Raw genomic sequence first — 56715 nt, 5'->3', positions numbered from 1 at the left:
CCGCCCGTTCGGGCCGATCGGCCGGATGGCGCGCAACAATGCCGCGCGGAACCCGCGCCGTACTGCCGCAACGGCTTTCGCGCTCACCCTCGGGCTGATGCTGGTGACCGCGATCGGCATGCTCGGCGCCTCGGCGAAGGCGAGCGTCGGCGTTCTGGTCGACAAGGGGGTGAAGTCCGAGTACGTGCTGGCCGGGCAGCAGTTCGTCGGCGTGCCGTTCGGCGCCGCCGACGCGGTCCGTAAGTCGGTGCCCGGCGTGGCCGATACGGTCGGGATTCGTGCGGTCGGCTTCAAGATCGGCGACGATCAGGTCGGCGGCACCTCGCCGGACGGGCAGCTCGATCGCGCGCTGAACTTCGAAATACTGCGCGGCACTGCCACTCTCGGCGATCGCGACGTGCTGGTCGCCGAAGACGAAGCCGACAAGCGGGGCTGGCGGGTCGGCCAGGAGGTGTCCCCGACCAGTTTCGACGGCAAGAAGGTTCCGCTCACCGTCGCGGGCATCTATCGCAAGACCCCGGTGCTCGGCGCGCTTGTGGTGTCGCCGGTCGTGTACAAGCAGGTCGTGCCGGTCAACTTCCAGAGTAATGTCGTCGTGCTGGTCACCGCCAAGCCCAGCGCGAACCTGACCGAGATGCGCAGCGATCTGGAGAAGGCGGTCGAGCCGTTCCCCGTGGTCCAGGTGCAGGACCGGGAGGAATTCAAAGGCGCGCAAGGCAAACAGATCAACACCCTGCTCGCCATCCTGTACGGCTTGCTCGCCCTTGCGGTGGTGATCGCCATCCTCGGCATCGTCAACACACTGGCGCTGTCGGTGGTGGAGCGCCGCCGCGAGATCGGCATGCTGCGCGCGGTCGGCATGCAGCGCGCCCAAGTCCGCCGAACCATCTATCTGGAATCCATGCTGATAGCCGTGTTCGGCGCCATCATCGGCATGCTCCTTGGTCTCGGACTAGGCGTCGGGTTCCTCCGAACACTGCGCGACCTGGGCCTGGACCAGATCGCCATCCCGTGGAGCCAACTGATACTCGTCCTGGTGAGCTCAGCCGTAGTCGGCGTCCTAGCCGCCCTCTGGCCCGCGGTCCGCGCCGCCCGCACCCCACCCCTGGCCGCAATCGCCGACCTCTGACCTCCCGTGTCGGGCGGCCGCTCCCCGGACCGCACACCTTTAGTGTCAGCCGCACACCCGGTACACCGGGAGTGCGGCTGACACCGTAGGAGTGCGGTCGGCTGACATGCGCGGAGGCATGCGCCCGGTTGTGCTGCTGCGCAACGGTTGTGGTGAGAGCGCACCCCAGATGTCGGCCGAGCATTTGGCGACGGGTGTGCACCTGACACGGCGGGTGCGGTTTGTTGTGCGCGTTTGTCGGGGGATCGGTGGGGGCGGTTCGGTCGTGTCTGTCCGGTCACAGGCATATGAAGTGGACGGATGGTGCTGCTAAGTTAAACGGAGGATGTAGCTCCACTTAATTGCCGGTATCGGCCTGGTTCGATGGGGAAGGAGGCCGCGGGCAATGGTGGCTGTGGGTCTCGGCGGAGGCGTGCAGTTCGCGCCGGGTGGGGTGGTCGAACGGGCGCGGGCTGCCGTGCATGGGCGCGGTGGGGAGGCGGTCGCGCAATTGGCGCTGATTACCGTGCTCTATCTCGGTTATCGCGTCGGGCGAATGTTCACCGCCGACGACACGGGGCGCGCGTTCGGCAATGCTCACGGGCTGCTCGGGTGGGAGGACCGGCTGGGGTTGCCCGAGGAGACGACGGTGCAGTCGATCTTCGTGCAGCGCGACTTCTTCGCTATTCCGGCCAACTTCTATTACGCCACCGCGCATTTCACGGTTGCGGTCGCCGTCCTGTTGTGGCTGTGGGTGTTTCGTCCCGAGCACTATCGATGGACCCGAAACCTGATGGTGGCGTTGACCGGCGCCGCACTGATCGTGCACGTTCTGATGCCGCTCGCGCCGCCGCGCATGTTGCCGGAGCACGGCTTCGTCGATCTGGCCGCGGTGTACGGCCAATCCGTGTACGGCTCAGCCGAATCCGGTGGCTTGTCCAACCAGTTCGCCGCCATGCCCTCGTTGCACGTCGGCTGGGCCCTGCTGCTCGCCTTCGCAGTCGTCGCCGCGACCCGCACCGCGTGGCGCTGGCTCGCGCTGGCCCACCCGCTCGTCACCACCGTGGTCGTCGTCGGCACCGGCAACCACTATTGGCTGGATGTCATCGTCGCCATCGGTTTGTTGGCTGTCGCCGCGCTGCTGCACCCGAAGCTCGTCCCGACCGCCGCGACCGCCTGGGGCGTCATGGGCCCCGTGGTCTCGAAGCCCTTGGTGACCAGCTGAAAACCCGCCCCGTGGCCATATCCAGCCATTCGGGCTGAACAGTCCACCCCGTCGACCGATAGTCGCTCTCAGCTGTGGCTCGTATTGGCGTTGGCCCAGGTCTGCAGGTCGCCGCGGTCCAGGGCCACCGCGAGCAGGGCGGGGAATTTGTCCGGGGTGCAGGCGAAGGCGGGGATGCCGAGGGCGGCCAGGGCTGCGGCGTTGTCGTGGTCGAAGGCGGGAGCGCCTTCGTCGGAGAGAGCGAGCAGGACGACCACCTGGACGCCGGATTCCTTCATCGAGTTGACCCGGCGCAGCATTTCATCGCGGACGCCGCCCTCGTAGAGGTCGGAGATGAGGACGAAGAGGGTGTCGGTGGGGCGGGTGATGAGGGTTTGCGAGTAGGCGATGGCGCGGTTGATGTCGGTGCCGCCACCGAGTTGGGTGCCGAACAGGACCTCGACGGGGTCGTCGAGTTTGTCGGTGAGATCGACGACTTCGGTGTCGAAGACGACGATGGAGGTCTTCAGGGAGCGCATCGACGCGAGGACGGCGCCGAAAACGGAGGCGTAGACAACGCTGGCGGCCATCGAACCGGATTGGTCGATGGCGAGCACGACATCGCGTTGTATCGCTTGGGCTTTGCGGCCGTAACCGACCAGCCGTTCCGGCACGACCGTGCGATGCTCGGGCAAGTAGTTGGCCAGGTTCTTGCGGATCGTGCGGTCCCAGTCGATATCGCGCAGGCGCGGGCGAGCGACGCGGGCGGCCCGGTTCAAGGCGCCGGAGACGGCGGCGACGGTGTGCGCGGCGATGCGCTGCTCGATCTCGCGCACCACTTTCTCGACCACCAATCGCGCGGTGGCCTTGGTGGTTTCGGGCATCACCCGGTTCAGGCTCAGCAGGGTTCCGACCAGGTGCACGTCGGGCTCCACCGCCTCCAGCAGCTCCGGCTCCAGCAGCAACTGGGTGAGGTTCAGGCGCTGTACCGCGTCGCGCTGCATCACCTCGACCACCGTGGCGGGGAAGTAGTTGCGAATGTCGCCGAGCCAGCGGGCCACCCGCGGCGCGGAGCCCTGAAGTCCGCCCGAGCGCTTGCCCGAAGCCTGCTCATCATCGTTGTACAGCGCGGATAGTGCCCGATCCATCGCGACATCATCCGCTGAGCCGAGCCCGCCGAGACCCGCTTCGGCGGCGGTGCCGAGCACCAAACGCCAACGCCGCGCCTGAGTTTCGTCGCCAGCGTTGATCGCACTCATACCGAAACCCCCAAAATGTCTGCCGCGGTGCGCATTGCGATGCTGCCACGTTCTATGTCGAAGCCGCCGTCATCGCCGACGCTGGTGGCGACGGCGGCACCGTCGCGTACCGCTCGGCCGATCGCGCGACGCTCGCCCGATTCGAAGGCGCCGAATGTTCGGCGCAGCAAGGGCAGTGTCTCGACGAACTGGTCTTCGCGCAGTGCACGCAGCCAATCGTCGATGAGGCGCAACAACTCCCGGTCGTGCACCAGCAGTAGGCCGCGGCCGCCGAGGAAGCCGTCGACCCAGGCCGCCTTCGCCGCGGCGGTGTGGCCGACGGACAGGGCGGCGGAAAGCCTGCGGGCAGCATCGGTGTCGTCGATGATGCCCGCATCGCAGAGCAGCCGGACCGCTCGGCCGACCAGGGCGCCGTGCACGTCGTCCCGATCGGCGAGCTTGCGCAGCGCGCCGAGCCATTCGCCGGTGGCCCAGCCGTCGTCGCGGGTGTGGATGGCCGTGTGTGCCGCGTCGAGCAGGGTGCGGAACTCGGTGGCCGCGTCGGTGTCGAGGCCGGTGACGGCACCGGGTAGCCCCGCGCAGATGCGCACGAGCAGGCCGTCGGCGACGTGCGCGAGGGCCTTGGTGTCGGTGCCGCGCACATCGCCGTAGCGCAACGTTCTGATCAGACCGGGCAGCGCGGCGAGCAGGTGGGTGATGTCGTGGTCGAGGGCGGCGGCGGATTCCAGCCGGGTGATCAAGCCGTCGGTGGCGCCACCGAGGTCGGCGAGCAAGGCGACCTCCAGCGCGGCGGTGAGGTCGCCGACGGTGCTGTCCTCCCGGCTCGCGGTGTCGAGGATCTTCGCCTCGGCGGCGGTGCCGATGGTGGTGCCCCAGCGGGACGCCTCGATGATCGAAATGGCGTACTCCGGTCGCCATTCCAGCGTCCAGGTCTCCCGGAAGGTGCCGGTGCTGCGTACCTCGCTGGTGGTCAGCGTGCCCCAGGGGATGTCGAGCACCCGCAGCCGGTGCAGCAGGCGGGAACGTTCGACCTCGCGCTCCTTGCGCAGGTCGAGATCGACGGTCCGCGACAGCGCCTCCTGCTTCATCCGCAGCGATCGGATCCTGGCGCGCAGGTCGGCATCGAGCGGGACGGTCGGCGTGCCCTCGGGCACGGTGCCAAGCGCTTCGCCGACGACGAGCTCGTTGACGACCAAACGCAGCATGGTCTCGTCACCCGCGCACATCACCGCCCGGGTGGCCTCGGTGACCTCGGACAATCCGGCCAGCGGGCGGCCACGCAAGGCGGCGAGCGTGTCGGCGAGGCGGACGGCTTCGATGATGTGCGCGCTCGACACCGGCAGATCGTGGGCGCGCAGCACCCCGGCCACCTTGGTGAGCCAGCGGACGACCGGCCGCTCGGTCTCGGTGAACAGATGGTGGTACCAGCCGGGGGAGGTGATTCCCGCGCCGTATCCGGACATTGTGGACAGCCGCGAATGCGTCCACGGCACCCAGGTCAGCGTGGCTTTCGTCTTCGGAAGTCCTTTCAGCAGCCTGGTATCCGCCGCTGCGGGCCCGAGCTTGCCGGTGAGGGCGGGCGCATGCCATGCCCCGCACACCACCGCCAGCCGTACCGCCCCGTCCTTCAACGCCTTGCGCATCGTCAGCCGCATGTACGCCTCGCGGCGCAACGTGTGCGCATCGATGCTGACGGTTTCCAGCCGGATCGGTTCCAGGTCGAGGACATCGGAGGTGGCCTCGACGACCGAGTCGGTGCCGTCGGCACGCACGTCCTCGGGCGGTCGGAGGTCGATCGGCGCGTCAGTGGCCTGTTCTTCGGCATCGCTTTCGGCCGACATCTGCTCGGCTGATTCGCGCAGTGCGCCCATCGCCTCGGTGATCGCATCGAAAGCGGCTGCGTCGGGGGCGGATTCGACCACCGCATCCCACCAGCGTTCGGCGTCGTCGTAGCCGCCTGCGGCCGCGAGCTCGGTCAGCGGGTCGAATCGGTCACCCGGCTCGTCATCGGCGGCCAGCACCATGGTGGCGGGCAGATCGCAGAACCGCACGGGCACATCGTGTTCCGCGGCATACCGCAACGCCTGCCATTCCGGCGAGAACACCGCGTACGGCCAGAAAGCCGCCTTCGCCGGCGCGTCCGGCAGATAGGCCAGCAGCGCGACCGGCGGGGCCATCCCCTCGGCCGCGACATAGCCGACCAGCGGATCGGCATCCGCGGGCCCCTCGATCAAGATGGTGTCGGGACGAAATGCCTCCAGCGCCAACCGAAGCGACCGGGCGGAACCCGGCCCGTGATGGCGGATGCCGAACACCCGGGTCGTCGCCTCACCCGACACCGAGGTCGTCGAGCCCTTGTGCATCATGGTCTCGCCCCCTGGCCGCTGCCGCTCACCCGGAGACCTCCCGGCAGGCCCGGTAGAAGTCTGACCATTCCGGGCGTTCGCGGACAACGGCTTCCAGGTATTCGGTCCACACCACAGCGTCGGCGACCGGGTCCTTGATCACCGAGCCGAGGACGGCGCCCGCGATGTCGGAGGCGCGCAGGATGCCGTCGCCGAAGTGGACGGACAGGGCGATCCCATTGGTGATCACCGAGATCGCCTCGGCGGTGGACAGGGTGCCGGAGGGCGATTTGAGTTTGGTGCGGCCGTCGGCGGTGATCCCGGAGCGCAGTTCGCGGAAGACGCGCACCACCCGGCGCACCTCCTCGGCCGCGGCGGGCACCTTGGGCAGTTCCAGTGCGGTGCCAAGTTGTTCGACGCGGCGGCTGACGATGGCGACCTCTTCGTCCTCACTGGCGGGCAGCGGCAACACCACGGTGTTGAACCGGCGGCGCAGCGCGGAGGACAGTTCGTTCACGCCGCGGTCGCGGTCGTTGGCGGTGGCGATGACGTTGAAACCCTTGGCGGCCTGCACTTCCATGCCGAGTTCCGTCACCGGCAGGGTCTTCTCGGACAGCACGGTGATCAGCGCGTCCTGCACATCCGAGGGGATGCGGGTGAGTTCCTCGATCCTGGCGATCGAGCCCGCGCGCATCGCGGTCAGCACCGGTGACGGCACCAGTGCGCCCTCGCTCGGGCCTTCGGCCAGCAGCCGCGCGTAGTTCCAGCCGTATCGGATCGCCTCCTCCGCCGTCCCGGACGTGCCCTGCACGAGCAGCGTCGATGCCCCGCTGATGGCGGCCGAGAGATGTTCCGAGACCCAGGTTTTGGCGGTGCCGGGCACGCCGAGCAGCAATAGCGCCCGGTCGGTGGCCAGTGTCGCGACCGCCACCTCCATCAGCCTGCGCGGCCCCACGTACTTCGGGCTGATCACGGTGCCGTCGTCGAGGGTGCCGCCGAGCAGGTAGGTGACCACCGCCCACGGGGAGAGCCGCCAGGACGGCGGGCGCGGGCGCTCGTCGGCGGCCGCGAGGGCGCGCAGTTCGTCGGCGTAGGCCTGTTCGGCGTGCGGACGCAGCAAGTCGGGCGTCACGTCGGTAGTGGTCACTGCAACTCCTCGAGCATCATCGAGCGGTGGTTGAGGTCGTGTGCGAGCTGATCGAAGGCTCGCTCCCAGGTGGGATCGCCGCAGCGGCGGGCCACCACGGTGACGGCGCCCGCGGCGACAACGGGTAGGTGCACCGACGCCGCGGACAGCAGCGACCGGTGCGCGTTCGGGGTGTTGCCGTGTGCCTCCGGACGGCGTGCCGCCGCGCGGGCCCGCTCGAGCAGCAGCAGGATCAGGTGCTGCGCCAGCGGTTCCGGCCACGGGTGCCCCATGGCGGGCAGCAGCGCCTCGATCTCGGAGAGCCAGGAGCCGTCCAGTTCGAGCAGGTGGCGGGTCCGGTCGGCCAGCGGCAGCAGCGCGAACAACTCGCGCCTGCGCAGCATGGCGAGGTCGGTCGGCACCCCCGCATCGAACAGCGCCCGTGCCCATTCCGAATCATGCTGTGCCAGTGCGGCATCCACCCATCCGTCGAAGACCGGCTGGCGGAAGCGGTCGTCGATCGTCGCCTTGACGGCCTTGTCCGGCGCGCCGAGCCCCGCCGCCCAGTGGCTGAGCGGTGTGGCGGCGACCAGCTGGCGGAGCCTGCCCGCGGCCAGGTCGGGTGCGCCGCCCCACCGGTAGGTGAACTCGACGCCGCGGTCGGTGATGCCGTCGCGCCGAGCGGCCGGGTCGAGCGCATCGGGCAGGGCGACAACGAGTTCGGTGTGCCGCAGCCGGTGTTCGATGCGTACCCAGTCGCTCGCGCGCCGGGTCATTCGCTGGGCGAACGCCGAATCGGGCAGCAGCGTCAGCAGTCCGGCGGCGGTCCGTCGGACATCGGCGCGCCGATCGTCCAACCCGGCTTCCAGCAGCGGTTCGTCGGCGAGCGAAATCCCTTCGGCGAGGATGGCGAGCAAGTCCGCTTTCCCGGGTCCGGATTCCTTCGGCCACGCCGCGGCGAGCGTTTCGCGCGCGGCGTCGGCGTCGCGCCCACGCAGGTCGGCCAGCCAGGCACGGCGCTCGGGTGGCTGCCCGAACTGCCAGACTTCCTCGGTTGGCGCCGCGGTGGGCTGCTGCCGCACCAGCTTTCGCCACTCCGGATGCTGGCCGGCCAGCCAGTGCCCACGCGTGCCAGCCAGGCGTAGCAGCGGTGCACGCAGTTCGGCGTTGCTCTTCGCCTGATCGAGCAGCTGCCCGCAGAGCGCATCCGGCGCGCGGTAGTCGTATGGTGCTGCCGCGTCGAACCATTCGGTCAAGAAGGGGGATCGTTCCTGCAGCATCCGCGCGAGCCGGGCGGCGGCGGTGCGCGGCAGCAGCGGTCGGGCGTCGTCCTCGGCGGGTTCCGGTGCGGTCGCGGTGGCCGCGCGTACCCCGCCGCGCGCGAAAACATCGTGCAGCGCGGCGGATTCGAGCAGGCGCAGGGCCGGATCGGCGGGTAGGCGCTCGGCGGCGTTCGCCACGGGCGGGGCGAGGTGGGTCAGCTCCGGTGCCCGCCGCGCGGTGCCGAGGAGCGCCACGGAGGTCAGCTCGGCGGCATGCACCCGCGCCGTCCTGGTATCGGGCGCACCTCGGCCCGCCGGATCGAGCCTGGCCAGATCGATCACTTCACCGGCGGTGAAAACCGAGATGGGCGTCAGGCCTTCGCTGGTCCATTCGGCGGTCACGGTCACCGGGTGGCCGCCGGAAACGCCGAGTAGCCGCCACGGCTGCTCGGTGGGCGCCACCGGCAGCGCGGCCCCGTTGGATTCGGCTATGTACCAGCCGTTCTCGGTACGCACCGGCACGACGTCGACGAGCAGCACCGGCCAGCTACGCAGCCACGGATCGGCGCCGAGCGCCGCGGCGTGGTCGGCGAGCGCGGCGGCCACTGTGCCCGACCGGTCCGGATCGGTCGGCAGTGTCGTGAAAGGTTCTGCGGCGCCATGACGTTCCCCCCAGAGCGCGCGCAACGGCGCGGCGCCCGGGTAGTAGTGCAGGTCCGCGTCGGCGAGCAGACCCAGGGTCGGCACGTCCGCGGGGAAGCCCGGCGACCCGAACGAATGATCGACCACCAGTGCCCAACGGCGAGTCTCGCGGCCGTACAACCAGGTTCGCCGGGTATAGAGGCGTTCGTCCTCGGTGATGCGGACACCGAGGACCATCCACCGATCCCGGACCGCGGGTTCGGTGCGCACCGCCTCGGCCGGATTCGGGTAGCCGACGTGGGTGCGGATGCTGGCGCGCAGCGCCGGAGACAGCTCGTCGATGCGGCGATGCGCGGCAATCAGCAGGTGCAGTCGCGCGTATTCGCCAAGTACTACCTCGGGCCAGTCGGCCCTGGTCACCACCGTGACCGGGAGCTGTCGCAGTGCCGAGGCGACGCCGGGGGCCTGCGCGTCGACCATTCTGGCGGCGATCGCCTCGAACGCCCGAAACGATCGGTCGGTCTGCGCCAGACCGGTGCGCACCTGGTCGCCGAGCCAGACGTCGAGTTCCGCCAGGCCCGCGGTGACCCGTACCCGCCGCTGTTCCGCGGTCGCCGGATTCGAGGTGCGGGCGGTCGGTTCCGGGCCGGGTTTGGCGGCCCGCGCGGCCCGGCCGTCGATCCAGGCCGCCGCGAAATCGGCGGTCGCTGCCGCGTCCTCGACCCGGCCCGCCGCCCACTCGAGCAACAGCGACAGCGCGTGCTTACAGGGAAACTTCCGGCTCGGGCAGGAGCATTTGTACGCGGGTCCGGAGAGATCGATGATCGTCTGATACGGCTTCGCGCCGCTGCCCTGGCACAGCCCCCACAGCGCGGTGTCGTGCTGCCCGGTGCCACGCCAGCGGCTCGCGAGTTTCCGCGCGGCCGACAGCGAGCTCGCGTCCGGCGCGAGCGCCGTGACCTGGTCCTCGCTCCAGCGCGTCATCTCTTCCCCCGTTCCTCGGTTGACCGGATTTCTACACCGGAGCACCGACAAGTGCCGCATCGGCCGGTGTGTTTCGCACGGAAATCACTGCGCCCCCGATGGATTCGATGCCGAAAACATCTTGCGCACAGTGGTGTTGTCTGGCATTCTGTCCTGTTCGGCTCGACCGAACCATCCAAATCGGGTGATACACCATCGAGCTGCCCGCCGGGGCTGGCGAGGGGTGGACATCGAAGCGCGGCCCCAGCCGTTTCGATGGCCATATCCATCCCCGCGCGGGCAGATTCGCATGCGGACCGAGGTCTGCCTCCAGTGGGCGAATCCGACACGATCGGGTAGCGTTTCGCACAGCTTCGACAGTGGCGCCGCTGGAAGCGCTTGCGAGTCGCGTATGCGCGAGGCCGCGCACGGGATCGGAGGCGTGTAGCGGCTCGGTGGTGGAGGGGGTCCGACCAATGCGTCCCGACGCCGACCCGGTGCCGCGGCTGACCGAGGTGGTGACCCGTCGGCTCGCCGCGGACCCCTCGGTGACGCCCTCGGTCGCCCGCACCGTCCTGCGCGCCCTCGGTGGCAGCGAGAACGACGACCGGGCAGCCGAATTCGATGACGCGGGCATCTTCCTGCGCGCCATCCGGGTCCGTGGCTTCCGTGGCATCGGTCCCGAAGCCGAACTACAGCTCCCACCCGGACCCGGCCTCACCCTGGTCGTCGGCCGCAACGGTAGCGGCAAATCCAGCTTCGCCGAGGCCGCCGAACTGGTGTTCACCGGCGGAAACCGCCGCTGGGACGGGCGCTCGGCGGCCTGGCGTGAGGGCTGGCGCAACCTGCACGACGGCAGCACCGCCCGCATCGAGGTGGAGTTGCTCACCACGGGCAGCAAGCCGCAGCTCACCATCGCCAAGGAGTGGGCCGCCGACGCGGACCTACCCGACGCGCAGTGGACCGAACAGCATCCCCCCGCCGCGCCAACGGAATTCGACATCGACCGCTGGGCGGGCAGGCTGGAGCTCTACCGTCCGTTCCTGTCCTACAGCGAGCTCGGCGCGCTGGTCGACGGCAAACCGAGCGACCTGTTCGACGCGCTGCACCAACTGCTCGGCCTCGACGAATTGACCGTGGCGCAGGAGCGAATTCGGATGCGCCGCCTGGAACTGGAACGCGCCGTGCGCGATTCCCGTCAGGAACGCCTCGAACTGCTCGACGCACTCGAATCGGTGGCCGACGACCGCGCCGTCCGGGTGCACGGTCTGCTGCGCCCGGCCCAACCCGACCTCGCCGCCGTGGGACGCGAGGTGATCGGCACCTTCAACGACCCGGGCGGCCCAGCGGGTTTGCGTGCGATCGTGCGGCTGACGCTGCCCACCGCCGCGGAGGTGGCGGAGGTGGCCGCCCGGCTGGCCGAATGCGGCACCGCGCTGACCCGTGGCACCACCGCGGATGCCGAGGCGGACCTGCGCGTGCTGGAGCTGTTGCGCCGGGCCCGCGATCACCATGCGGCGAGCGGCACCTGCCCGTGCCCGGTGTGCGGCCGCGGCGAGCTGGACGACACCTGGGCCCGCGCGGCGGACGCCTCGATCGCGACCCTCGCGGCCAGGGTGGACGCACTCACCACCGCACGCGCCGAACTGGGCCAAGCCCTGCGTGCCGCGCGGTCACTGCCGGACCTGGTGCCGCCGGAACTGGATTTCGACCCACGCAACCCACCCTCGGTGGACACCTCCGCCGTCCGCAGGGCCTGGGCCGACTGGGCCGCGCTCACCTCCGCCGACTACACCCCGGACCTGCCGGACCGGCTGCGCGGCGCGCACGCGCGGCTGGTCGACGAACTCGACCAGGTGCAGCAGGGCACCCGCAAGGAACTAGACCGCCTCGACGAGGTATGGACACCGCTGGTCCCGCGCATCGTCAGCTGGCTGGATGGCGCCCGGGAGGTCGCCGCGCACGCGGCCGAACTGCGCACCGTCAAGAAGGCCGAGGACTGGCTCAAGTCCGCCACCGCGGGCCTGCGCGGCGAACGGATGACGCCGCTGGAGACCACCGCGCGCTGGGTCTGGCAGACACTGCGCCAGCAGAGCAACGTCGAACTCGGCGCGATTCGCTTGCAGGGCAACGCCGGAACCGCCCGCCGGGTGCTGCTGGACGTCACCGTCGACGACGTGGACGGCGCCGCGCTCGGCGTGATGAGCCAGGGTGAGCTGCACGCACTCGGGCTTTCGCTGTTCCTGCCTCGGGCCACGGTCGAGGAGAGCCCGTTCCGCTTCGTCATGATCGACGACCCGGTGCAGGCGATGGACCCGGCCAAGGTGGACGGCCTGGCCAGGGTGCTCGCCGCGGTCGCGTGGACGCGGCAGGTGGTCGTCTTCACCCATGACGAGCGGCTCGCCGAGGCGGTGCGCCGAATGCAGCTCGATGCCACCGTGCTCGAGGTGCAGCGCCGGGACCGCTCGGTGGTCGAGGTCCGGGTGTCCAGCGACCCGGTCCGCCGCTACCTCGACGACGCTCGCGCGCTGGTGCGCACGCCGCAGCTGCCGCAGGCCATCGCCGACGAACTCGTTGCCACCTGCTGCCGGTCGGCCGTGGAGGCCGCGAGCCTGGCCCGCGCCAGGCGCACCCTGCTCGCGGACGGCATGAACCACCGCGAGGTCGAGCGCCGCATCGATGCCGCCCAATCCACCAGGGCCAAGGTCGCCCTCGCGGTGATGGGGGTCGGCGGCAAGGTCGACGACCTGAACAAGCATCTCGCCGCGCGTGAAGGGAAATGGGTGGTCGAGGCACTGCGCGACGCCACCGCGGGCGCGCACGTGCCGATCGGCCGCAGCATGCGCGAATTGATCACGGAGACCGAAAGATTCGTCGCATGGCTGGCGCAGTGAACGCGACGGTGCCGGTGGGCACCGTTGGCCGCCGATGAGCGGGCAGCGTGGACCGCGGCGCGGGCCGTCCGGTGGCGGGCGCGGGACCAAGCGGGGCCCCGCGAAAGGACCGAAGCGGCCGCGGCCGTCGGTGGCCGAGCGGCTCGATACCGTGGATCTGCTGTTGGCGGGATCGGTGACCGACGCGGGCGGGCTGTGGTCGCGCGCCACCGCGTGGATTCTGCGCATCGCCTTGGAGCAATCGGTGGACGAGCTGTGGGTGCGGCTTGCGCCCGCGCTGATGCGCTGCCCGATGCGCGCGCAGCTGATCGCGCTGCGCACTTTCGCGGGTCCCGAGGTGGCGGCGCAGGTCGCCGCGCTGTGGGCGGCGCTGTCCCGGGCCGCGCACCACCACGATTACGAGCTCGCGCCGAGCGTCACCGACCTGCGTCGCTGGCGCGAGCAGACGGTGGCGATCGCCGCCGCGCTGGCGTCGGTCGAGGTGCGTTGAACGCTCAGTGCGGCACCGGCATCGGCTGCCGAGGGCCGCTGATGATGTGGTCGATCATCCCGTAGTCGCGGGCCTCGGTGGCGGTGAACCAGCGGTCGCGATCCCAGTCGGTGAGGATCTGCTCGTAGCTCTGGCCGGTGTGCTGTGCCATCAGTTCGCCGAGCTGACGCTTCATGTGTGCGTGCTGCTCGGCCAGGATCGCGATGTCCGCCGCGGAGCCGCCGAGGCCGGCGGAGGGCTGGTGCATGATGATCCGGGTGTGCGCCAGTGCGTGGCGTTTGCCTTTGGTGCCGCAGGTCAGCAGGAACTGTCCCATCGATCCCGCCATGCCCATGCCGAAGGTGGCGATATCGCAGGCAATGTAGTTCATCGTGTCGTAGATCGCCATGCCCGCGTCGACCGAGCCGCCGGGGGAGTTGATGTAGAAGTGGATGTCCCGTTCGGGATCTTCGGCAGCCAGCAGCAGCAATTGCGAGCACAACCGATTGGCGATGTCGTCGTCGACCTGCTGGCCGAGGAAGATGACGCGCTCGCGCAGGAGTCGTTCGTGGACCGAATCGTCGAGGGTGAGTCCGCTGGTTGCCATGAATCCGAGGGTATGAGGGCGCCGAGAGTACCGGAACCGGAATTCGCTGTCAGCGAATTCAGCTGTGAGCGAACGTAATTCGGCCGGTTTCCGACGCTCGCTGCGTTATGGTGTCCGGCTCGCCCGGCGGATCCCGGCCACCCCGGCCTGACCTTCGACCGCAACGGCGCGTAAGAATCGGGGCATGAGTGGGACGCGGATGTGTCCGTGTGGCCGGGGCGAGGCCTTCGACGACTGCTGCGGACCGGTGCTGAGCGGGAAACGGGCGGCGGCGACCGCCGAGGCGCTGATGCGTTCTCGCTACACCGCATTCGCGGTGGGCGACACCGGCTACCTACGCCGATCGTGGCATCCGCGCACCAGACCCGAGCAGTTGGAGCTCGACCCCGGCCAGCGGTGGGTGTTCCTGGAAATACTGCGCACCGCCGACGGCGGGTTGTTCGATGAGACCGGCCTGGTCGAGTTCGTCGCGCACTACCGCGCGGACGGCGCCCGCGGCTCCCTGCACGAGGTCAGCAGGTTCCGGCGCGCCGACGGCGCCTGGGTCTACCTCGACGGCGAGATCGAAGCCTGAGTAGCGTTGGCGACCATGCCCCGTGTCGCGATCGAGTACTGCACCCAGTGCCGCTGGCTGTTGCGCGCGAGCTGGATGGCGCAGGAACTGTTGAGCACCTTCGCCACCGAACTCGGTGAGGTGGCGCTGATTCCGGGCACGGGCGGAGTTTTCCGGATCACCGTGGACGGTGAGCAGGTGTGGGAACGCAAGGCCGACGGCGGTTTTCCCGATATCGCGGTGTTGAAGCAGCGGGTGCGCGACCGGGTCGCGCCGGACCGTGATCTCGGCCACGCCGATCGCCGCGACTGAACGGCCGACCCGCCGACCGAACGGGGCGTCGGCGGGACTCAGCCGCAGCAGCCGCCACCACAGCAGCCGCCCGCGGCGGGACCCGGCGCATTACTCGGTGCTGCCGCCGCGCCACCACGGCTGACCGTGCCAAACGTGGTCAGCAGCTTCACTGTGTCGGCATGGCCGCTGGGGCAGGACGCCGGATCGGACGACTCCGCCATCGGGCGGTTCACCTCGAAAGTGTCCCCGCAGCTGCGGCACCGATAGCTGTAACTCGGCATCGGTCAAGCGTACCGTCGCGGTCTCGGAATGGTGCGTCGCATACCCGGCTCGCCAGCGGGTAAGTACCCTCGAATAGGAGATCATGAGGTGCGAGGCCCGCTGGAGCAAATCGGCAGCACACCGACGGGTCACTGGCAGGAGGTGCGGACCATGCGCGAGCGCAGCGAGCGGCCAGTCGATACGGCCGCTGGGTTCGAGACGGAACCGGGGTGGGAAGTGCGTGGCGCCGAGCCAGTCGCGACCACGATTTCGGGCGATGTACGCGGCCGCTGGGACGGCCCGGTGGCGGTATGGCGGAGCATTCCCTATGCGGCGGCCCCGAGCGGGCGCCACCGCTTCCTGCCGCCGCTGCCCGCGCCAGCGTGGGACGGAATTCGCGACTGCGCCACCTTCGGCGAGATCGCCCCGCAGACCATGGGCAACATGGTTCCCGTCGATTCCGATCTGCGCATGGGCGAGGACTGCCTTTGGTTGAACATCTGGTCACCGCGCCGCGACCAGGACGAGGCGGCGCACCCGTTCGACTCGGCCGAACCGCGCCCGGTGCTGGTCTGGTTGCACGGCGGCGCCTACTGCCTCGGTACCGCGGCGCAGGGCATCTACGACGGCCGCAAGCTGGCCGAAACCGGCGACGTCGTGGTGGTCACGGTGAACTACCGGCTCGGTGCGCTCGGCTTCCTCGATCTGTCCTCGCTGCCGGGTCCGTTCACGCCGAACCTGGGCCTGCACGATCAGATTGCCGCGCTGGAATGGGTGCGCGACAACATCGCCGGGTTCGGCGGCGATCCGGGCAATGTCACGCTGTTCGGCGAATCCTCCGGCGCGGGTTGCGTCACCGCGCTGCTGACCGCTCCGCGCGCGGCCGGACTCTTCCACAAGGCCATCGCGCAGAGCCCGCCCGCGACCACCGTGTTCGGCCAGGAGCGGGCTGCCAGCGTGGCCCTGCGTTTCCTGGAACTGCTGGAGCTGCCCGCTGCCAGGGCCATCGAACTGCTCGACTGGCCAGTCGAGAAGATCGTCGAGGTCGCGGGCATCCTGCTGGACGAAATCCCGCTGAAGGAACCGGGCAGGCTGGCGGCGGCGCCGGTGGTGGATGGCGACCTGCTGCCGACCTATCCGATCGAGCGGTTCCAGCACGGACGGTCGCATCGGGTGCCGTTGATGATCGGCGCGAACAAGGACGAGGCCTCGCTGTTTCGGTTGTTCCGCTCGCCGATCATGCCGGTGACTCCGGAGGCGGTGAACGCGATGCTCAGCGATGTGGCGGCCAGTCACCCCGAACTGTCGCACGAGCGCATCGCCGAAATCACCTCGGCCTACCCGGATCTGGACAAGACGCGCGGTGCGCTGGCCATGTCCGGCGACGCCGCGTTCCGGATGCCCGCGCACTGGGTGGCCGACGGGCACGCACAGCACTCACCGACCTGGATGTACCGCTTCGACCATGCCACGCCGATGCTGCGCGCGGCCCGGGTCGGTGCGGGGCACGCCACCGAATTGCCTTATGTGTTCGGCAATTTCGGCTCGTTCAACCATGATCCGACATTCTGGCTCGGTGGGCGCAAGGTGGCCATGGAGGTGTCGGGGCGGATGATGCGGCGCTGGCTCGCCTTCGCCACGCACGGGGTGCCCGCCGCGCTCGACGGCTCGAAACACTGGCCGCCGTACCGTCCGTCGACGCGCACCACGCTGCTGATCGACACCGTCGACCGGGTGGTCGACAACCCCGACCGCGACCTGCACACCGCCTGGGGTGAGCACGCCGTCGGCTTCGGCTGACGACGCCCGGTCAGACGGTGGTGGGTTCGGGGGCCGGGGCGCGACGGCCGAGACGAACCGGCAGCTGCTCGTATCCGTGCAGGGTGAACAACTTCCGGCGCCGCGGTTGGCCGTCCAGTTGCAGGTCCGGGAAGCGATCGAACAGGGCCTGCAAGGCATAGACGCCTTCCATTCTGGCCAGGCTGGCGCCGAGGCAGACGTGGATGCCGCTGCTGAACGACAAGTGCTCCTTGGCATTTGCCCGGCCGACGTCGAACCGGTCCGGTTCGGCGAATACCGCGGGATCGCGGTTGGCCCCGGCCAGCGACAGCACGACGGTCTGGCCCGCGCGCAGCTGCACGCCGTCGATTTCCACGTCGCACAACGCGGTCCGCGCCGTCGTCTGCACGGGGGAGTCGATGCGCAGCACCTCTTCGATCGCATTCGGCCAGAGTTCCGGCTCGGCGCGCAACCGCTCCAGCTGTTCCGGGTGCTTGAGCAGTTGCACCACACCATTGCCGATGAGATTGACAGTGGTCTCGAAGCCCGCGCCCATCAGCAGGCTCGCGGTTGCCTTGAGCGCGAACGTATCCAGTTCGCCCGCGGTCACCAGGGTGCTCAGGATGTCGTCGCCCGGAGTGCGGCGCAGCCGCGCGATGTGCTCGTCGAGGTAGTCGTTCATCACCTCCATGGAGATCAGGGCGCGCCGGTGGGCGCGCCAGGAGATGCCGACATCGAGCAGTGGTGTCATCTGGTCGCCCCAGTGCAGGAACAGGTCCTTGTCCGCCTCGGGGAAACCGAGCATTTCGGAGATGATCGCGATCGGCACCTGGGCGGCGAACGCGGTGACCAGATCGGCGGATCCGCCGGACGGCAACCCGTCGAGCAGTTCCGCGGTGACCGTCTCGACGCGGTCGCTCAGCCTGCGGATGGCCCGCGGGGTGAACGCGGAGGCGACCGGCTTGCGCATCTGGGTGTGCTCCGGCGGGTCGATCACCAGCATCGACGGCGGTTCCACCGGATTCGGCGGCAGCGGAAAGTACTTGGCCAGCTTCTGGATCGGACCCGGGATGTCGAAGCTTTCGGTAGTGCGCACGCCGAAGCGGCTGTCGCGCAGGATGGTTCGGCACAACTCGTGGTCGAAGGTGGCCCAGGAGAGCGAGGTGCGAATAAATCTGCCCTCGCCGCGCAGCCGCTCGATGAGCGGATACGGATCGGCGAACCCGGCGGGCCCGCCCATGAGTTCGGCGAACGCGTCACCGCGCCGTGCTTGCATACGCAGCACGAGACGGGGCGCGCCTTGGACGGACAACCAGCGGAACCAATACTGCGGCTTCATCATTCACCAACTCCGTCGTTGTGCGATATGTCCACCGTACGGAACCCGGCCAGATTGTGGAACGTCCTCTAGTCGGACTTCCGCTTATACCGTGGTAGGAGTACCCACTGGCGGTAGGCACGTTCATACCCGCTGGGCAGTGACCCTTTCCGTTTCGATGCGCCGCGCGCGCAGCTCGGGATCGGGGTTGACCACCTGTACCAAGGAGGCACCCGCGGCAAGGACCGCGACGAAGCCGTCGATCAGCTCGGCCGGGGTGTCCCACGGGGTGCTCGACAGCACCCGATCGCCCTCGGAAAAACCCTGCCGCATGGCCGATTTCTTCGCTTCGGCCAGCACCTCCGCGACCGGCATGCCGTCCAGCGCGGCGCCAGCGCCACCCGGCAGGAATTGGTCACCGTGCACCCGTACTGAGGTCGCGAAGTCGGTCACGCCGACCGGGAGGTCGCGCACCGGTGCGCCCATCGGATCCAGGGAGAGGGCCGCGACCTCGGCGACGTCCAGTGTCTCTGGCAACCGGTCGGGCGTCACCAGAGCCAGCTCGGCGTTCTCGTCGGGGCGCAGCACCACCTCGGTGCCCGCCCACCAGCAGCCGAGCAGCACCGCGGCGGTCTGCCAGTGCGCGGGCAGCAGCACCGCGATCCGGGCACCGGGGCTGAGGCCGAACTCGTCGCGGATCAGGTTGGCGGTCTTGGCCGCCCAGTTCGCCAGGGTGAGTCCGGACAGCTCGATCCGGGCGCCGGTGGCGTCGTCGTAGTAGGTGACGCGCGGACTCGCTGGTTCGCGCGCGAGAATCGGATCGAGGACTTTCTCGGTGAGAGTGAGTGCCTTGTCTAAGTCACGCATTGTCTAATTCACGCATTTCGGTCCGTTCTGGCCTGCGTCGATCGGTGGGGCTGGCGGGACTGGTGTCGCGGTGCCGCTCGACGTACCGGAGAAGTCGAACATCCCCCCTGCCGTCGAGCCCGGACCAGAATAGTCGCTCGCCAGCACGACGCTCACCGAATCGGGTGACAGCGTCGTATCCGCGAGTACCGGCAGCCCACCGAGCGCCTTGGCCACGGCCTTGGCCTTGGCGTCGGCGGTGTTCGCGGCCAGCACCCGGCTGCTCGACACACTCGAACCGGTGTAGTTGCCGACCAAGCCCTCGTGGAAACCCTTACCGTTCAACGCCTGTGCGACCTGACCGGCCAGGCCACTGATGCCGCTCGCGTTGTACACGCTGACCGACACGGTGGCCGGATCGACGGCGGGCTCGTCCTGCGCTGGCTCCTTGCCGCCGTCGACCAGCGAGGACACATACGACTTGACCGCCTTCGGGTCGACCCGCACCACCGATTCGCCGCTGCTGGTCATGTAGTTCAGATCGGTGACCGGAATGGTCTCGAACTTCACCTGCCCGCCCGAAAGATCCTGTAGCTGTTGCAGAAAGGCGAGCACGTCCCAGTCCTCGTCGAGCACGACGGTGCGTCCGACCGCATCGCTGAGCTGCTTCATCCGCCCGGGATTGCTGAGCGTCTTCGCACTGAGCACTTGTCCGACCAACTGCGCCATGAACACCTGCTGGCGCACGATGCGATCGAGATCACCGCGCGGCAGATTGTGCCGCTGGCGCACGAAGCTCAAAGCCGATGGGCCGTCGAGGCGTTGGCGGCCCGCCGGGAAGTCGGCGCCGGACATCCACTCGTCGACCGGGTTGTTCAGACACACCTCGACCCCGCCGACCGCGTCGGTGAGCAGCACGAAACCGAGCAGGCTCACCTCGGCGTAGTGATCGACGCTGATGCCGGTCAGGTTGCCGACCGACTTGATCAGCGCTTGGCGTCCGGCCTGGGTGGACTGCTTGTCCGCGTCGGCCTCGGAGACGCCCTGATTGATCAGCTTCAGGCGTTGGGTCTCCTTGGTGGCGCCGTACGCCGAGTTGATCTTGCCCTTGCCCAGGTCGGGAATGTCGACGTAGGAGTCGCGGGGGATGGAGATGGCCGTCGCGGACCGCCCGTCGTTCGGCACCCGGACCAGCACGATGGTGTCGGTATTGGTGCCGACCTCGTCGCCCGCGTGCAGCAGCGCGCGTTCCCGATCGGACAGCGGATTGCCGTGCGCGTCGGTGCGGCTGTCGACGCCGACGAGCAAGATGTCGACGGCGCCGTCGCGGCCACCGCCGAGACCGAGCCCGCCGATGCGTTCGATATTGGAAATCAGGCTGTCGACGCTGTGCCAGGCGAAGCCGGTGATGACGAGCACCACTGCGGCAAGGACCGCGGCGGAGACGCGCAGCGGACCTCCTGCGGGCAACAGCGATTCAGCGCCGCGCGGCCGGGTCACCGGACACCCCCTCGACCGTGGCTACTCTGCGTCCTTTCGACAACTCGATATCCTTTCGACAAGCTCGGGGCCACATTCGACAGCACGGCCTGACCGACCACCCCACCTTTCCTTAGCCCCCGCACCCTTTCGGCAAACCCTGGCTCGCGGCGGGTACCTGCCGAGGGCAACTGACTGAAGGCTAACGAATGGCGTCGCGGCCACCCTCAATCCGCAGGTGCGACGGCGTGCCAGACTTGACTCCCGTGACAGCTTCCACAGCGTCGGACGCCCCCCGATCCGGGCGCCTCGTCGTGACCGGGGCGGGCGGGCAGCTCGGCCGAGAACTGATCCGGCTCGCCCCCGGCGCCCGTGCCCTCGGACACCGCGACCTCGATATCACCGACAAGGCCGCGGTCGCCGCCGTCCTCGAACCGGGTGATGTGGTGATCAACTGTGCCGCCTACACCGCGGTCGACCGCGCCGAGTCCGAACCCGAGGCGGCCTTCGCCGGTAACGAAACCGGGCCCGCCGTCCTGGCCGCCGCCTGCGCAGAGGTCGGTGCGCGATTGATTCACCTGTCCACCGACTATGTGTTCGCGGGCACCAGCGACCGCCCGTACGACACCACCGACCCGACCGCCCCGGTCAGCGTCTACGGGCAATCCAAACTGGCGGGGGAGCAGGCGGTGCTGAAGCTCGCCCCGCAGGCGCACGTGGTGCGCACCGCTTGGGTATATGCCGGGCGCGGAAGCGATTTCGTCGCCACCATGCTGCGCCTGGAACGGGAACGCGACACCGTCGACGTGGTCGACGACCAACTCGGGTCACCCACCTACGCCGCCGACCTCGCCGCCGCCCTACTGGAACTGGCGGACCGCCCGGATGCCCCGCGCCTGCTGCACGCCACCAATGCCGACCAAGGCACCTGGTTCGACCTCGCACGGGCGGTGTTCGATGGCGTCGGCGCCGATCCACAGCGCGTCCGGCCGTGTGACTCTTCCGCGTTTCCGAGACCCGCACAGCGCCCGGCGTATTCGGTGTTGTCCCACCGTGCCTGGGACGACGCCGGGCTGACGCCGCTGCGCCCGTGGCGGGTGGCGCTGGGGGACGCGCTGTCGCGGTTGTCCGACTAGGCTGTGCGGCCGTGAGAGATTCCGATTCCGCCTCTCAAGGGCTGGCCGTCGTCACGGTGACCTATTCACCGGGCGAGCACCTCGAGCACTTCATCACCACGCTGGCCGACGCCACCCCCGAGAAACCACAGGTGATTCTCGCCGACAACGGGTCGACCGACGGGGTGCCTGAGCTGATCGCCGAGGCCAACTCGCACGTGCGGCTGCTGCGTACCGGCGGCAACATCGGCTACGGCGGGGCGATCAACCGGGCCGTCGCCGAGATCGATCCGGACATCGAGTTCGTGCTGATCGCCAACCCGGACATCCGCTGGGGCACCGATTCCATCGACCAGCTGCTCGCCGCCGCGAAGCGCTGGCCAAGGGCGGGTGCGCTCGGCCCGCTGGTGCTGGAACCGGACGGCAGCGTCTACCCCTCGGCTCGTAGCGTGCCGGGACTGCTCGACGGCGCGGGCCACGCGATTCTCGGCACGGTGTGGAAGGCGAACCCGTGGACCCGGCGCTACCGCCAGGAAAACGAGGAGATCGCCGAGCGGACCGTCGGCTGGCTGTCCGGCTCCTGCCTGCTGGTGCGGCGCGCGGCCTTCGACTCGATCGACGGCTTCGACTCGCGCTACTTCATGTACATGGAGGACGTCGACTTCGGCGACCGGATGGGCAAGGCGGGCTGGCACAACGTGTTCGTCCCGTCCGCCGAGGTCACCCACGCCAAGGGGCACGCCGCGGGACGGCACCCCGAGGTGATGCTGCCCGCGCACCACGCCAGCGCGTACCGCTTCCAGGCCGACCGGCATCCGCACTGGTGGCAGCTGCCGTTGCGGCTCGCATTGCGGGCCGGACTTGCGGTGCGCTCCCGGATTGCGGTTCGATCTGCGCTGCGTCAACAGGCGCAGGAATCGGGTCGACAAGCGCGGTAAGCCAGCCGGCGGCTCAGGATGCGGGTCGATAACGGCGGGCGAACAAGCATGCGGCGTAAGGGACAATCGATTCACGACCGGTTCGTTTCGGCGTGGGTGAGCCATGGCCGGGTACCGATCCGTGCGAGCAATAACCGATCCACTGTGAACAGGGGACCTTGAATGGCAGGAAATGCAGGCACCGACGCCGTGATCCTGGTGGGCGGACAAGGGACGCGGCTACGTCCGCTGACGCTATCGGCCCCCAAGCCGATGCTGCCGACGGCCGGGCTGCCGTTCCTGACGCATCTGCTCGCCCGCATCGCCGATGCCGGGATCACCCACGTCGTGCTGGGCACCTCCTTCAAGGCGGAGGTTTTCGAGGAGCACTTCGGCGACGGGTCCGACCTCGGCCTCGAGCTCGAGTACGTCACCGAAACCGAGCCGCTCGGCACCGGCGGCGGCATCCGCAACGTGCTGCCCAAGCTGCGCGCCGACACCGTGATGGTGTTCAACGGTGACGTGCTCGGCGGCACCGAACTCGGCGCGGTACTCGACACCCACGAGTCGACGAATGCCGACGTCACGCTGCACCTGGTGCGGGTGAGCGACCCGCGCGCCTTCGGCTGCGTGCCCACCGACGAGAACGGCCGGGTCACCGCGTTCCTGGAGAAGACCCAGGATCCGCCGACCGACCAGATCAACGCGGGTTGCTACGTCTTCCGTCGCGAATACATCGAGAAGATCCCGGCCGGGCGGCCGGTCTCGGTGGAACGCGAGGTGTTCCCCCAGTTGCTGGCCGAGGGCGCCCGCGTCCAAGGCCACGTCGACACCTCGTACTGGCGAGACATGGGCACCCCCGAGGACTTCGTCCGTGGTTCCGCGGACCTGGTCCGCGGAATCGCCCCCTCACCCGCACTGCCAGGCCAGCGCGGTGAATCCCTGGTCCACCCCGGTGCGGGTGTCGCGCCCGGCGCGCTCCTCATCGGCGGCACGGTCGTCGGGCGCGGGGCCGAGGTCGGCGCGGGCGCCCGCCTGGACGGCGCGGTGATCTTCGACGGCGCCATCATCGAAGCCGGCGCCACCGTCGAACGCTCGATCATCGGCTTCGGTGCCCGTATCGGCCCCCGCGCCCTCGTGCGCGACGGCGTCATCGGTGACGGCGCCCAGGTCGGCGCCCGCTGCGAACTACTACGGGGCGCCCGAGTCTGGCCCGGCGTCGAAATCCCCGACGGCGGCATCCGCTTCTCCACCGACGTCTGAGTGCGGATACCCCGACGAGTTACCCAAGTTGCCAACTGATTTCGTCAGCACATGGGTAGCTCGCCGGGGACCGGCCAGCTCCTCCGGAGCGGCACCGCCGGTCACCAACGCCACCCCGCACGCGCCTGAGTCCGGTTGAATACGCGGAGAGGCGGGACAGTCAAGCTCTGGTTTTCCAGACGTAGCGGGTCTTCGGCCTGCCCGCGCGGCCGTAATCCGAACGGCGGGTGACCAATCCGTCGTCGGCCAGCTTTTCCAGGTAGCGCCACGCGGTGATGCGCGAGACGCCGATGGTGCTCGCGGTGTCGGCGGCGGTGATGCCCTCCGGTGCGGCGCGGACGGTGCGGGAGATTTCGTCGAGGGTTTGCGGCGCAACACCTTTGGGGGTGGTGGCGCGCTGGTCGGGGGTGCGAAGGGCGCTGAGGGCCCGGTCGATGTCGTGCTGGGAGACCGCGGTTTCGCCCGCCGGGAGGGCGCTGCGGAATTCGCGGTAGCGGTCGAGCTTGTCGCGAAAAGCGGCGAAGGTGAACGGCTTCAACAGATACAGCACCACGCCGTGCGAGACGGCGGTGCGCACCATGGCGAGGTCGCGCGCCGAGGTGATGGCGATGACGTCGGGCCGGGGCGCGAGGCCGGTCAGCGCCGCCGCGACGTCGAGACCGCTCGCGTCGGGCAACCCGATGTCCATGAGCACCAGGTCGATCGGGGTGCCCTCGGCCGCGGCTTCGGCGGCCGCCCGCATCGCGTCGCGACCGGTGTGTGTCACCCCGACCGGGGTGAAGCCCTCGATGCGGTCGACATAGGCGCGGTGTGCCTCGGCGATGAGTGGTTCGTCCTCGACGATCAGCACTCGGATCACTGTGCATCCTTTCGCGGAATCGTCACGGTTACCGCGCTTTCCGGATCTAGTTCGGTACGAATGGTGCCGCCGTGCCGGGCCACCAGCCGGTGGACCAGCGCGAGGCCGAGCCCGTGATGGTCGGCCTTGGTCGAATAGCCGCGCTGCGACGCCCGCGCGAACGTCTCCTCGGACATTCCGGGCCCGCTGTCCGCGACGCGAACATACAACGTCGAATGTTGTTCTGCCGAAACATTTTCGGCGTGTTCGGTCGGCTCGTCGCGGTGTTGCACGGTGACCTCGACCCAGCCCGACGGGCTGTCGGCGGCGGCGTCGATGGCGTTGTCGATCAGATTGCCGACCAGCGTGACCGTCTCCTGCGCCGACAGCGGCTCGATCGAGTCGAGCGCGGTGTCGTCAGTGATGGTCAACTCGATGCTGCGCTCGGCGGCCTGGTTCACCTTGCCGAGCAGCAGCGCGGCCAGCGCGGGCGACCCGACGGCTGCCAGCAGGCGATCGATAAGTGCTTGGGACAGTTCGAGTTCCGAGGTGGCGAACTCGACCGCCTCCCGGTACCGGCCCAGTTCCACCATGGTGACCACGGTGTGCAGCCGGTTGGCCGATTCGTGTGCCTGCGCGTGCAGCGATTCGGCGAAACTGCGCACCGAGTCGAGTTCGCCCATCACCGCCCGCAATTCGGTGTGGTCGCGGATCGTCATGACGGTGCCGATCGGCCGTCCTTCCCAGGTGACGATGTCCTGGTTGACGAGCAGGATCCGGTCGCCGGTCACGTGCATCTCGTCCCGCACCACGCCCCAGCTCATCTGCTGCATGGAGACCGGTAGGTCGCTGCGGTGCACCTCGCCGTCGGGCAGCTCGAGCAGCCTGCGTGCTTCATCGTTGACCACCTCGGCGAGTTCGCCGGTGATGCCGAAAACCACGAGTCCCTCGTGAATCGAATGCAGTACGGCGTCGTGCTGCTCGTACATGGCCCGCAGTTCGTCGGGTGCGAGGCCGTGCGTCTGTCTGCGCAGCCGACGGCTCAGCAGGAACGATCCGCTGCCCGCGACCACCAAGCCCGCCGTGGCGACGCCGAGGATCAACGGCAGCTGCGCCGCGACCTGGTCGCCGATCTTGGCGCGGGTCACCCCGGCGGATACCAGCGCGACCACGCGTCCGCCGTCGTAGACCGGTGTCACCGCCCGAATGGACGGGCCGAGGGTGCCGGTGAAGGTCTCGGTGAAGGTTTCCCCGGCCAGCGCACGGTCGATGTTGCCGCTGAACGGCTTGCCGATCATGGCCGGGTTGGTGTGCGTGTAGCGGGTGCGATCCGGCGCCATGACGACGATGAAGTCCATGCCGGTCGCGTGGCGGGTGCGCTCGGTCACCGGTTGCAGCACGGCCGTCGGGTCGGTGCTGTAGACGGCGGCCAGGGTGGACGGTGCCTCAGCGACACTCACCGCGACATCTCTCACTTCGCGGGTGGTGGTCACGTCGCTGTGCCGTCGTGCGTCGATCACCGCGAGGACCGCGCCGACGGACACGATCAGGATCAGCACGATCAGCTGGAGTGCGAAGGCCTGACCGGCCAGGGATAGCCGACCGCGTCTCACTAGCTGCTTTCCTCCGCTGAACGTAATGCACCAAACCGTGACCGGCGTCACCCGGACCGCCATCATTCTGCCTGGGGGTCGTGAGGCACCTCACGCCGGCACCACCTCGGAGGACATCACTCGCATGAGCGAAGCAACACCTGAAGCCACACCCAAGAAGCGGGACCGCACCCATTGGCTGTATCTGGCCGTCATCGTCGCGGTCATCGCGGGCATTCTCGTCGGTTGGCTCGCGCCCGAGGCAGGGCAGTCCGTTGCGCCGCTCGGCACCATCTTCGTCAACCTGATCAAGATGATGATCGCGCCGGTTATCTTCTGCACCATCGTGCTCGGTATCGGTTCGATTCGGACGGCCGCCACCGTCGGCAGGGTCGGCGGACTGGCCATCGGATACTTCCTGGTCATGTCGACCTTCGCGCTCGCGATCGGGCTCGTCGTCGGCAACCTGCTCGCGCCGGGTACCGGGTTGAACGTCGGTAGTTCCGCCAAGGCCGGACACGACCTCGCGAATACCGCCGAAAAAGCAGGCGACACCTGGAAATTCATCACCGACATCGTGCCGAAGACGCTGTTCTCCTCGCTGACCGAGGGCAGCGTGTTGCAGGCGCTGTTCGTCGCGGTACTGGTCGGTTTCGCCTTGCAGGCCATGGGCACGCCCGGCGAGCCGATCCTGCGCGCCGTGGCGTTGCTGCAGAAGCTCGTGTTCCGGGTGCTGGTGATGATTCTGTGGCTGGCGCCGATCGGCGCGTTCGGCGCGATCGCGAATGTGGTCGGCAAGACCGGGCTGGACGCCGTCGTAAAGCTTGGCACGTTGATGATCGCGTTCTACCTGACCTGCTTGGTGTTCGTGTTCGGCGTGCTCGGGGTGGTGCTGTGGTCGGTATCGCGGGTATCGGTCCTGAAACTGGTCCGCTACCTGGCTCGCGAGTACCTGCTGATCGTCGCGACGTCGTCCTCCGAGTCCGCGCTGCCTCGGCTTATCGCGAAGATGGAGCACATGGGCGTCGAGCGGACGACCGTGGGTGTCGTTGTGCCGACCGGGTATTCATTCAATCTGGATGGCACTGCAATTTACCTGACAATGGCGTCGTTGTTCATCGCGGAGGCGATGGGCAAGCCGCTCAATATCGGCGAGCAGATCGGCTTGCTGCTGTTCATGATCGTGGCGTCCAAGGGCGCGGCCGGTGTCACCGGCGCGGGCCTGGCCACCTTGGCCGGCGGGCTACAGAGCCACCGCCCCGAACTGCTCGACGGCGTCGGCTTGATCGTCGGCATCGACCGCTTCATGTCCGAGGCCCGCGCGCTCACCAACTTCTCCGGCAACGCCGTCGCCACGGTCCTCATCGGCACCTGGACCAAGACCATCGACAACGACCGGGTCAAGGAAGTCCTCAACCGCAAACTGCCGTTCGACGAACAGACCATGGTCGATAACGACCACGGCGCGCAGCCGCAGCATGAGCCCGACACCAAGGACCTGGTTCCGGCCTAGTTGCTCTGTGAAACACGAAGGGCCCGCAGGATCTGCGGGCCCTTCGCGCTGTCCGGGGTCAGGCGTTCGCGACGACCCGTCGCGGGTTCGACCGGTTCGTCAGCTGCTGCTCGCGGAGCAGCAGCCCGCCGGTGAAGAAGACCAGTGCGGCGGTGAGGCCGTGGATGCCGAAGGCCGCGGCGGACGAGCCGTTCCAGCTGAGCACGGTCAGCATGTCGCCGACCGGGACCAGCGCGATGACCAGGGTGGTGATGCCGAGGGCGTAGCGCTGCTTCGCGGCGAGTAGAGCCAGGATGAGCAGCCCGGACATGGTGTCGCGGACGCCCTTCAGGTGCAGGAACGCGGTCGCGTCGCCGTCCGGCCAGGCGGGCAGGCCGAAACCGGGGGCGATGGTTTCCGGGCTGACCAGGTAGCTGATGCCGATGTAGAGGATGAAGGCCGCGCCGACCAGGGACAGGGCGGTGGCGATGCGCGAGACGGTCATGGTGCTGCTCCTCGATAGTGCGCTGACTCCTAGCATTGCTAGGTTCGAAGGCGACATTAACTGAGCCTCGGTAGATTGTCTAGCGCTGCTAGTATTTGGCCCATGGGCATCCAGACGCGCAAGGAACGGGAACGAGCCGAACGACAGCAACGAATCATCGACACCGCCCGCGAACTGGCGGAGGCACAGGGCTGGGAAGCGGTCACCGTGCGCCGGTTGGCCGAGCGCATCGAATACAGCCAGCCGGTGCTCTACAGCCACTTCGCGGGCAAGTCGGCCATCGTGGCGGCGGTCGCGGAACAGGGCTTCGCCGACCTCGGCGCCGCCCTTCGTCAGGGCCACGTCGACGCGACGAGCCCGGCCGATGCGTTGGCTCGCGTCACCCACGCGTACCTCGACTTCGCGGCGGCCAATCCGGCCCGCTACGACGCCATGTTCATGATGAACACCGACCTCGTCTTCGGTCTGGCCGCGCCCAAGCCGCTGCGCGACGCCTTTGCCGAACTGGAGGCCCTCTTCCGCCCGTTCGTCGACGAGGCCGACCTCGGCGCCCGCACGGAGGTCGCCTGGGCCGCGATCCACGGCCTCGCCACCCTCGACCGGGGCGGACGCCTGCGGCCGGAGTTGCGCGAGCAGCGGCTCGCCATCCTCGTCGACGAATGGCTGGCCGCCGTCGGCGCGCGGTGAACCCGGCGGGGTGACCGCGATCGAATCCTGTTCCATCCGGACCGAATTGCCCTCGACGCGGCGGTGACAGTCGACACTCGCCCGCATCCGGCGGTTCGGGCGAGCGTATCCGCGTTCCTGAGCCGAGGACTGCCCGTCGCGGGCCGGTAGCGTGGAGGTATGCCTGATGTTGTGGTCGTCGGCTCCGGACCGAATGGTCTGGCCGCCGCGGTAGTTTTGGCGAAGGCCGGACTCTCGGTAGAGGTGTACGAGGCCGAGGACACCGCGGGCGGCGGGTCGCGGACGGCCGAGCTGACCTTGCCCGGATATCGGCACGATGTGTGCGCCGGTGCGCACCCGATGGCGTTGGCGTCCCCGTTCTTCGAGGCGTTCGGCCTGGCGGCGCACGGCGTCGACCTGCTCGTCCCGGAGGCGTCCTACGGTCACCCGCTCGACGGCGGGGTCGCCGGGGTGGCCTGGCGCGATCTGGAGCGCACCGTCGAAGGCCTCGGACGCGACGGCGCCGCGTGGCGCTCGCTGTTCGGCCCGCTGGTGCGGCGCTGGCCCGCGGTGGTTGCGGCGGCGATGTCGGACTTGCGCAAGCCACCCGACGACCTGCTGACCTTCGTGCGGTTCGGGCTGCGCGTTCTCGAGCAGGGATCACCGTTGTGGAACACCAGGTTTCACGGTGACATCGCGCCCGCACTGTTGACCGGTATCGCCGCGCACGCGATCACCCCACCGCGTGCCATACCCGCCGCCGGAGCGGCGATGATGCTCGGCACCTTGGCGCACGCCGGTGGCTGGGTGCTGCCAAGGGGCGGCAGCCAGGCGATACCCGACGCGCTCATCGCCGAACTGGAACGCCTCGGCGGCCGAGTACACACCGGTCACCGCGTCGATTCGCTGGACGAGTTCGCCGACGCGCACGCGGTCGTGCTCGACCTCGCGCCGTCCGGACTCCTGCGCATCGCGGGCGACCGGCTGCCGAACCGATACGCCAAGCAGCTGAGACGGTTCCGCCACCGCGGCGGTGCCTGCAAGGTCGACTTCGCGCTGTCCGGACCGGTGCCGTGGCAGGCCGAAGGGCTCGATCGCGCGGGAACCGTGCATGTGATCGGCACCCGCGCCGAGGCGATGACGGCCGAACGTGCCGTCGCCGCAGGGCAACACGCCGAGCGACCGTACGTGCTGTCCATCCAGCCCGGCGTCGTCGACGCCAGCCGTGCGCCGGCGGGCGGCCACACCTTCTACACCTACGCCCACGTGCCGAACGGCTCGACCCTCGACGTCAGCGAGCACGTGATCGCCCAGGTCGAGCGGTTCGCACCCGGTTTCCGCGACCTGATCCTGGCCAAGCACGTTTACACTGCGGCCGAAATGCCTGCGCACAACGCCAATTACGTCGGCGGCGACATCTCCGCGGGCGTCATGAACTTGCGCCAGTTCGTCTTTCGCCCCGTTGCGCGCTGGAATCCCTACGCCACACCCGTTCCCGGCGTCTACCTGTGCTCGTCGTCGACCCCGCCCGGCCCGGGTGTTCACGGCATGTCCGGGGTGCACGCCGCCGGCCACGTCCTGCGCCAGCGCTTCGGCATCACCACCGACCCGCTGGACATCGTCCGCGCCGCTCGCTCCGGAGCCGCCTGAACCGGGTCGACGCTGGGTCAGACGGGCTCGGTGCGGTAGAGGTCCGGCTCCAGGTAGATCACCCGCGCGGCGGGAACCGCCGCGCGCACTTTGGCTTCCGCGTCGTTGATCGCGGCCGCGATCTCGGCGATGTCGAGCCCGGCGGCGACCGACACCTTCGCGGCGACCAGCATTTCCTCCGGGCCGAGGTACTGCGTCTTGAGGTGGATCACCCGATCGATGCCGGTGCCGTCGACCAGATTGGCGCGGATGTCGCGATCCTCACCCGGTGTGGCGCCCTCACCGATGAGCAGGCTCTGCATCTCGATGATCAGGATGACGGCGATGACGCCGAGCAGCAGGCCGATCGAAAGCGTGCCGATGCCGTCCCAGATCGCTTCGCCGGTGATCATCGTCAGGCTGACGCCCGCGAACGCGAGGATCAGACCGACCAGGGCGCCGGTGTCCTCCAGCAGCACCACCGGCAGCTCCGGGCTGCGCGAGGTGCGGATGAACCGCCACCAGCTGGCATTGCCCTTGAGCGGCCGGGATTCCCGGATCGCGGTCATGAAGCTGTAGGTCTCCAGCCCGATGGCGATCAGCAGGATGACGATCGCGACGATCGGCGAGGTCAGGTCCTCGGGGTGCTGGATCTTGTGGATGCCCTCGTAGATCGCGTAGATCGAGCCGATGGTGAACAGCACCAGCGCCACGATGAACGAGTAGAAGTAGCGATTGCGCCCGTACCCGAACGGGTGCAGCTCGTCGGCCTCCTTCTCGGCGCGCCGCTGACCCAGCAGCAGCAGACCCTGATTGGAGGTGTCGGCCACCGAGTGCACCGCCTCGGCGAGCATCGACGCCGAACCGGTGATCGCAGCACCGACGAACTTGGCCACGGCGATCCCCGCGTTCGCCGTCAACGCGGCGAGAATCGCCTTCTTGCCACCACCAGCCGACATGCCCTGGACGTCCTCTCTCCGAATTGCCCGATCCTGGCTAACTTAGCGTGTCCCGGCGTCCGGATACCGGATGCCTGACCGATCAACACCGTGTGATACGGCGGGCAGTATCACACCTTGCCGACGCAGGCGCAGAAGAGCTGGGCGTTGCCGTCCAGTGCGCGGGCGCGAATGTCGGTGTCGGCGGCGGAGATCCATGCGGCCGCGCCGCGTTCGATGGTCAGTTCGGTCGCGCCGTCCAGCAGTCGCACCGAACCCGCCGTGCACAGCACGATGCCGGGGCCCGCGGCGGTGAGCGGGACCTGGGCCGAGCCCGCGGTGAGGTCGAAGCGGCGTAGCTCGAATTCCGGGGCGGGGGTGCGGTAGCGGACCGAGCCGTCGCCCGCCGGTTCGGGCAGCACGACCGGCAGATTGATCGGCTCGAAGTCGAGCACTCGCAACAACTCCGGCACGTCGACGTGCTTGGGGGTGAGGCCGCCGCGCAGCACATTGTCGGAGTTGGCCATGATCTCCACGCCGAGCCCGCGCAGGTAGGCGTGCAGGTTACCGGCGGCGAGGAACAGGCCCTGGCCCGGTTCCAGCGTGAGCCGGTTGAGCAGCAGCGCCGCGAGCACGCCCGCGTCACCGGGGTACGCCTCGGCGAGTTCGAGCGCGGTGCGCGCCTCAGGGGTGAACTCGCGCTTGCCTTTTCCGGACAGGTATCGCACGCAGCCGTCCAGCATGGCGGGCAGCAGGGTGGCGAGCACCTGCTGCGGCAAGGTGATCCAGGTGGTGAACAGGGTGCGCAGGCCGTCCGAGTCCGGTTGAGCGGCAAGCAGGTTCGTGTAGGGCTCGAACCCGTCGACGTCCAGCGCCCTGAGCAATTCGACGGTGCGATGCGGGTCGCGGAAACCGGCAAGCGCCTCGAACCGGCCCAGCGCCACCACCAGTTCCGGCTTGTGATTGTCGTCGCGGTAGTTGCGCATCGGTGAGTCCAGCGGCACCCTGGTGCGGTTCTCGCGTTCGAAACCCGCGCGTGCCTGCGCCGTACTGGGGTGGGCCTGCAGCGAGAGCGGTTCCTCGGCGGCCAGGATCTTCAACAGGAACGGCAGCTTGCCGCCGAATTCCGGGGCGGCGGGGCCTAATTCGCGTTCCGGATCCTCCGCGACGAAATCGAGCAGCGACCTGGTGCGGTTGTCGATCCGGATGTGCGCGGGATCGGCGGGGTGCGCGCCGAACCACAGTTCGGCCTCGGGATGAGCCGACGGTACCGGCCGACCGCACAGCTGAGCGAGCGCGGTGCGCGAGCCCCAGGCATACGAACGCAGCGCACCAACGAGTTCGTGCACTAGTAGCTTCCCCCGAACTGCCCTTGGCTTTCGGTCGCGGTACCGCGGGTGCCGATCAGCCGTAGATAGGCGGCGGCCATTTCCAGCCGTAGCGCCAGCACAGCGAGCTGTTCGAGTTCGCCGCCCGGCCCTGGTTCGGATTCGCCCTCGGGGCGCGGCGGAGCAGGGACGGACGGGTCGGTGAGGCCGGTGTGCAGCAGATCGAGTTCGGCGTTCACCAGGTCGGCGTCGACGAGGCTGGACCCGGTGCCGCCGAACACGGCGATCCGGCGCCTGGCGACGGACTGGTCGGGGTCGGCGCTGAGCACGAAGACACGGATGCGCTCCACCTGGACCGGACCGTCGAGTTCTTCGTCATGGAACAGCGGATCGAAGCCGGGCGCGGATTCGCCTGCGGCCTCGACCATTCGAGCCTTGGCGGCGACCGCCTCGGCCAGGTCCACCGCGGTGGCCACCCGGCCCGCCGACTGCAGCAGCACCTCGGCGCCGTGCTCGGCCAGCTCGGCCGCGGCGGGGGAGTCGCCGGCCAGCACGATGGCGCGCTGGTGCATGCGCGAGGCCAGGGTTTTGGCCGGGTTGCGGAAGACCTCGTTGCTCGGCCCGGCGCGCAACGCCTCGGCGTCGAGCACATCGGCCAGCTCGGTGAGGTCGGGTACAAACGTTGCGCTGCGAGCCGGATCCACCGCCCGCAGGACCGCGATTCCGGCGGCCAGGAAACGCAGCAGCCGGTTGTGATCGAGCACCTGCACCCGTGGCGCGAGCACGGCCGCGCGCCCGGCCACGACGGCACGCATGGGTCCTTCGATGGGCGCGGCGACGACGACCTCGGCACCGCGGCGCAGTGCCCGGTCGACGGCATCGGTCAGGCGCGGGTCACCGGCATCGTCACCGGCGACGAGGACGACATCGAGCGGACCGACCCAGGGCGGCAGCGCGGCGACGGACACGACGGGCAGGCCCGCGCGGTCGCCGAGCGCGGCGACCAGCAGGCTCGCGGCCCGCGCGGCCCGGCCCGAACCGGAGACGAGGACCACGCTGCGCGGCCGCAGCCCGGCCAGCCGCGCGAGCGCGTCCTCACCGATAGCTGCCGCGGTGGCCCGGACCTGAGCGCCGCCGGACGCGGCCGAGCGCAGGGCGCCGCCGGTATCGGCCGCCTCCAGCGAAGCGGCATCGTCGAGGTCGAGCACCGGTGTTCCAGCGATCATCGGGCGTCCCACCTCCCCTCATCGCGCTGAGTCGTTTCCGCCCTTGCTCCCGCCCGGGTCAGCTGCGCCGCCGGGCCCGAGTCGGGCGAATCCAAGGCCTGTGATTCCACTATTCCAGTCAGGAGCGGACGATGCTCAGAATCTGAGCATCGGGCTGAGCCGTCTACTTCCCAGCTCTCCGCCGAATCCTGGGCAGGTGATTCCATTCCGCCGTAATTCCACTATTCCAGTCAGGAGCGGACGATGCTCAGAATCTGAGTTACGAGTGCGTCTACTTCCTCCGGCGATCTGGCCTCGACGTTGAGCCTGAGCAACGGTTCGGTATTCGACGCGCGCAGATTGAACCAGGCGTCGTCGGCGAGCTGCACGGTCACGCCGTCAAGCCTATCGACCGAGATCGTCCGGTCCCCGAATGCCTCCAGCACAGCCATCGTCCGCTCCTGCGCGTCCGCCACCGTGGAGTTGATTTCGCCGGAGGCCGCGTACGTTTCGTAGGCCGCCATCAGCTCCGAGACCGGCCGGTCCTTCTCGCCGAGGGCGGCGAGCACGTGCAGCGCCGCGAGCATGCCGGAGTCGGCGCCCCAGAAGTCGCGGAAGTAGTAGTGCGCGGAGTGTTCGCCGCCGAACACCGCGCCGGTCGAGGCCATCTGCTGCTTGATGAAGGAGTGGCCGACCCGGGTGCGCACCGGGGTGCCGCCCAGCTCGGTGACCAGCTCGGGCACCGCCTTCGAGGTGATCAGGTTGTGGATGATGACCCCACCCGGCTCCTTGGCCAGCTCACGCTCGGCGACCAGCGCCGTGATGGCGGATGGCGACACCGGGTCACCCTTCTCGTCCACCACGAAGCAACGGTCGGCGTCGCCGTCGAAGGCGAGGCCGATGTCGGCGCCCGACTTGACCACCAGGTCTTGCAGATCCACCAGGTTCTTGGGATCGAGCGGGTTGGCCTCGTGGTTGGGAAAGGAGCCGTCCAGTTCGAAGTACAGCGGGACGATGGTCACCCGCGGCAGCGCACCGAAGACCGCGGGCACGGTGTGTCCGCCCATGCCGTTGCCCGCGTCCACCGCGATGGTGAGCGGGCGGACCTCGCCGAGATCGACCAGGTCGCGCAGGAACGCCGCGTAGTCGGCGAGCAGATCGATCCTGGTCTCGGTGCCGCGTGGCCCGTCGTAGCCGGGAACCCCTTCGGCGACTTCGCTCTTGATGGTGGCCAGACCCGTGTCCTGGCCCACCGGAATGGCTTTGGCGCGGCACATCTTGATGCCGTTGTAGCGGGCCGGATTGTGGCTCGCGGTGAACATGGCGCCGGGGCAGTTCAGGCTGCCGGAGGCGAAGTACAGCTGGTCGGTCGAGGCGAGACCGATGTGCACCACGTCGAGGCCCTGGGCGAGCACGCCCTCGGCGAAGGCCTCCGACAGTCCGGGGGACGATTCCCGCATGTCGTGTCCGATGACGGCCCGCTCGGCGCCTTCGGCGCGCATCAGCCTGGCGAACGAAGCGCCGATGTCGGTGATGAATTCGGCGTCGAGTTGTTCACCGACCACACCGCGAACGTCGTAAGCCTTGATCACCGCGTTTACGAATTCGGCAGAGCGGGCGACTGTCATGCCCCATACCCTAATGGTTGGGCGGCAAAGGGTTGAGCCGGTCCTGGGTTTGTTCAGGACGGGGGATCGGGGAGGACCCGTAGATGGCCACGGCGGCCGGTGCGGGTGGTGCGCTGGGGCGGCGGTGTGTAGTCGCGGTAGCCGCGCTGGTCCTGTTCCGGCGGGCGGCGGCGTAGGCCTGCCTCGCGGACCGCTTCGGCGAGCGCGGTCAGATCGTCGTCATCCGGTGTGCTGGACGAGAAGCCGCCTTCGTGGCGAACCATCTCCCAGCCCTTCGGGGCGGTGATCCGGGAGCCGTGCGTTTCGCAGAGATCCCAGGAGTGCGGTTCGGCGACGGTCGCGAGCGGCCCGACGACGGCGGTGGAATCCGAGTACACATAGGTGAGCGTCGCGACGGCCGGATTCTTGCAACCTGGACGGCAGCAACGACGCATGGGGATCACGCCGATGAGAGTAACCCCCCTGGCGTCCCGATGTGGATAGACACGCTCATGAATCGGGCAAATACTCGCGCCACCGGGGCGGGTGCCGCGTACGGGTGAAAGCCGCCGGGGCGCGTTGCCCGGCGCTGCTGATCAGTTATCGCCGCTCGCAACAACATTCGTTACCGGTGCGGGCTCGGCTTGGTGCGTTCTTACTCCGGTTCCGGGTCGATGATGTCCGGGTCGACGCCGAGGTAGGTGGCGATCTGCTGGACCAGCACCTCGCGCAGCAAGTCGACCAGGTCGTCGGGGTCGCTGGCGCGCAGCTCCAGGGGTTTGCGGAACAGCACCACCCTGGCGCGGGTGGCCGCACCGTGCCGGTCGACGCCCGCCGGGATGAGCCGGGACAGCGGCACCGGGCCGTCGGCGACGACCTCGTCCGGCCAGGTGACCGAATCAGGATGCAGCGGACGGATTTTCGGCACATCGTCGACCGCGATGTCGAGTTTGGTGAGCCGGTCGTGCCAGCGGGTGTCCAGCGGTGCGAACGCCTCCAGCACCAGCCGGTCGAACTTCTGCCCCCGGGTGCGCCAGGCGGGCACGGTGGGCGGCAACATCGGCCCACGTACCCCGCGACCACGGCGGATCACCGACCGTGCGGTCGGTGGACGACGATTCCGGGAACGTGCCATGAGTTAAAACCTAGTCAGCCCGTCGCGCGCACGCGCACGCAGTGGTGTCCCGCCGGTCGGCTGGCCGGTCTTCGGTCTACTGATGGGAGCTCGGGCGTACCCCCGGAGTTACTCGCTGATTCGCGAGATCTGTTGTCGCCGTGGCGACTTCTCGCGCTTGCGAATAGCTCGGGGGCCAACCCAAGTCTGCGGTTAACCTATTCCGCGCTTCAGGCGGCGGCGCTCCCGCTCGGAGAGGCCACCCCAGATGCCGAAACGCTCATCGTGGGCGAGTGCGTATTCCAGGCACTCGTCGCGTACTTCGCAGCCCATGCAGATCCGTTTCGCTTCGCGAGTCGAGCCGCCCTTCTCTGGGAAGAACGCCTCCGGATCGGTCTGCGCGCACAGGGCACGCTCCTGCCATTGCTCTTCGATGGATTCGAACATCTCGTCGAAGCCCGTGACGACCAGGCTGAGCCGGGGCGTCGAGACTTCGTCACCACCCCCCTCGCGATCCTTCCAGCCATTGTCTGCGCAGACGCCACGTGCTGCGCCTGCTGTGGAATCGGTCGGCGAGACCATCTCGTTGGCCATCGCTCCGCCTCCTCACTGTGTGTTAGCGCAGAATGATTCGTTCCGTCGGACCAACACGCCTACCGACGGCCATACCCCGCGACGTTGTCCCGCGGACGTCCCCGAGCTCATCATCTCGATGCGAACATCTGTTCGAAAAGCTGTTCGCGCCTTGCACTCTCGCGCGAACCCGAAATGACATGACTGTGATTAGACACGCCGGACGTGTCGATGGTCAAGCCGCCGTCGCTATTCCGTTACTATCCGCGAACGTCTTCCAAGATGATCTTGTCCAACTGTAGGGCAAATGACCAGCAAATATGCGCCGAACATCCGCCGGTCCGGCAGCGCATAGGCTGTGCGGATGTGACTCCTCTTCAAGCGGATACCGAAGCAGGCAACGGGCCACGGATTGCCGTCCTGGTCGGGGGTGTCGGCGGCGCGCGTTTCCTCCAAGGTGTCCGGGAACTGCTGCCCGAGGCCGATGTCACCGCGATCGTGAACGTCGGCGACGACGTCTGGATGCACGGCCTTCGGATCTGTCCCGACCTCGATACCTGCATGTATACCCTCGGCGATGGCATCGATACCGACCGAGGCTGGGGCCGGGTCGGCGAAACCTGGCACGCAAAGGAGGAGCTGGCGAAATATCACGCGCAGCCGGACTGGTTCGGTCTCGGCGACCGCGATATCGCCACACATCTGGTTCGCAGCGAGATGTTGCGCGCCGGGTATCCGCTCTCCGCGGTCACCGAGGCGCTCTGCAACAGGTGGCAGCCGGGCGTGAAACTGCTCCCGGCAACCGACGATCGGTGTGAAACGCATGTGGTTGTGACCGACCCCGACAACCCTGGCGAACGTCGCGCGATCCATTTCCAGGAGTGGTGGGTTCGCTATCGCGCGAACATCGAGACCCATGGATTCGCCACAATTGGGGCTGAGGACGCCAAACCGGCCCCAAATGTGATCGAGATCATAGAGTCGGCTGATGTGGTCTTGCTCGCTCCGTCGAACCCCGTGGTGAGCATCGGCGCCATCCTGGCGGTGCCAGGCATCCGCGGCGCGCTGCGCACCACAGCGGCCAAAGTGATCGGCGTGTCGGGCGTGATCGATGGACGACCATTGCGCGGCATGGCCGACGAATGCCTGTCGGTGATCGGCGTCGAGACCACCGCCGAGGCGATCGGCCGCCACTACGGCGCCCGCTCGGCCACCGGCATCCTGGACGGCTGGCTGATCCACACCACCGACACCGCCGACGTACCCGGTGTCGAAGTACGCAGCGTTCCGCTGCTGATGACCGATCCGCCGACCACCGCCGAGATGGTGCGGGAGGCGCTTGACCTTGCGGGAGTGAAGCCGTGAATGAGCCGACCGAGCCAGCGACGGACGCGGCCGGGATAGACCACGCGGCCGGTGAACTGCGCATCCTGCCGATCACCGGGCTGCCCGAGTTCCGCCCCGGTGACGACCTCGCCGAACACATCGCCGCGGGCGCGCCCTGGCTGGCCGACGGCGACGTGCTCGTGGTGACCAGCAAGATCGTCGCCAAGGTCGAGGGACGCATCGTCGACGCGCCGCTGGACCCGGTGCAACGCGATGCCGTACGCCGCGCCCTGGTCGAGCAGGAGGCCGTGCGGGTGCTCGCGCGCAAGGGCCGCACCCTGATCACCGAGAACAAGCTCGGCATCGTCCAAGCGGCCTCCGGGATCGACGGCTCCAATGTCGAACAGGGCGAATTGGTGTTGCTGCCGGCCGATCCCGACGCCAGTGCGAAGGCGTTGCGTTCGGCGCTCGCGGAACGGCTCGGTGTGCGGGTCGCCGTGGTCATCACCGACACCATGGGCCGCGCCTGGCGCAACGGCCAGACCGACGCCGCGATCGGCGCCGCGGGCCTGCGGGTGCTGCACGACTACGCGGGCGCTGTCGACGGGCAGGGCAACGAACTGCATGTCACCCAGGTGGCGATCGCGGACGAACTGGCCGCCGCCGCGGATCTGGTGAAGGGCAAGCTCGGTGGCGTGCCGGTCGCGGTGGTACGCGGGCTGCCGATCGTCGACGACGGGTCCGCCGCCGCGGATCTGCTGCGCGGCGGCACCGACGACCTGTTCTGGCTCGGCACCGCCGAGGCGATCGATCGGGGACGCCGCGAGGCGGTACTGCTGCGCCGTTCGATCCGGCAGTTCGCCGACGCGCCGGTAGATCCCGAACGGGTCCGCGCCGCGGTCGCCGTGGCCCTGACCGCGCCAGCGCCGCACCACACCCGCCCGGTTCGGTTCGTGTGGTTGCGCGAGCCGGGTCTGCGGGCTCGGCTGCTGGCCGCGATGGCCGAGAAGTGGCGCACCGATCTCACCGCGGACGGGCTGCCGCCGGACCGGGTGGAGCGCCGAATCGCCCGTGGCCGAATCCTTTTCGACGCACCCGAGGTGATCATGCCGTTCTGCGTGCCGGACGGCGCGCACGACTATCCGGACGAGCGCAGGCGCACCCATGAGCGCACCATGTTCACCGTCGCGGTCGGCGCGGCGGTCCAGGGTCTGCTCGTCGCGCTGGCCACCGAGGGCCTCGGCAGCTGCTGGATCGGCTCCACCATCTTCGCGCCGGAGATCACCCGCGGCGTCCTGGGGCTTGAGGATGACTGGAATCCCTTGGGCGCCATCGCCATCGGTCACCCGCCGGAGGAACTCACGCCGCGCTCGGTGCCCGGCCCCGGACCGGGGTTGGTCGAACTGTGAGCGCGGATTCCTTGCATGCATCGGCCACCGAACTGCTCGAAAAATGGTCGCCGACCGAGGGTTCCGACCAATCGCTGCGGCAGGCGATGCTCGCGTTTCTCGGCTCGGCCCCACGCGGTTGTCTGCGCGAGCACGTGCCCGGTCACATCACCGCGTCGGCGGTGGTCTTCTCGCACGACGAACGCGAGGTCCTGCTGACCCTGCATCCGCGGGTCGGCAGCTGGATTCAGCTCGGCGGCCACTGCGAGGAGGGTGACGACACGGTGGCGGGTGCCGCGCTGCGCGAGGCCACCGAGGAGTCGGGCATCCCCGGGCTGCGGCTCGAGCCGGAACTGTATGGCGCCCAAGCGCATCCGATTACGTGTTCGCTCGGCGTGCCGACCAGGCACCTCGATCTGCTGTTCCGGATCACCGCACCGGCCGGTGCCGTCCCGGTGCGCAGCGCGGAGTCCACCGACCTGCGCTGGTGGCCGGTCGACGCGTTGCCCGCCAACGTGGACGTGCTGCTGCGGTAACGCCCCTCGACGACAGACACCCCGGCCGGCTCTCGCCGCGACCGGGGTGTTTGCGTTTCACGAACCCACGTAACTTTACAAATCGGCTGATTTGTCTAGACAAACGACAAATTGATCTCTATCGTCCATTTCAGGGGTAATGCACGTCACATGACGTGCCGCTTTTGGATTGGAGACAACGATGTCGACGACAGCCGACACGTCTGCGCAGCCGGTGACGACCCCGGCCTGGCGCGATCGCAAGCGCTATCTGTGGCTGTGGGGCCTGTTCGCCCCCACCGGCCTCTTCACCATCGGAATCCCGGTGATCTTGGCGCTCAACGAGCTCGGCTGGCACCGACTGGCGCAGGTGCCGTTCTGGCTCGGCCCGATCCTGGTGTACGTGCTGATCCCGTTGGCGGACATCTTCTTCGGGCCCGACGGTGACAATCCGCCGGACGAGGCGATGGAGTACCTGGAGCACGACAAGTACTACCGCTACCTCACCTATCTGTATCTGCCGTTCCAGTACGCGACGCTGATCATGGCCTGCTACCTGATCACCGCGGACCAGGTGAGCTGGCTCGGCTTCGACGGCGGCCTGCAGCTGGTGGACAAGATCGGCCTGGCCATCACGGTCGGCATGATCGGCGGCATCGGCATCAATACCGCCCACGAACTAGGACACAAGAAGGTGCACCTGGAGCGCTGGCTGTCGCGGATCGCGCTGGCCCAGTCGTGCTATGGCCACTTCTACATCGAGCACAACCGCGGTCATCACGTGCGGGTCGCGACGCCGGAGGATCCGGCGAGTTCCCGTGTCGGCGAGTCCTTCTGGGCATTTTGGCCGCGCACCGTGTGGGGCAGCCTGACCTCGTCGTTGCGGTTGGAGAAGGACCGCCTGGCGCGTCTCGGCAAGAAGCCGTTGAGCCTGAAGAACGAGGTGCTCAGCGCCTGGCTGATGTCGGCGGCGCTGTACGGCGTGCTGCTCGCGGTGTTCGGTATCGGCCTGCTGCCGTATCTCGTGCTGCAGGCGGTGGTCGGCTTCAGCCTGCTGGAGGCGGTCAACTACCTGGAGCACTACGGGCTTGTCCGGCAACGCACTTCGTCCGGCCGCTACGAGCGGCCCGCGCCGGTGCACAGCTGGAACAGTGACCACATCGTTACCAATATCTTTCTGTACCACCTGCAGCGGCACAGCGACCACCACGCCTATCCGACCCGGCGCTATCAGACGCTGCGCAGTTGGGATGGTGCGCCGAACCTGCCGAGCGGCTACGCCAGCATGATCCTGCTCGCCTACTTCCCGCCGCTGTGGCGCCGGGTGATGGACAAGCGGGTGCTCGCCCACTACGGCGGCGACATCACCCGCGCGAACATTCAGCCCGGTAAACGGGACGCCGTGCTCGCCCGCTACCGCGGCGGTGCGGCGAGCGGCGAGGTGCGGGCATGAACTCATTTCGCTGCCCCGTCTGTGAATACGTTTATGACGAGGCGAAAGGCGCGCCGCACGAGGGCTTCCCGCCGGGAACCCGCTGGGAAATAGTCCCCGACGACTGGTGCTGTCCGGACTGCGGTGTCCGGGAAAAGATCGACTTCGAACCGATGGGAGCCGTCAAATGAGTGAATACAAGCTGTTCCAATGCATTCAATGCGGTTTCGAATACGACGAAGCCAAGGGCTGGCCGGACGACGGGATCGCCCCGGGCACCCGCTGGGACGATATCCCCGACGACTGGACCTGCCCGGACTGCGGCGCGGCGAAGGCGGACTTCTACATGGTCGAAATCGAACGGTCATGACACTTTGACTGCGGGAACCGCCCGTGACAGTGTCGCGGGTATGCCGCGCACCGGAACCCGTATCCCCTATCAGGAAGCGGCGCGGGAACTCCTGCGTGCGTCCGTCCTCGATGCCATGCGCGAACTACTCACCGAGCGGGATTGGTCCAAGATCACCCTCGGCGACGTGGCGGCCAAGGCGGGCGTCAGCAGGCAGACCCTCTATAACGAGTTCGGTTCCCGCAGCGGGCTGGCGCAGGCGTACGCGCTGCGCCTGGCCGACGATCTGGTCGATCACGTCGACGCGGCCATCACCGGCAATGTCGGTGATGTCCGCGCGGCGTTCCGCGAGGGGATGACCAATTTCTTTGTCGACGCCGCCGCCGACCCGCTGGTGCAGTCACTGCTCGCCGGCGAGGTGAAGCTGGACCTGTTGCGGCTCATCACCCTTGATGCGGGGCCGTTGCTCGACCATGCCACCGGGCGGCTGTCACTGGCTTTCCAGCACAGTTGGGTGGCGGCCACGGCGGCCGAATCCGATGTCATCGCGCACGCGCTGGTGCGCATCGCGCTGAGCTACATTCCCACGCCGCCGGGTCCAGGACGGGATGCGCCGGGCGAGTTGAGCCAGTTGCTGAGCCCGTATGTCGAGGCGATCCTGGCGGCCCGAATCGAGCCCTGATCGGACTCCGAAGAACCGCAGTCCGTTTGCGCGAAGTAAGCCGCACCTTCAGACACATGTGAGCCCACTTAAAAAAGTATGGCCCTAGATGTAACCCTCATCACGTTTCAACCGCCAAGGTCTGCGAAACAGTCGTACAGTCTGGAACTATTCTCGTACATCGGAGTTAGGGTTTCTATTTAGCGGGGCAAACGTGCAAACGGTTGGCAAACCGGCGGTATCTTCTGATCCCAAACGACACTTATGGGTTTTCGGCCTGATCGCTCCACTGAGCGCACTCCTGCCCTCGCAACTCGTGTTGCAGACGGGCGCAAGGGTGTTCTGGTGGATCGGTCCAATCATCGTGCTGATCGTCATCCCAGTGCTGGACTGGGTTGTCGGCGAGGACGGCACCAACCCGCGCGATGAGGATTATGAGTTGCTATCCAACGACCGGTATTACCGGTGGTGCACCTATCTGTTCCTTCCTGTTCAACTGATCGGCCTGCTCATCGCCTGCTACATGTGGGCGGGGCACGAGCTGAGCACCCTCGACAAACTCGGCCTGGCCGCGACGCTCGGCTTCGTCAGCGGCATCGGCATCAACGCCGCGCACGAGCTCGGGCACCGGGTCGAACACGCGGAGCGCTGGCTGGCCAAAGTCGCACTGGCGCAGTCGTTTTACGGTCACTTCTTCGTCGAGCACAATCGAGGCCACCACGTGCGAGTGGCGACCCCGGAGGATCCGGCCAGCGGGCGGCTCGGCGAGACGCTGTGGGAGTTCTTGCCGCGCAGTGTGTTCGGCAGCTTCCGGTCGGCGATCGCGCTGGAGCGGGAGCGTCTGCAGCGCAAGGGCCTGCGCTGGTGGAGCGTGCAGAACCACATCCTGCAGGCATGGTCGATGAGCGTGCTGCTGTTCGGCACGATGATCGCGATATTCGGCTGGACGGTGCTCCCGTGGCTGATATTGCAAGCGGTGATCGGCGCTTCGCTGCTGGAGACGGTGAACTACATCGAGCACTACGGGTTGCTGCGGGCTCGCCGCCCGAACGGGAAGTACGCGCGCTGCTCGCCGCGGGACAGCTGGAACAGTGACCGGCTGGTCACCAACATCTTCCTGTTCCATCTGCAGCGGCACAGCGACCATCACGCCAATCCGGGACGCCGGTACCAGACGCTGCGCAGCTCGATGCAGGCGCCGCAATTGCCTGCCGGGTACGCGACGATGATTCTGTTCGCCGCCGTTCCGCCGCTGTGGCGGGCGATCATGGATCACCGGGTGCTCGAGCATTACGACGGGGATGTCACCCGCGCGAATATCCATCCGCGCAAGCGGCGCCGTCTGTTGGAGATGTACGGCACCGTCGCCACACTGGCTGGCACCCAGTCCAATTCGGCCCAGTCGAAGTCAGGCCCGTCGAGTTCGGCCCAGTCGAATTCCGCGGAGTCGCATTTGGCGGAGCCCGACGTGCCGGAGTCGGGCGCGGCGTAGTCACCGGTCCACCCCGGCTCAGCGGTGGTATGCAGGAGGCAGGGGTAACCCCTTCTCCTGCAACACCTCTCGCATGCGGTCGGGGTAGTCGGTGATCACGCCGTCCACGCCCGTGTCGAGTTGCGCGGCGATGGTGGCCTTGTCGTTCACCGTCCACGGGATCACCCGCAGATCGAGCTGATGGGCGCGCTCCACATAGGTCTTGTCCGCTACCACGCCGAAGCCGGGTTCGCCCGCCTTCCGGCCGTAGGGGACCGAGTAGCCCGGTGAGACGGCGTTGGCGCCGAGCGCCTTCGCCGCCCCGAGCGGATCGCCCGCGAAGTCCTCGTAGCGGATCGGGCCGAGCCACTTGGATCCCGCGACGAAGGTGGTGTCGTCGTACAGCGCCACCAACGGGATCGACGGATTCGCCTTGCGCACCAGCGGAAGTGAACGCCAGTCGAAGCTCTGGATGTCGACATTGCCGGTCTCGCCCGCCGCGGCGACCGTGCTGAGGATGACGTCGACGAATTCCTGTGGTGTCGCGGACTGCTCGGGGTGCTCCGCTTCCACCTTCGTTTCGATGTTGTAGCGAAGGTTGGCGCCCCGGTAGGACTTGACCAGGTCGAACAGCGCGGGCAGCGTGGCGATCCGGTTGCCGGGCACCGCCTGCTGGCCGGGGTAGTCGGCGAGGGTCCGCCCGCAGTCCAGCGTCTGGGTCTGTACGTAGGTGAGGTCGTGTATCAGCTTGCCCACATAGGGGAATTGCGGATCGTCCGGTGTCGCGGGTGCGGTGTCCACACATTTGGTCGCGAGGATGGTGGGGTCGTGCCAGATCATCGGCATCTTGTCTTTGGTGAGCACGATATCGAGCTCCAGCGTGCTGACACCGAGTTCGATCGCCTTGGCGAAACCGGGCAGCGATTCCTCGACGGTGAGACCGCGTCCGCCGCGGTGCGCCTGCAGTTCCACCGTGCGGGACGGGCTGGTCGGTGACGATTCCGAGCTGCTGTCGCACGCGGTGCTCAGGCCGAGGACGAGCAGACCGGCGACGGTGGTGCTGGCTAGTAGGCGGAGGTTCGGCATCGCGCCAAGCTAGCAAGGGTGAGTACGGTGTACCCACCCGCCGCGCCAGCGACTAACCTTGCGTGTTGGTACCGACTTCCAGGAGAGGCAGATAGCGGCTATGACGACCTCAGAACTTCCCGCGCAAACCGCCATGACGGCCGATGTCCGCAATGGCATCGACTTCAAGGTGGCAGATCTGGCGCTGGCCGAATTCGGCCGCAAGGAGATCCGGCTGGCCGAGCACGAGATGCCCGGCCTGATGGCGCTGCGCCGCGAGTACGCCGAGGTGCTGCCGCTGAAAGGCGCGCGCATCTCCGGCTCGCTGCACATGACCGTGCAGACCGCCGTGCTGATCGAGACCTTGGTGGCGCTGGGCGCGCAGGTGCGCTGGGCCTCGTGCAACATCTTCTCCACCCAGGACCACGCGGCGGCCGCCATCGTCGTCGGGCCGAACGGCACCGTCGACGAGCCGAAGGGCGTCCCGGTCTTCGCTTGGAAGGGCGAAACCCTGGAGGAGTACTGGTGGGCCGCCGAGCAGATGCTCACCTGGCCGAACGAACCTGCCAACATGATCCTGGACGACGGTGGCGACGCCACCATGCTGGTGCTGCGCGGCGCGCAGTTCGAGAAGGCGGGCGTCGTCCCGCCGGAGGACGAGAACCACTCGGCCGAGTACAAGGTGTTCCTGAACCTGCTGCGTGAGCGCTTCGAGACCGACAAGGGCAAGTGGAGCGCCATCGCCGAGTCGGTGCAGGGCGTCACCGAGGAGACCACCACCGGCGTGCTGCGGCTGTACCAGTTCGCCGCCGCGGGTGAGCTGGTGTTCCCGGCGATCAACGTCAACGACTCGGTCACCAAGTCCAAGTTCGACAACAAGTACGGCACCCGCCACTCGTTGATCGACGGCATCAACCGCGGCACCGATGTGCTCATCGGCGGTAAGAAGGTATTGATCTGCGGTTACGGCGATGTCGGCAAGGGCTGTGCGGAATCGCTGGCCGGCCAGGGCGCCCGGGTGCAGGTCACCGAGATCGACCCGATCAACGCGCTGCAGGCGCTGATGGACGGCTACGACGTGGTCACCGTCGAGAAGGCGATCGGCGACGCCGACATCGTGATCACCTCGACCGGCAACAAGGACATCATCACCCTCGACCACATGAAGGCGATGAAGGATCACTCGATCCTCGGCAATATCGGTCACTTCGACAACGAGATCGATATGGCGGCGCTGGAGCGTTCCGGCGCGACCCGGATCAACATCAAGCCGCAGGTCGACGAGTGGACCTTCAAGGAATCCGGCAAGTCGATCATCGTGCTGTCCGAGGGCCGCCTGCTGAACCTGGGCAACGCCACCGGCCACCCGTCGTTCGTCATGTCCAACAGCTTCTCCAACCAGGTGATCGCGCAGATCGAACTGTGGACCAAGCCGGACGAATACGACAACGAGGTCTACCGGCTGCCCAAGCACCTCGACGAGAAGGTCGCCAAGATCCACGTCGAAGCCCTCGGCGGCGAGCTGACCAAGCTCACCAAGGATCAGGCCGAGTACATCGGTGTGGATGTCGACGGCCCGTTCAAGCCGGAGCACTACCGCTACTGACCGCTACCGACCGAAGGCGGCCTTCCTCCTGCGACAAGGGGTGAAGGCCGCCTTCGGTCGATCAACTCCGCCGCAGGTAGCCTGCTCGGCATGGGCGTGTTGATTGCGGTGGAGGGAGTCGACGGCGCGGGGAAGCGCACGTTGATCGATGGCGTCGCCGCGGACCTGCGGGGGCGCGGGATTCGACTGACGACGCTGGCCTTTCCGCGCTACGACCGCTCGGTGCACGCGGATCTGGCGGCCGAGGCGCTGCGCGGTGCGCACGGCGATCTCGCTGCGTCGGTCAACGCGATGGCGCTGATGTTCGCGCTGGATCGGGCCGGTGCCCGCGACGAGCTGTCGAAGCTGTTGGCGGACAACGACATCGTGGTGCTCGATCGGTACGTGGCGTCCAACGCCGCGTATTCGGCGGCGCGCCTGGAACAGTCGGCCGACGGCGAAATCGTGCGCTGGGTAGGGGAACTGGAGTTCGGACGGTTCGAATTGCCGGTGCCCGCGCTGCAGATGTTGCTGGACGTGCCGACCGAGGTCGCGGCCGAGCGGGCGCGCAAGCGTGGCGAACTCGACGACCGCCGCGCGCTCGACGCCTACGAACGCGACGGCGGGCTACAGCACCGCACCGGCGCGGTGTACCGTGAGCTGGCCGAACGCGACTGGTACGGCCCCTGGTGGATATACCGATCCGGTGACGATCCAGCTACGGTGACCGCGCGATTCGCTGAATTTATTACTCGATAGGGTTGGATGTGCCGCAGGTTCGCACCAGTGTTGGCGTGGCGGCCCGATCCTGGCTTGGGAGATGACAACATAGTAGTTATGAAGCCGAAGATTCTGGTCGTCGACGACGATATGGCGCTCGCTGAGATGCTCACGATCGTCTTGCGCGGGGAAGGGTTCGACCCGCATGTGGTCGGCGACGGCACACAGGCCCTGGCGGCGGTTCGGGAGATCCGCCCCGATCTGGTGTTGTTGGACCTGATGCTGCCCGGCATGAACGGCATCGATGTATGCCGTGTGTTGCGGGCCGATTCCGGAGTACCGATCGTGATGCTCACGGCGAAGACCGACACGGTCGACGTCGTGCTCGGTCTGGAGTCCGGTGCCGACGATTACATCGTCAAGCCGTTCAAGCCGAAGGAACTCGTGGCCAGAGTGCGGGCTCGCCTGCGCCGCACCGAGGACGAGCCCGCCGAGCTGTTGTCCATCGCCGACATCGTGATCGACGTGCCCGCGCACAAGGTGACTCGTGGTGGCACGCAGATCTCGCTGACGCCGCTCGAGTTCGATCTGCTTGTCGCACTGGCCCGCAAGCCGCGCCAGGTGTTCACCCGCGAGGTCCTGCTCGAACAGGTCTGGGGCTACCGGCATGCCGCCGATACCCGGCTGGTGAACGTGCACGTGCAGCGGCTGCGCGCGAAAGTCGAGAAGGATCCGGAAAATCCGGAGATCGTATTGACCGTCCGCGGCGTCGGCTACAAGGCCGGCCCACCGTGATCCAGCGCGGCCCAGCTACAGCCTTCGGGCGAACGGGGGCATCGACCGCCCGCGAGGCGCAGTCGTGAACGATGGCTCCAGAAGCCACCTGGAGCGGCGGCTGGCAGCGGTGGGGGCACGGTTCACCGAACTCGGTGTAGTGCTGGGCCATCTCTGGCAGCGGTCGTTGCAACTGCGGGTCGCCGTCTCGACGATCACCCTGTCGCTGATCGTGATCACGATTCTCGGTCTGGTACTGACCGATCAGATCACCAACCGAATGCTGGACACCAAGATCAACGCGGCCGTCGAGGAGATGGCCCGCGCCCGCAATGCGGTGCACAGCCAGTTGGTCGGCACCCCCGACGCCGGTACCCAGCTGAACCGCTTGGTCGAGGCGCGCAACGCGCTGTCCAGCGATGGCAGCCCGCAGACCGGTGTCGCGGGCAGTTACGACGTGGCGCTGGTAATGGTGGACAGCGGCCAGCAAGAGGTCGCCGCCGGACCGATTCAGGATGTGCCCGCCGAGCTGCGCAACTTCGTGCGGCGCGGACAGGTCAGCCGCCAGTTCACCACGGTCTCGGACTCGAGCGGGTATCACGGCCCGGCATTGGTCATCGGCAGCCCGAGCATCGAAATACCCACGCTGGAGACCTATCTCATCTTCCCGCTGGCCAGCGAGCAGCGCAGCCTGGACCTGATGCGCGGCACCATGCTGATCGGCGGCATCGTGCTGCTGGTCCTGCTCGCCGCGATCACCGCGCTGGTGACCAGGCAGGTGGTGTTGCCGATCCGGTCGGCCGCGCGGATCGCCGGTCGCTTCGCCGACGGCAGGCTCAAGGAACGCATGCTGGTGCGCGGTGAGGACGATATGGCGCGGCTGGCGCAGGCGTTCAACGAGATGGCCGAGAGCTTGTCCAACCAGATCACCCAGCTGGAGGAATTCGGAAACCTGCAGCGCCGGTTCACTTCCGATGTCAGTCACGAGCTGCGCACCCCGCTGACCACCGTGCGGATGGCGGCGGACCTGATCCACGGCAGCAGCGACGATCTCGATCCGGCGCTGGCCCGCAGTGCGGAGCTGTTGGTCAACGAACTGGACCGCTTCGAGGGACTGCTCAACGACCTGCTCGAGATCAGTCGCCACGACGCCGGTGTGGCCGAGTTGCAGGTCGAATCGCTGGACGTGCGGATGTGCGCGCGGGCGGCGATCTCCACGGTGCGGCACCTGGCCAAGGACGCCGGTGTCGAGGTCGTCATCGATCTGCCCGAGGAGCCGTTGGTCGCCGAGGTCGATCCGCGCCGGGTGGAACGCGTGCTGCGCAATCTGCTTGCCAATGCCATCGATCACAGCGAGGGCAAGCCGGTGCTGATCAGGATGCGCGGCGACGTCGACGCGAACGCGGTCTCGGTGGTCGTGCGCGACCAGTGTGTCGGTCTGCGGCCCGGCGAGGAGAAACTGGTCTTCAACCGGTTCTGGCGGTCGGATCCGTCCCGGATGCGCCGCTCGGGCGGTACCGGTCTCGGTCTGTCGATCAGCGTGGAGGACGCGAATCTGCACGAAGGCAGGCTGGAGGCCTGGGGTGAGGTCGGGGTCGGCGCGAGCTTCCGATTGACGCTGCCGCTGGTGCGCGGCAAGAAGCTCGGCGTGAGCCCGCTACCGCTGGAACCCGTGCGCAGGCAGGCCGCGGTACGGCAGGTCGAGCTCGAGGTCGTGCCGAAGGTGACTGAGCCGGAAGCGGGTTCCGGATCCGGCGACGGTGTGGCGGCGGCCCCCACCGGCAATGGATCGGTGGCGGCGGAGTCGACGCCGATTGTCGCGGACCCGAGGCAAGTAGGCACCGACGCGAGCAAGGCCGACGCGGGCACGGCCGACTCGAAGAAGTCCGACTCGAGCAAGGCAGGCGCGGACGCGTCGAACGAACCCGGGGACGTGCCCTCATGAGGGGGAATCGTCCGCTCGGTGCGCGCCCGGCTCGAGCCATCCGTAGCGCGGCACCGACGACGGTGGCGCCGGCTTCCGGGCGAGGTGGAGTCATGGCAATGCGTACCGGTTCTGCGAAGATGCGGCGGCTGTTCGCGTTCGGCGCGGCGGCCGTTGCGGTGCTCGTCGTGCTCTCCGGCTGTGCGAGCCTGCCGGAATCCTCGGCGCCGCAGGCGCTCGGCACCATCAACCGGGAGCCGACCTCCGAGGGGCCACCGCCGCCGATCGCCGGGCGCGACCCCGACCTGCTGCTGCGCGACTTCATGCTGGCCACCGCCGACCCGACCAACCGGCACCTGGCGGCGCGTCAGTACATGACCCCGTCGGCCGCGGCGCACTGGAACGATGCCGCGGGCATCACGATCGTGGAGAAGCCGGACACGTTGCGCGAGTCGCGATCCGGTGACAAGGCGACCTACCGGGTCCGGGCGCGCAAGGTCGGCGAATTGTCGGCCGACGGCGCCTACCGCGCCACCGCAGATCCGCTCGAGAACAAGATCGAGATGACCAAGGTCAACGGCGAGTGGCGCATCGATGAGCTGCCCGACGGCGTGGTGATGGACTCCATCGCCTTCGGCAAGATGTATCGGCGCTATGTGCTCTACTTCGTCGATCCGACCGGCGGCTCCGTCGTGCCGGACCTGCGCTGGATCTCCGTGCCCAAGGTGCAGCTGACCCAGCGGCTGCTCGCCATGCTCGGCGAGGGCACGCAGCCCGCGCTGGCCCCGGTGCTGCGCAATGAGCTGGCGGCGCCGGTCGCGTTGCGCGGCCCGATCACCAAGGCCAACGGCGACCCGGACGAAGTCGGTGTCGGGCTCGGTGGTGTGAAGATCGATTTCGCCGGTGCGTCGAACTTGAGTCCGCACGACCGCGAGCTACTCGCCGCACAGGTCGTGCTCACCCTCGCGGGCGCCGACATCCTCGGGCCGTACATGCTGCTCGCCGACGGCAAGCCGCTCGACGAGCGATTCGCCAGCAGCGGCTGGTCCGTCGCCGACGTGCAGCAGTTCAGCCCGGCGACCATCGGGCGCAATCAGGTCGGCCTGCACGCGTTGCGCGGCGGTGCGCTGGTGCGGGTGGAGGAGAACAACGGTGTCATCACGCCGACCCCGGGTTACTTCGGCGCCGTGAACAATCTGCTCTCGGCCGCCATGTCGCCGGACGGTCAGTTCGTCGCCGCGGTGGCGGACGCGGGACGGCCCGCGCCCGAACAGCCGCGCACCCTGATGGTCGGCACCTACGGCGGCAACGCTATTCCGGTCGCCGAAGGTGGCACCATCACCCGGCCGTCCTGGAACGTCGACGGCACCGCGGCGTGGGCTGTCATCGATGGCGAGCGGGTGATCCGGGTCGTCAACGACCGGACCACCGGCACCGTTTCGCAGCAGGACGTCGATACGTCGGAGCTCACCAGCGCCGCCTCCGGTTCGGCGTTCCGGCCGCCGATCACCGAGCTGCGGATCTCTCGCACCGGGGTGCGGGCCGCACTGATCGCCGACGGCAAAGTCTATGTGGCGGTTGTCGTTTCGAAGCCGGGCGGCGGGTACGCGCTGACTTCGCCGCTGCCGGTCGGGGTCGACTCGAGTACGGCCGCCGTTTCGGTGTCCTGGTTCGGCAGCGACATGCTGCTCATCGCCCGCGAAGGCAATGTCGACCCGGTCAGCACCGTGTCGTTGGACGGTTCCGGCGGCATCACGCGGACCAGCCGGAACCTGACAGCACCGGTGCGGCAGGTCAGCGCTTCCCCGGAACACCAGTACGCCGCCGATTCCCGTGCGGTGCTGGAGTTGACCAGCAATCCGGACGGCGGCGAACCGTACTGGCGTGAGGTGCCGGGGCTTGGCGCGAACGCCGTACCGGTGCTACCTGGCTGAGGCCTCGTCTACTACTTGCGCACCCAGCCGCCGAACCACGGCAGGTGCTCGAGGTTCTTGATGTACTCGCATTCCACCTTGTAGCCCTCATGGGCCATCGAATTCTCGCAGGCGTACTCGGTCAGGTACGTGACAATCTCGGCGTTCGCGGTCGGCGTGCCGACAACTCCCGTGGCGGCGATTCCGGTGGTCGCGATGGTCGCGGCGATCAACAGCAGTGTTCGAAACATGTGGGTCCCTCCCCATTTATCAAATTCCCCCCGGCTCGGTTTGCGCCGGAGCCATCCGCAGCGTACCTCCGTACCGCAGCCGCGTAAATGGTTCTCTCGCAAGAAGAATCAGTCGCGCCGGGTCGCACACGGCCGTGCCGGGACGGCCCAGCGGGGGTACGGTGGCGTTCGAAGGCAGGCCCGCTCCTGTCGGTGGGTCGGCGCACACTCGGGCGATGCGGACCTTGCTGGATCTGATCCTGCCCGCCTCGTGCGCGGGGTGCCGGGCGCCGGGTGTCGGCTGGTGCGCCGACTGTGCGGCGGCACTCGCGGGTCCGCCAGTGCGGGTATGGCCGCGGACGGATCCCGGGGTGCCGTGCTGGGCGCTCGGGCCTTACGCGGGGCCGGGACGGCGGGCGGTGTTGGCGGCCAAGGAGACTGGCCGCCGGGATGTGGCGGAGCCGCTCGGTGCGGCGTTGGCGGGCGGACTCGCGCGACTGCGGGCGGGGGATCTGCCGTTGGTGCTCGTGCCCGCGCCGAGCCGGACGGTGGCTGCCCGGCGACGCGGCGGTGATCCGGTGCTGCGCGCGGCGCGGGTAGCCGCGAGTTGGCTGCCCGATAGCCAAATGATATCCATGCTGCGGGTGTGGTGGGGTGCGCGTGATTCGGTGGGCTTGACACCCCGGGAGCGGGCGGACAATTTGGCTGGTCGGATCACGACGATACCCGGTTCGGCGGCGTTGTGGGAGATCGCGGAAAACGCCGAGGTAGTGCTGGTCGACGACGTGCTGACAACCGGTGCGACGGCCCGCGAGTCGGTGCGCGCGCTGGCGCGGATCGGAGTACGGACACGCGCCGTATTGGTTACCTGTGCTGCTTGACTCCGGGAAATTTGCGTGAACACTGGCGTACTCCCTGATGTCGTACTACCGTCGCGATCACACACCCGAACCGGGAGTTTGGAGGTGGCGCCTCGGACATCATGTGCCGAGAGATCGTCGATCGGCACGGCTCAATCCCGCCGCACGCACATCGTCTGTGCGGCCATATTCGGGAGGTACGCGTGACGACTTCTTCACGACCTTCAGTGCAAGACGCTGATCCTTCGGTGCTGGATGACCGCACCATGGACGTGACCGAACAATCCACTGCGGACCGAACCAGGACGCCCCGTGCGGACGTCGTGGTGAAAGGTCGCAATGTCGAAGTTCCGGATCACTTTCGGATTTATGTCGCGGAGAAACTCTCCCGGCTCGAACGCTTCGACCCGTCGATCTTCATCTTCGATGTCGAGTTGTTCCACGAGCGAAATCGTCGGCAGCGCAAGAGCTGTCAGCGCGTCGAGATCACCGCGCGCGGCAAGGGCCCGATCGTCCGGGCCGAGGCATGCGCCGACAGTTTCTACGCCGCGTTCGAGTCGGTGACGGCGAAGCTGGAAAGCCGCCTGCGCCGGACCAAGGATCGCCGCAAGGTGCACTACGGGGACAAGACCCCGCTGTCGGTCGCCCAGGCGACCGCCGATCTGGTGGACGACTCGCTGTTCGCGCAGCCGAACGGATCCGGTACCGCGCACGACCACCCCGACGGTGACAGTCGCCGCCGCCCCGACGAGATGGCGGAGGACGCGGAATACGCGGGACCCGGTCATATCGTCCGCACCAAGGTGCACACCGCCACCCCGATGTCCGTCGACGACGCCCTCTATCAGATGGAACTCGTCGGCCACGACTTCTTCCTCTTCCAAGACCGAGAGACCGACCGACCGTCGGTCGTCTACCGTCGGCACGCCTTCGACTACGGCCTCATCCGGCTCGCATAGCAGGTGCCGTTCGCCCGCCGCTCCGGGTGTTCAGCGCACCAGTTGAATGCCCGGAGGCCGGTCCGTGGCGGAAATCAATTGTCGGACAATCCGTTCCGTGCAGCCATTTCCCGGTTGAGCAGTCGATCGATGGTGTTGCGGTGCAGCGCTATCCGGCGCACCAGCGCGATGAACGCGATCACCGGGCCCGCGATCAGCGGCGGGATCGGCGAGGTCACCGACGACGGTCGCGGAAGAACGTCCGGTGCAGTAGCGAGTCGCGGCGGGGCGGGCGCATGGCGTGCAGCATGACCATGTCGGCGAAGGTCTCGGCGTCGCGTTCGCGGGTGGTGCCGTAGTCGGTGCGGCCGAGGACATGGGCGATGGATTCCGGCGAAATCGACGGCAGCAGCTCGGCGACCGCCGCCACGGTGGGCGTGGTCGGCGCGGACTGGTCGTCGGTCGGCTGCTCCGGGCCGTGACCGAGCAGCATGTGGCCCAGCTCGTGCACGATGATGTGCTCGGCATGCCACTCGGTGGTGTCCGCGCCGTAGACGATGACATCGCTGTCCTGCTTGGCGATCCACAAACCGCTGCCCGTGCCGCAGCCGGTCCCGGCGAGCAGCGCGGTGTCGATCGGCAACAGGCTGATGCTGCGGCCTCGATACGCCGCGACGTCGTCGAGGTAGCTCGACAGATCCCACGGGTGCGGTATCGGTACGTCCCGTGTCAGGTGCCGGAAGCGCGCCTGCATGGCCATTCGATCGATCTCCTACAGCAAGCTCAGTGCCCCCATGTAGGCGGAGATGTTACCGACTCGGTGGTGCGGGTCGATCCGTGCTCTCGATGATTCTGGCGAGAATCGACTGATCGACATTGGAACCGCGCAGCGCGATGCTGGAGACGTTGGCGTCCCGCATGGTCGCGAGCAACTCCAGCTCCCGATCGATCGCCGCGGCCGCCGGACCGGTCGTGGTGAGGTAGTCCGCGGCGACACCGAAGCTCTGGGCTATCGCTGCAAGGACATCCGGTTCGACTGTGCTGGAGGCGGTTTCGCCGTCGAACTCGCCGCGGCGTAGTCGCTCGAGGTGGCTCACCGGGATGGACCGGCCCAGGAAATCCCCGGCCTGCTCGGCCACCGTCGCATTGCTGCGTTCGGGGGCGGAGCGGGGATGCACGACCGCGAAGAGTCGATTGATTTTGTGACTCAGCGTGAGCGTCGCGCCGGTCGGCGCTTCGTTTGTCATCTCCGTCACCTCAATGCCCGCCGTTTCGGCTCGCGGTCGTGGCCATGTTGGCAGCCAGCCACCGGGCGCGGAATTGGGCCTCTGTCGCAGCATCCACGTCCTCCGATCGTCCGGCCAACCAGCGCCGGTATCGCCGTTCCTGCAGTTCGTCCGCGTCGCTGGCTTCGGCGGGCACCTCGAGCAGGTGCGCGAACGCCATTTCGACGAGTGGGTGTAGTGACCGACCCGGTCCGCCATTGCGTTCCAGCATCGTGGTGGCGTAGCGGACCGACAGTTTGGCGACCACGCGGTTGAGTTCGTCGATCGCGGCGACCAGTTGGGGATCGTTTGCCCGGCCCTGCTCGACCGCGTCGTTGAACCGGCCGGTGACCGCGAGCAGGCCGGTGAGATCGGCGATTTCGAACCGGATCGAGTCGGGTCCGGCCACCACGGACTCGCCAGGGTGGCGGGCGACCTGCACGGGCTCGTCGGCGGCCGGGGTGCCGCCCGCGTAGGTTCGCGCGGCACTGCCCGGCAGCCAGCGCAACGGCGCGTCGAGTTTGTTCAGCGTGTGCGTGCTGATCGCCGCGTCGCCGTCCTCGATCTTGCGAATCGTCGGTGCCGATGGTCCCCCGAGCTCGCCGATCTGTAACTGCGTGAGTCCGAGCTCGTCCCGGCGTTCCTTGATGATTCGCCCGAATCTCTTCTGGCGCCGCGACAGCTCCGAAGGGCTATGCATAGTGGACCTCAGGGTAGGCGCGAGCAGGATGAAAGGCAAATCGATAGAAAATGTTTGAAAAATCAGTGGAAATATTGTTACTGTTCTGAGGCGCCGAGTCGGACGACATCGGCCTTGCGGAACGTTCCGAGACGAGCAGGGGCGTTCGTCGGGACGGGCGCCTCCGGTCTGTTACGCAACGGCGCGTGGCAGACCGGATTCAGCGGCGGTGGAGGGGATCGCCGCTGCGCACGGCATCACCGTCGGCGAAGGGGGTCGACGGTGAACTTACTATGGAGTAAGTTTGGTGGTCATAGATCTCTCGAAAGGAAATCGCATGGCCACCAAGGCTGCTCGCCGTGCCGTGATCGTGTCCGGTGCGCGCACGCCATTCGTGCGTGCGTTCACCGGATACACGCGGATGGATTC

General features: G+C 68.0%; 54 protein-coding genes (2 of these 54 cut by a window edge). 29 read left to right on the top strand and 25 right to left on the bottom strand.

Annotated elements, in window-relative coordinates:
* Both KV110_RS34355 and KV110_RS34350 read left to right on the top strand, forming a co-directional pair.
* Positions 1–1129, top strand: the 3' end of a protein-coding gene (locus tag KV110_RS34355; RefSeq protein ID WP_218479255.1) for an ABC transporter permease. 1385 nt of this gene lie to the left of the window's left edge; the window shows 1129 of its 2514 coding nt (coding positions 1386–2514); its start codon lies beyond the left edge, outside the window; it ends in the stop codon at positions 1127–1129.
* Positions 1130–1514: 385 nt separating this feature from the next.
* Positions 1515–2333 carry a phosphatase PAP2 family protein gene (locus KV110_RS34350; RefSeq protein WP_218471301.1) on the top strand — a complete coding sequence of 273 codons (819 nt, stop codon included), beginning with the start codon at positions 1515–1517 and terminating at the stop codon, positions 2331–2333.
* A gap of 68 nt (positions 2334–2401) precedes the next feature.
* Here KV110_RS34350 and KV110_RS34345 read toward each other — a convergent pair whose 3' ends face one another.
* Genes KV110_RS34345 through KV110_RS34330 form a run of 4 tightly spaced genes read right to left on the bottom strand, consistent with a single transcriptional unit; the run spans position 2402 to position 9930 of the window.
* Complete coding sequence (locus tag KV110_RS34345) at positions 2402–3571, bottom strand: VWA domain-containing protein (RefSeq protein WP_218471300.1); 1170 nt, start codon at positions 3569–3571, stop codon at positions 2402–2404.
* Positions 3568–5937 carry a DUF5682 family protein gene (locus KV110_RS34340; RefSeq protein WP_393537841.1) on the bottom strand — a complete coding sequence of 790 codons (2370 nt, stop codon included), beginning with the start codon at positions 5935–5937 and terminating at the stop codon, positions 3568–3570. The genes KV110_RS34345 and KV110_RS34340 overlap by 4 nt, the downstream gene beginning before the upstream one ends.
* Positions 5938–5962: 25 nt before the next feature.
* Complete coding sequence (locus KV110_RS34335) at positions 5963–7063, bottom strand: ATP-binding protein (RefSeq protein ID WP_218471299.1); 1101 nt, start codon at positions 7061–7063, stop codon at positions 5963–5965.
* A complete protein-coding gene (locus KV110_RS34330) occupies positions 7060–9930 on the bottom strand; it encodes an SWIM zinc finger family protein (protein ID WP_218471298.1) in 2871 nt (956 codons plus the stop codon). The genes KV110_RS34335 and KV110_RS34330 overlap by 4 nt, the downstream gene beginning before the upstream one ends.
* Positions 9931–10385: 455 nt before the next feature.
* Between KV110_RS34330 and KV110_RS34325 the strand changes: the two genes are divergently transcribed.
* On the top strand, positions 10386–12803 hold the full coding sequence (locus KV110_RS34325; protein ID WP_218471297.1) for an AAA family ATPase: 2418 nt from the start codon (positions 10386–10388) through the stop codon (positions 12801–12803).
* A 34-nt stretch (positions 12804–12837) separates the two neighbouring features.
* Positions 12838–13293, top strand: a complete 456-nt coding sequence (locus KV110_RS34320; protein ID WP_218471296.1) for a hypothetical protein — start codon at positions 12838–12840, stop codon at positions 13291–13293.
* Between the two features lie 4 nt (positions 13294–13297).
* On the opposite strand, the gene KV110_RS34315 is transcribed toward KV110_RS34320, so the two are convergent.
* Positions 13298–13879 carry an ATP-dependent Clp protease proteolytic subunit gene (locus tag KV110_RS34315; protein WP_218471295.1) on the bottom strand — a complete coding sequence of 194 codons (582 nt, stop codon included), beginning with the start codon at positions 13877–13879 and terminating at the stop codon, positions 13298–13300.
* Between the two features lie 184 nt (positions 13880–14063).
* Here KV110_RS34315 and KV110_RS34310 point away from each other — a divergent pair, with 184 nt between their 5' ends.
* Both KV110_RS34310 and KV110_RS34305 read left to right on the top strand, forming a co-directional pair.
* Positions 14064–14453 carry a YchJ family protein gene (locus KV110_RS34310; protein WP_246634157.1) on the top strand — a complete coding sequence of 130 codons (390 nt, stop codon included), beginning with the start codon at positions 14064–14066 and terminating at the stop codon, positions 14451–14453.
* A gap of 15 nt (positions 14454–14468) precedes the next feature.
* Positions 14469–14744, top strand: a complete 276-nt coding sequence (locus KV110_RS34305) for an Rdx family protein (protein WP_218471294.1) — start codon at positions 14469–14471, stop codon at positions 14742–14744.
* 38 nt (positions 14745–14782) lie between these two features.
* Here KV110_RS34305 and KV110_RS34300 read toward each other — a convergent pair whose 3' ends face one another.
* A complete protein-coding gene (locus KV110_RS34300) occupies positions 14783–15007 on the bottom strand; it encodes an FmdB family zinc ribbon protein (RefSeq protein WP_218471293.1) in 225 nt (74 codons plus the stop codon).
* 151 nt (positions 15008–15158) lie between these two features.
* Here KV110_RS34300 and KV110_RS34295 point away from each other — a divergent pair, with 151 nt between their 5' ends.
* Positions 15159–16787 carry a carboxylesterase/lipase family protein gene (locus KV110_RS34295; protein ID WP_246634156.1) on the top strand — a complete coding sequence of 543 codons (1629 nt, stop codon included), beginning with the start codon at positions 15159–15161 and terminating at the stop codon, positions 16785–16787.
* 10 nt (positions 16788–16797) lie between these two features.
* Here the strand turns inward: KV110_RS34295 and KV110_RS34290 are convergent, their stop codons facing one another.
* The 3 genes from KV110_RS34290 to KV110_RS34280 form a co-directional block, all read right to left on the bottom strand.
* Positions 16798–18105: a cytochrome P450 gene (locus KV110_RS34290; protein ID WP_218479249.1), complete on the bottom strand. Its 1308-nt coding sequence runs from the start codon at positions 18103–18105 to the stop codon at positions 16798–16800.
* Positions 18106–18228: 123 nt separating this feature from the next.
* Positions 18229–18951 (bottom strand): TIGR03089 family protein, encoded by a 723-nt coding sequence (locus tag KV110_RS34285; RefSeq protein ID WP_218471292.1) that lies wholly within the window; start codon positions 18949–18951, stop codon positions 18229–18231.
* Between the two features lie 3 nt (positions 18952–18954).
* Entirely contained in the window at positions 18955–20430 is a 1476-nt protein-coding gene (locus KV110_RS34280) for an LCP family protein (protein ID WP_281427701.1), read from the bottom strand.
* A gap of 236 nt (positions 20431–20666) precedes the next feature.
* On the opposite strand from KV110_RS34280, the gene rfbD reads away from it, so the two are divergent.
* From rfbD to manB, 3 genes are all read left to right on the top strand, one after another.
* Positions 20667–21545 (top strand): dTDP-4-dehydrorhamnose reductase, encoded by an 879-nt coding sequence (rfbD, locus tag KV110_RS34275; RefSeq protein WP_393538241.1) that lies wholly within the window; start codon positions 20667–20669, stop codon positions 21543–21545.
* 11 nt (positions 21546–21556) lie between these two features.
* Complete coding sequence (locus tag KV110_RS34270; RefSeq protein ID WP_246634154.1) at positions 21557–22462, top strand: glycosyltransferase family 2 protein; 906 nt, start codon at positions 21557–21559, stop codon at positions 22460–22462.
* 162 nt (positions 22463–22624) lie between these two features.
* Positions 22625–23704: a mannose-1-phosphate guanylyltransferase gene (gene manB, locus KV110_RS34265; RefSeq protein ID WP_218471290.1), complete on the top strand. Its 1080-nt coding sequence runs from the start codon at positions 22625–22627 to the stop codon at positions 23702–23704.
* A gap of 160 nt (positions 23705–23864) precedes the next feature.
* Here manB and KV110_RS34260 read toward each other — a convergent pair whose 3' ends face one another.
* Complete coding sequence (locus tag KV110_RS34260) at positions 23865–24563, bottom strand: response regulator (protein WP_218471289.1); 699 nt, start codon at positions 24561–24563, stop codon at positions 23865–23867.
* Positions 24560–26155 carry a sensor histidine kinase gene (locus KV110_RS34255; RefSeq protein WP_246634153.1) on the bottom strand — a complete coding sequence of 532 codons (1596 nt, stop codon included), beginning with the start codon at positions 26153–26155 and terminating at the stop codon, positions 24560–24562. Before KV110_RS34255 ends, KV110_RS34260 begins: the two co-directional genes overlap by 4 nt.
* A gap of 124 nt (positions 26156–26279) precedes the next feature.
* On the opposite strand from KV110_RS34255, the gene KV110_RS34250 reads away from it, so the two are divergent.
* On the top strand, positions 26280–27647 hold the full coding sequence (locus KV110_RS34250; RefSeq protein ID WP_218471288.1) for a cation:dicarboxylate symporter family transporter: 1368 nt from the start codon (positions 26280–26282) through the stop codon (positions 27645–27647).
* A gap of 58 nt (positions 27648–27705) precedes the next feature.
* On the opposite strand, the gene KV110_RS34245 is transcribed toward KV110_RS34250, so the two are convergent.
* A complete protein-coding gene (locus tag KV110_RS34245; protein WP_218471287.1) occupies positions 27706–28131 on the bottom strand; it encodes a DUF4267 domain-containing protein in 426 nt (141 codons plus the stop codon).
* A 102-nt stretch (positions 28132–28233) separates the two neighbouring features.
* Between KV110_RS34245 and KV110_RS34240 the strand changes: the two genes are divergently transcribed.
* Together KV110_RS34240 and KV110_RS34235 are read left to right on the top strand one after the other, a co-directional pair.
* Positions 28234–28818, top strand: coding sequence for a TetR/AcrR family transcriptional regulator (locus KV110_RS34240; protein ID WP_218471286.1), 585 nt, complete (start codon positions 28234–28236; stop codon positions 28816–28818).
* A gap of 159 nt (positions 28819–28977) precedes the next feature.
* Positions 28978–30447: a phytoene desaturase family protein gene (locus tag KV110_RS34235; RefSeq protein ID WP_218471285.1), complete on the top strand. Its 1470-nt coding sequence runs from the start codon at positions 28978–28980 to the stop codon at positions 30445–30447.
* Between the two features lie 17 nt (positions 30448–30464).
* On the opposite strand, the gene KV110_RS34230 is transcribed toward KV110_RS34235, so the two are convergent.
* The 7 genes from KV110_RS34230 to KV110_RS34200 all read right to left on the bottom strand — a co-directional run bounded on the left by KV110_RS34230 (position 30465) and on the right by KV110_RS34200 (position 37065).
* Positions 30465–31385 carry a cation diffusion facilitator family transporter gene (locus KV110_RS34230; protein ID WP_218471284.1) on the bottom strand — a complete coding sequence of 307 codons (921 nt, stop codon included), beginning with the start codon at positions 31383–31385 and terminating at the stop codon, positions 30465–30467.
* A gap of 110 nt (positions 31386–31495) precedes the next feature.
* On the bottom strand, positions 31496–32713 hold the full coding sequence (gene manA / locus KV110_RS34225) for a mannose-6-phosphate isomerase, class I (protein WP_218471283.1): 1218 nt from the start codon (positions 32711–32713) through the stop codon (positions 31496–31498).
* The gene (locus tag KV110_RS34220; RefSeq protein WP_218471282.1) at positions 32713–33918 is read right to left on the bottom strand and encodes a tobH protein; all 1206 of its coding nucleotides are present in this window, start codon (positions 33916–33918) and stop codon (positions 32713–32715) included. The genes manA and KV110_RS34220 overlap by 1 nt, the downstream gene beginning before the upstream one ends.
* A 230-nt stretch (positions 33919–34148) precedes the next feature.
* Positions 34149–35525, bottom strand: coding sequence for a phosphomannomutase/phosphoglucomutase (locus tag KV110_RS34215; protein WP_218471281.1), 1377 nt, complete (start codon positions 35523–35525; stop codon positions 34149–34151).
* 53 nt (positions 35526–35578) lie between these two features.
* Positions 35579–35959, bottom strand: a complete 381-nt coding sequence (locus KV110_RS34210) for a DUF3499 domain-containing protein (protein ID WP_393538243.1) — start codon at positions 35957–35959, stop codon at positions 35579–35581.
* A 200-nt stretch (positions 35960–36159) separates the two neighbouring features.
* A complete protein-coding gene (locus tag KV110_RS34205) occupies positions 36160–36639 on the bottom strand; it encodes a metallopeptidase family protein (protein ID WP_218471279.1) in 480 nt (159 codons plus the stop codon).
* A gap of 192 nt (positions 36640–36831) precedes the next feature.
* Positions 36832–37065, bottom strand: a complete 234-nt coding sequence (locus tag KV110_RS34200; protein ID WP_029901515.1) for a WhiB family transcriptional regulator — start codon at positions 37063–37065, stop codon at positions 36832–36834.
* A gap of 492 nt (positions 37066–37557) precedes the next feature.
* Between KV110_RS34200 and cofD the strand changes: the two genes are divergently transcribed.
* From cofD to KV110_RS34160, 8 genes are all read left to right on the top strand, one after another.
* Complete coding sequence (gene cofD / locus KV110_RS34195; protein ID WP_246634152.1) at positions 37558–38556, top strand: 2-phospho-L-lactate transferase; 999 nt, start codon at positions 37558–37560, stop codon at positions 38554–38556.
* Positions 38553–39926 carry a coenzyme F420-0:L-glutamate ligase gene (locus tag KV110_RS34190; protein ID WP_218471277.1) on the top strand — a complete coding sequence of 458 codons (1374 nt, stop codon included), beginning with the start codon at positions 38553–38555 and terminating at the stop codon, positions 39924–39926. The genes cofD and KV110_RS34190 overlap by 4 nt, the downstream gene beginning before the upstream one ends.
* The gene (locus KV110_RS34185; RefSeq protein ID WP_218471276.1) at positions 39923–40441 is read left to right on the top strand and encodes an NUDIX hydrolase; all 519 of its coding nucleotides are present in this window, start codon (positions 39923–39925) and stop codon (positions 40439–40441) included. The genes KV110_RS34190 and KV110_RS34185 overlap by 4 nt, the downstream gene beginning before the upstream one ends.
* 169 nt (positions 40442–40610) lie before the next feature.
* On the top strand, positions 40611–41873 hold the full coding sequence (locus KV110_RS34180) for an alkane 1-monooxygenase (RefSeq protein ID WP_393537851.1): 1263 nt from the start codon (positions 40611–40613) through the stop codon (positions 41871–41873).
* On the top strand, positions 41870–42043 hold the full coding sequence (locus KV110_RS34175) for a rubredoxin (RefSeq protein WP_218471274.1): 174 nt from the start codon (positions 41870–41872) through the stop codon (positions 42041–42043). The genes KV110_RS34180 and KV110_RS34175 overlap by 4 nt, the downstream gene beginning before the upstream one ends.
* Complete coding sequence (locus KV110_RS34170) at positions 42040–42222, top strand: rubredoxin (RefSeq protein ID WP_218471273.1); 183 nt, start codon at positions 42040–42042, stop codon at positions 42220–42222. Before KV110_RS34175 ends, KV110_RS34170 begins: the two co-directional genes overlap by 4 nt.
* A gap of 40 nt (positions 42223–42262) precedes the next feature.
* Positions 42263–42883: a TetR/AcrR family transcriptional regulator gene (locus tag KV110_RS34165; protein ID WP_218471272.1), complete on the top strand. Its 621-nt coding sequence runs from the start codon at positions 42263–42265 to the stop codon at positions 42881–42883.
* Positions 42884–43076: 193 nt separating this feature from the next.
* Positions 43077–44354 carry an alkane 1-monooxygenase gene (locus tag KV110_RS34160; RefSeq protein WP_218471271.1) on the top strand — a complete coding sequence of 426 codons (1278 nt, stop codon included), beginning with the start codon at positions 43077–43079 and terminating at the stop codon, positions 44352–44354.
* Between the two features lie 18 nt (positions 44355–44372).
* On the opposite strand, the gene KV110_RS34155 is transcribed toward KV110_RS34160, so the two are convergent.
* On the bottom strand, positions 44373–45419 hold the full coding sequence (locus KV110_RS34155) for a glycerophosphodiester phosphodiesterase (RefSeq protein ID WP_218471270.1): 1047 nt from the start codon (positions 45417–45419) through the stop codon (positions 44373–44375).
* Between the two features lie 100 nt (positions 45420–45519).
* Here KV110_RS34155 and ahcY point away from each other — a divergent pair, with 100 nt between their 5' ends.
* The 5 genes from ahcY to lpqB all read left to right on the top strand — a co-directional run bounded on the left by ahcY (position 45520) and on the right by lpqB (position 52335).
* Complete coding sequence (gene ahcY / locus KV110_RS34150; RefSeq protein ID WP_218471269.1) at positions 45520–47004, top strand: adenosylhomocysteinase; 1485 nt, start codon at positions 45520–45522, stop codon at positions 47002–47004.
* A 90-nt stretch (positions 47005–47094) separates the two neighbouring features.
* Positions 47095–47742 carry a dTMP kinase gene (locus KV110_RS34145; RefSeq protein WP_218471268.1) on the top strand — a complete coding sequence of 216 codons (648 nt, stop codon included), beginning with the start codon at positions 47095–47097 and terminating at the stop codon, positions 47740–47742.
* A 78-nt stretch (positions 47743–47820) separates the two neighbouring features.
* The gene (gene mtrA / locus KV110_RS34140; protein ID WP_378733553.1) at positions 47821–48498 is read left to right on the top strand and encodes an MtrAB system response regulator MtrA; all 678 of its coding nucleotides are present in this window, start codon (positions 47821–47823) and stop codon (positions 48496–48498) included.
* A gap of 64 nt (positions 48499–48562) precedes the next feature.
* Entirely contained in the window at positions 48563–50422 is a 1860-nt protein-coding gene (gene mtrB / locus KV110_RS34135; RefSeq protein ID WP_218471267.1) for an MtrAB system histidine kinase MtrB, read from the top strand.
* 92 nt (positions 50423–50514) lie between these two features.
* Positions 50515–52335 (top strand): MtrAB system accessory lipoprotein LpqB, encoded by a 1821-nt coding sequence (gene lpqB, locus KV110_RS34130; protein WP_218471266.1) that lies wholly within the window; start codon positions 50515–50517, stop codon positions 52333–52335.
* 11 nt (positions 52336–52346) lie between these two features.
* Here the strand turns inward: lpqB and KV110_RS34125 are convergent, their stop codons facing one another.
* Positions 52347–52565, bottom strand: coding sequence for a hypothetical protein (locus KV110_RS34125; RefSeq protein WP_218471265.1), 219 nt, complete (start codon positions 52563–52565; stop codon positions 52347–52349).
* 215 nt (positions 52566–52780) lie between these two features.
* Here KV110_RS34125 and KV110_RS34120 point away from each other — a divergent pair, with 215 nt between their 5' ends.
* Positions 52781–53425, top strand: a complete 645-nt coding sequence (locus KV110_RS34120) for a ComF family protein (RefSeq protein WP_218471264.1) — start codon at positions 52781–52783, stop codon at positions 53423–53425.
* Between the two features lie 182 nt (positions 53426–53607).
* Positions 53608–54363: a ribosome hibernation-promoting factor, HPF/YfiA family gene (gene hpf / locus KV110_RS34115; RefSeq protein WP_393537859.1), complete on the top strand. Its 756-nt coding sequence runs from the start codon at positions 53608–53610 to the stop codon at positions 54361–54363.
* A gap of 74 nt (positions 54364–54437) precedes the next feature.
* Here the strand turns inward: hpf and KV110_RS34110 are convergent, their stop codons facing one another.
* The 4 genes from KV110_RS34110 to KV110_RS34095 are packed head-to-tail and all read right to left on the bottom strand — an operon-like array spanning position 54438 to position 56307.
* The gene (locus KV110_RS34110; RefSeq protein ID WP_218471263.1) at positions 54438–54581 is read right to left on the bottom strand and encodes a hypothetical protein; all 144 of its coding nucleotides are present in this window, start codon (positions 54579–54581) and stop codon (positions 54438–54440) included.
* Entirely contained in the window at positions 54578–55102 is a 525-nt protein-coding gene (locus tag KV110_RS34105; RefSeq protein ID WP_218471262.1) for a zinc-dependent metalloprotease, read from the bottom strand. The genes KV110_RS34110 and KV110_RS34105 overlap by 4 nt, the downstream gene beginning before the upstream one ends.
* Positions 55103–55151: 49 nt before the next feature.
* Positions 55152–55589: a hypothetical protein gene (locus KV110_RS34100; RefSeq protein ID WP_218471261.1), complete on the bottom strand. Its 438-nt coding sequence runs from the start codon at positions 55587–55589 to the stop codon at positions 55152–55154.
* Positions 55590–55599: 10 nt separating this feature from the next.
* Positions 55600–56307 carry a helix-turn-helix domain-containing protein gene (locus KV110_RS34095; protein ID WP_218471260.1) on the bottom strand — a complete coding sequence of 236 codons (708 nt, stop codon included), beginning with the start codon at positions 56305–56307 and terminating at the stop codon, positions 55600–55602.
* A 316-nt stretch (positions 56308–56623) separates the two neighbouring features.
* On the opposite strand from KV110_RS34095, the gene KV110_RS34090 reads away from it, so the two are divergent.
* Positions 56624–56715, top strand: the beginning of a protein-coding gene (locus KV110_RS34090; RefSeq protein ID WP_218471259.1) for an acetyl-CoA C-acyltransferase. It continues 1201 nt past the right edge of the window; only the first 92 of its 1293 coding nucleotides appear in the window; its start codon is at positions 56624–56626; its stop codon lies off the right edge, out of view.

Origin of the sequence: Nocardia iowensis, from assembly GCF_019222765.1 — a bacterium.
Lineage (GTDB): Bacteria > Actinomycetota > Actinomycetes > Mycobacteriales > Mycobacteriaceae > Nocardia > Nocardia iowensis.
This window is presented reverse-complemented; position numbering and strand designations above follow the sequence as displayed.

Excerpts from the sequence above, each read along its gene's own strand:
- KV110_RS34350 (WP_218471301.1), top strand. The coding sequence starts at position 1,515 with ATGGTGGCTGTGGGTCTCGGCGGAGGCGTGCAGTTCGCGCCGGGTGGG.
- KV110_RS34345 (WP_218471300.1), bottom strand. The coding sequence starts at position 3,571 with ATGAGTGCGATCAACGCTGGCGACGAAACTCAGGCGCGGCGTTGGCGT.
- KV110_RS34340 (WP_393537841.1), bottom strand. The coding sequence starts at position 5,937 with ATGATGCACAAGGGCTCGACGACCTCGGTGTCGGGTGAGGCGACGACC.
- KV110_RS34330 (WP_218471298.1), bottom strand. The coding sequence starts at position 9,930 with ATGACGCGCTGGAGCGAGGACCAGGTCACGGCGCTCGCGCCGGACGCG.
- KV110_RS34325 (WP_218471297.1), top strand. The coding sequence starts at position 10,386 with ATGCGTCCCGACGCCGACCCGGTGCCGCGGCTGACCGAGGTGGTGACC.
- KV110_RS34320 (WP_218471296.1), top strand. The coding sequence starts at position 12,838 with ATGAGCGGGCAGCGTGGACCGCGGCGCGGGCCGTCCGGTGGCGGGCGC.
- KV110_RS34315 (WP_218471295.1), bottom strand. The coding sequence starts at position 13,879 with ATGGCAACCAGCGGACTCACCCTCGACGATTCGGTCCACGAACGACTC.
- KV110_RS34310 (WP_246634157.1), top strand. The coding sequence starts at position 14,064 with ATGAGTGGGACGCGGATGTGTCCGTGTGGCCGGGGCGAGGCCTTCGAC.
- KV110_RS34305 (WP_218471294.1), top strand. The coding sequence starts at position 14,469 with ATGCCCCGTGTCGCGATCGAGTACTGCACCCAGTGCCGCTGGCTGTTG.
- KV110_RS34300 (WP_218471293.1), bottom strand. The coding sequence starts at position 15,007 with ATGCCGAGTTACAGCTATCGGTGCCGCAGCTGCGGGGACACTTTCGAG.
- KV110_RS34295 (WP_246634156.1), top strand. The coding sequence starts at position 15,159 with ATGCGCGAGCGCAGCGAGCGGCCAGTCGATACGGCCGCTGGGTTCGAG.
- KV110_RS34290 (WP_218479249.1), bottom strand. The coding sequence starts at position 18,105 with ATGAAGCCGCAGTATTGGTTCCGCTGGTTGTCCGTCCAAGGCGCGCCC.
- KV110_RS34285 (WP_218471292.1), bottom strand. The coding sequence starts at position 18,951 with ATGCGTGACTTAGACAAGGCACTCACTCTCACCGAGAAAGTCCTCGAT.
- manB (WP_218471290.1), top strand. The coding sequence starts at position 22,625 with ATGGCAGGAAATGCAGGCACCGACGCCGTGATCCTGGTGGGCGGACAA.
- KV110_RS34250 (WP_218471288.1), top strand. The coding sequence starts at position 26,280 with ATGAGCGAAGCAACACCTGAAGCCACACCCAAGAAGCGGGACCGCACC.
- KV110_RS34245 (WP_218471287.1), bottom strand. The coding sequence starts at position 28,131 with ATGACCGTCTCGCGCATCGCCACCGCCCTGTCCCTGGTCGGCGCGGCC.
- KV110_RS34240 (WP_218471286.1), top strand. The coding sequence starts at position 28,234 with ATGGGCATCCAGACGCGCAAGGAACGGGAACGAGCCGAACGACAGCAA.
- KV110_RS34235 (WP_218471285.1), top strand. The coding sequence starts at position 28,978 with ATGCCTGATGTTGTGGTCGTCGGCTCCGGACCGAATGGTCTGGCCGCC.
- KV110_RS34230 (WP_218471284.1), bottom strand. The coding sequence starts at position 31,385 with ATGTCGGCTGGTGGTGGCAAGAAGGCGATTCTCGCCGCGTTGACGGCG.
- KV110_RS34220 (WP_218471282.1), bottom strand. The coding sequence starts at position 33,918 with ATGATCGCTGGAACACCGGTGCTCGACCTCGACGATGCCGCTTCGCTG.
- KV110_RS34215 (WP_218471281.1), bottom strand. The coding sequence starts at position 35,525 with ATGACAGTCGCCCGCTCTGCCGAATTCGTAAACGCGGTGATCAAGGCT.
- KV110_RS34210 (WP_393538243.1), bottom strand. The coding sequence starts at position 35,959 with ATGCGTCGTTGCTGCCGTCCAGGTTGCAAGAATCCGGCCGTCGCGACG.
- KV110_RS34205 (WP_218471279.1), bottom strand. The coding sequence starts at position 36,639 with ATGGCACGTTCCCGGAATCGTCGTCCACCGACCGCACGGTCGGTGATC.
- KV110_RS34200 (WP_029901515.1), bottom strand. The coding sequence starts at position 37,065 with ATGTTCGAATCCATCGAAGAGCAATGGCAGGAGCGTGCCCTGTGCGCG.
- KV110_RS34175 (WP_218471274.1), top strand. The coding sequence starts at position 41,870 with ATGAACTCATTTCGCTGCCCCGTCTGTGAATACGTTTATGACGAGGCG.
- KV110_RS34170 (WP_218471273.1), top strand. The coding sequence starts at position 42,040 with ATGAGTGAATACAAGCTGTTCCAATGCATTCAATGCGGTTTCGAATAC.
- KV110_RS34165 (WP_218471272.1), top strand. The coding sequence starts at position 42,263 with ATGCCGCGCACCGGAACCCGTATCCCCTATCAGGAAGCGGCGCGGGAA.
- KV110_RS34155 (WP_218471270.1), bottom strand. The coding sequence starts at position 45,419 with ATGCCGAACCTCCGCCTACTAGCCAGCACCACCGTCGCCGGTCTGCTC.
- ahcY (WP_218471269.1), top strand. The coding sequence starts at position 45,520 with ATGACGACCTCAGAACTTCCCGCGCAAACCGCCATGACGGCCGATGTC.
- KV110_RS34145 (WP_218471268.1), top strand. The coding sequence starts at position 47,095 with ATGGGCGTGTTGATTGCGGTGGAGGGAGTCGACGGCGCGGGGAAGCGC.
- mtrA (WP_378733553.1), top strand. The coding sequence starts at position 47,821 with ATGAAGCCGAAGATTCTGGTCGTCGACGACGATATGGCGCTCGCTGAG.
- lpqB (WP_218471266.1), top strand. The coding sequence starts at position 50,515 with ATGGCAATGCGTACCGGTTCTGCGAAGATGCGGCGGCTGTTCGCGTTC.
- KV110_RS34125 (WP_218471265.1), bottom strand. The coding sequence starts at position 52,565 with ATGTTTCGAACACTGCTGTTGATCGCCGCGACCATCGCGACCACCGGA.
- KV110_RS34120 (WP_218471264.1), top strand. The coding sequence starts at position 52,781 with ATGCGGACCTTGCTGGATCTGATCCTGCCCGCCTCGTGCGCGGGGTGC.
- KV110_RS34105 (WP_218471262.1), bottom strand. The coding sequence starts at position 55,102 with ATGGCCATGCAGGCGCGCTTCCGGCACCTGACACGGGACGTACCGATA.
- KV110_RS34100 (WP_218471261.1), bottom strand. The coding sequence starts at position 55,589 with ATGACAAACGAAGCGCCGACCGGCGCGACGCTCACGCTGAGTCACAAA.
- KV110_RS34095 (WP_218471260.1), bottom strand. The coding sequence starts at position 56,307 with ATGCATAGCCCTTCGGAGCTGTCGCGGCGCCAGAAGAGATTCGGGCGA.